At 55.1% G+C, this 57,671-nt stretch carries 50 protein-coding genes (1 of these 50 running past the window's edge); 30 read left to right on the forward strand and 20 right to left on the reverse strand.

Annotation, left to right across the window (positions count from 1 at the left end):
* Both gltB and AB8818_RS12765 read left to right on the forward strand, forming a co-directional pair.
* On the forward strand, nt 1–4,095 hold the 3' portion of the coding sequence (gene gltB, locus AB8818_RS12760; protein WP_163329761.1) for a glutamate synthase large subunit. 366 nt of this gene lie to the left of the window's left edge; 4,095 of the gene's 4,461 nt are visible here — the last part of the coding sequence; its start codon lies off the left edge, out of view; its stop codon occupies nt 4,093–4,095.
* Between the two features lie 9 nt (nt 4,096–4,104).
* Complete coding sequence (locus AB8818_RS12765) at nt 4,105–5,523, forward strand: glutamate synthase small subunit (protein ID WP_116343528.1); 1,419 nt, start codon at nt 4,105–4,107, stop codon at nt 5,521–5,523.
* 29 nt (nt 5,524–5,552) lie between these two features.
* Here the strand turns inward: AB8818_RS12765 and sspB are convergent, their stop codons facing one another.
* The 5 genes from sspB to zapE all read right to left on the reverse strand — a co-directional run bounded on the left by sspB (nt 5,553) and on the right by zapE (nt 9,366).
* Nucleotides 5,553–6,050 (reverse strand): ClpXP protease specificity-enhancing factor, encoded by a 498-nt coding sequence (gene sspB, locus AB8818_RS12770; protein WP_061099617.1) that lies wholly within the window; start codon nt 6,048–6,050, stop codon nt 5,553–5,555.
* Nucleotides 6,051–6,055: 5 nt separating this feature from the next.
* The gene (gene sspA / locus AB8818_RS12775; RefSeq protein WP_014885418.1) at nt 6,056–6,694 is read right to left on the reverse strand and encodes a stringent starvation protein SspA; all 639 of its coding nucleotides are present in this window, start codon (nt 6,692–6,694) and stop codon (nt 6,056–6,058) included.
* Between the two features lie 308 nt (nt 6,695–7,002).
* On the reverse strand, nt 7,003–7,395 hold the full coding sequence (gene rpsI, locus AB8818_RS12780) for a 30S ribosomal protein S9 (protein ID WP_003860436.1): 393 nt from the start codon (nt 7,393–7,395) through the stop codon (nt 7,003–7,005).
* Nucleotides 7,396–7,410: 15 nt separating this feature from the next.
* On the reverse strand, nt 7,411–7,839 hold the full coding sequence (rplM, locus tag AB8818_RS12785; protein ID WP_003860434.1) for a 50S ribosomal protein L13: 429 nt from the start codon (nt 7,837–7,839) through the stop codon (nt 7,411–7,413).
* Between the two features lie 402 nt (nt 7,840–8,241).
* On the reverse strand, nt 8,242–9,366 hold the full coding sequence (zapE, locus tag AB8818_RS12790; RefSeq protein WP_302220237.1) for a cell division protein ZapE: 1,125 nt from the start codon (nt 9,364–9,366) through the stop codon (nt 8,242–8,244).
* A gap of 189 nt (nt 9,367–9,555) precedes the next feature.
* On the opposite strand from zapE, the gene zapG reads away from it, so the two are divergent.
* The 3 genes from zapG (at nt 9,556) to degS (ending at nt 12,652) form a co-directional block, all read left to right on the forward strand.
* On the forward strand, nt 9,556–9,954 hold the full coding sequence (gene zapG / locus AB8818_RS12795; RefSeq protein ID WP_010436126.1) for a Z-ring associated protein ZapG: 399 nt from the start codon (nt 9,556–9,558) through the stop codon (nt 9,952–9,954).
* Nucleotides 9,955–10,124: 170 nt separating this feature from the next.
* Nucleotides 10,125–11,492, forward strand: coding sequence for a serine endoprotease DegQ (gene degQ, locus AB8818_RS12800; protein WP_116343530.1), 1,368 nt, complete (start codon nt 10,125–10,127; stop codon nt 11,490–11,492).
* A gap of 92 nt (nt 11,493–11,584) precedes the next feature.
* Nucleotides 11,585–12,652: an outer membrane-stress sensor serine endopeptidase DegS gene (gene degS / locus AB8818_RS12805; protein ID WP_116343531.1), complete on the forward strand. Its 1,068-nt coding sequence runs from the start codon at nt 11,585–11,587 to the stop codon at nt 12,650–12,652.
* Nucleotides 12,653–12,708: 56 nt separating this feature from the next.
* Here the strand turns inward: degS and mdh are convergent, their stop codons facing one another.
* Nucleotides 12,709–13,647: a malate dehydrogenase gene (mdh, locus tag AB8818_RS12810; RefSeq protein ID WP_014885422.1), complete on the reverse strand. Its 939-nt coding sequence runs from the start codon at nt 13,645–13,647 to the stop codon at nt 12,709–12,711.
* Nucleotides 13,648–14,044: 397 nt separating this feature from the next.
* Between mdh and argR the strand changes: the two genes are divergently transcribed.
* From argR to yhcN (AB8818_RS12825), 3 genes are all read left to right on the forward strand, one after another.
* Nucleotides 14,045–14,515, forward strand: coding sequence for a transcriptional regulator ArgR (gene argR / locus AB8818_RS12815; protein WP_008502836.1), 471 nt, complete (start codon nt 14,045–14,047; stop codon nt 14,513–14,515).
* Between the two features lie 374 nt (nt 14,516–14,889).
* Complete coding sequence (gene yhcN, locus AB8818_RS12820) at nt 14,890–15,153, forward strand: peroxide/acid stress response protein YhcN (protein ID WP_014885423.1); 264 nt, start codon at nt 14,890–14,892, stop codon at nt 15,151–15,153.
* A 110-nt stretch (nt 15,154–15,263) separates the two neighbouring features.
* Entirely contained in the window at nt 15,264–15,530 is a 267-nt protein-coding gene (yhcN, locus tag AB8818_RS12825; protein WP_061096934.1) for a peroxide/acid stress response protein YhcN, read from the forward strand.
* Nucleotides 15,531–15,592: 62 nt separating this feature from the next.
* Here yhcN (AB8818_RS12825) and AB8818_RS12830 read toward each other — a convergent pair whose 3' ends face one another.
* The 5 genes from AB8818_RS12830 to aaeX form a co-directional block, all read right to left on the reverse strand.
* Complete coding sequence (locus AB8818_RS12830; RefSeq protein WP_116343532.1) at nt 15,593–15,865, reverse strand: barstar family protein; 273 nt, start codon at nt 15,863–15,865, stop codon at nt 15,593–15,595.
* A 45-nt stretch (nt 15,866–15,910) separates the two neighbouring features.
* Entirely contained in the window at nt 15,911–17,365 is a 1,455-nt protein-coding gene (locus AB8818_RS12835) for an NAD-dependent succinate-semialdehyde dehydrogenase (protein ID WP_192983844.1), read from the reverse strand.
* An 88-nt stretch (nt 17,366–17,453) separates the two neighbouring features.
* A complete protein-coding gene (gene aaeB / locus AB8818_RS12840; RefSeq protein WP_192983842.1) occupies nt 17,454–19,421 on the reverse strand; it encodes a p-hydroxybenzoic acid efflux pump subunit AaeB in 1,968 nt (655 codons plus the stop codon).
* A 5-nt stretch (nt 19,422–19,426) separates the two neighbouring features.
* A complete protein-coding gene (aaeA, locus tag AB8818_RS12845) occupies nt 19,427–20,359 on the reverse strand; it encodes a p-hydroxybenzoic acid efflux pump subunit AaeA (protein WP_028014599.1) in 933 nt (310 codons plus the stop codon).
* Nucleotides 20,360–20,366: 7 nt separating this feature from the next.
* The gene (gene aaeX, locus AB8818_RS12850) at nt 20,367–20,570 is read right to left on the reverse strand and encodes a p-hydroxybenzoic acid efflux pump operon protein AaeX (RefSeq protein ID WP_003860416.1); all 204 of its coding nucleotides are present in this window, start codon (nt 20,568–20,570) and stop codon (nt 20,367–20,369) included.
* A gap of 179 nt (nt 20,571–20,749) precedes the next feature.
* Here aaeX and aaeR point away from each other — a divergent pair, with 179 nt between their 5' ends.
* Entirely contained in the window at nt 20,750–21,676 is a 927-nt protein-coding gene (gene aaeR / locus AB8818_RS12855) for an HTH-type transcriptional activator AaeR (RefSeq protein WP_116343535.1), read from the forward strand.
* Between the two features lie 107 nt (nt 21,677–21,783).
* Here the strand turns inward: aaeR and tldD are convergent, their stop codons facing one another.
* From tldD to csrD, 8 genes are all read right to left on the reverse strand, one after another.
* Nucleotides 21,784–23,229 (reverse strand): metalloprotease TldD, encoded by a 1,446-nt coding sequence (gene tldD, locus AB8818_RS12860; RefSeq protein ID WP_192983839.1) that lies wholly within the window; start codon nt 23,227–23,229, stop codon nt 21,784–21,786.
* Between the two features lie 84 nt (nt 23,230–23,313).
* Nucleotides 23,314–27,111, reverse strand: coding sequence for an AsmA2 domain-containing protein YhdP (yhdP, locus tag AB8818_RS12865; RefSeq protein ID WP_192983836.1), 3,798 nt, complete (start codon nt 27,109–27,111; stop codon nt 23,314–23,316).
* Nucleotides 27,112–27,153: 42 nt separating this feature from the next.
* Nucleotides 27,154–28,623 (reverse strand): ribonuclease G, encoded by a 1,470-nt coding sequence (rng, locus tag AB8818_RS12870; protein WP_008502847.1) that lies wholly within the window; start codon nt 28,621–28,623, stop codon nt 27,154–27,156.
* Complete coding sequence (locus AB8818_RS12875) at nt 28,613–29,206, reverse strand: nucleoside triphosphate pyrophosphatase (RefSeq protein WP_116343538.1); 594 nt, start codon at nt 29,204–29,206, stop codon at nt 28,613–28,615. Before AB8818_RS12875 ends, rng begins: the two co-directional genes overlap by 11 nt.
* Before the next feature lie 9 nt (nt 29,207–29,215).
* Nucleotides 29,216–29,704 carry a rod shape-determining protein MreD gene (mreD, locus tag AB8818_RS12880; RefSeq protein WP_008502849.1) on the reverse strand — a complete coding sequence of 163 codons (489 nt, stop codon included), beginning with the start codon at nt 29,702–29,704 and terminating at the stop codon, nt 29,216–29,218.
* On the reverse strand, nt 29,704–30,720 hold the full coding sequence (gene mreC, locus AB8818_RS12885; RefSeq protein WP_032650442.1) for a rod shape-determining protein MreC: 1,017 nt from the start codon (nt 30,718–30,720) through the stop codon (nt 29,704–29,706). The genes mreD and mreC overlap by 1 nt, the downstream gene beginning before the upstream one ends.
* Before the next feature lie 61 nt (nt 30,721–30,781).
* Complete coding sequence (mreB, locus tag AB8818_RS12890) at nt 30,782–31,825, reverse strand: rod shape-determining protein MreB (RefSeq protein WP_000913396.1); 1,044 nt, start codon at nt 31,823–31,825, stop codon at nt 30,782–30,784.
* Nucleotides 31,826–32,107: 282 nt separating this feature from the next.
* Complete coding sequence (gene csrD / locus AB8818_RS12895; RefSeq protein WP_192983834.1) at nt 32,108–34,048, reverse strand: RNase E specificity factor CsrD; 1,941 nt, start codon at nt 34,046–34,048, stop codon at nt 32,108–32,110.
* 182 nt (nt 34,049–34,230) lie between these two features.
* On the opposite strand from csrD, the gene AB8818_RS12900 reads away from it, so the two are divergent.
* The 14 genes from AB8818_RS12900 to AB8818_RS12965 all read left to right on the forward strand — a co-directional run bounded on the left by AB8818_RS12900 (nt 34,231) and on the right by AB8818_RS12965 (nt 47,163).
* Nucleotides 34,231–35,205: an MDR family oxidoreductase gene (locus tag AB8818_RS12900; RefSeq protein ID WP_163329767.1), complete on the forward strand. Its 975-nt coding sequence runs from the start codon at nt 34,231–34,233 to the stop codon at nt 35,203–35,205.
* Between the two features lie 77 nt (nt 35,206–35,282).
* A complete protein-coding gene (gene msrP / locus AB8818_RS12905; RefSeq protein WP_116343541.1) occupies nt 35,283–36,284 on the forward strand; it encodes a protein-methionine-sulfoxide reductase catalytic subunit MsrP in 1,002 nt (333 codons plus the stop codon).
* The gene (msrQ, locus tag AB8818_RS12910; protein ID WP_192983831.1) at nt 36,285–36,884 is read left to right on the forward strand and encodes a protein-methionine-sulfoxide reductase heme-binding subunit MsrQ; all 600 of its coding nucleotides are present in this window, start codon (nt 36,285–36,287) and stop codon (nt 36,882–36,884) included.
* Between the two features lie 234 nt (nt 36,885–37,118).
* Nucleotides 37,119–37,571, forward strand: a complete 453-nt coding sequence (gene aroQ, locus AB8818_RS12915; protein WP_116343543.1) for a type II 3-dehydroquinate dehydratase — start codon at nt 37,119–37,121, stop codon at nt 37,569–37,571.
* Nucleotides 37,572–37,592: 21 nt separating this feature from the next.
* A complete protein-coding gene (accB, locus tag AB8818_RS12920) occupies nt 37,593–38,057 on the forward strand; it encodes an acetyl-CoA carboxylase biotin carboxyl carrier protein (RefSeq protein ID WP_008502856.1) in 465 nt (154 codons plus the stop codon).
* A gap of 10 nt (nt 38,058–38,067) precedes the next feature.
* Nucleotides 38,068–39,417, forward strand: coding sequence for an acetyl-CoA carboxylase biotin carboxylase subunit (gene accC, locus AB8818_RS12925; RefSeq protein ID WP_003860388.1), 1,350 nt, complete (start codon nt 38,068–38,070; stop codon nt 39,415–39,417).
* A gap of 108 nt (nt 39,418–39,525) precedes the next feature.
* Nucleotides 39,526–39,768 carry a YhdT family protein gene (locus tag AB8818_RS12930; protein ID WP_116343544.1) on the forward strand — a complete coding sequence of 81 codons (243 nt, stop codon included), beginning with the start codon at nt 39,526–39,528 and terminating at the stop codon, nt 39,766–39,768.
* Nucleotides 39,758–41,209, forward strand: a complete 1,452-nt coding sequence (gene panF, locus AB8818_RS12935) for a sodium/pantothenate symporter (RefSeq protein ID WP_192983905.1) — start codon at nt 39,758–39,760, stop codon at nt 41,207–41,209. The genes AB8818_RS12930 and panF overlap by 11 nt, the downstream gene beginning before the upstream one ends.
* A gap of 11 nt (nt 41,210–41,220) precedes the next feature.
* A complete protein-coding gene (prmA, locus tag AB8818_RS12940; RefSeq protein WP_116343546.1) occupies nt 41,221–42,102 on the forward strand; it encodes a 50S ribosomal protein L11 methyltransferase in 882 nt (293 codons plus the stop codon).
* 138 nt (nt 42,103–42,240) lie between these two features.
* Nucleotides 42,241–42,981, forward strand: coding sequence for a carbonic anhydrase (locus tag AB8818_RS12945; protein WP_116343547.1), 741 nt, complete (start codon nt 42,241–42,243; stop codon nt 42,979–42,981).
* Nucleotides 42,982–43,311: 330 nt separating this feature from the next.
* On the forward strand, nt 43,312–44,277 hold the full coding sequence (gene dusB / locus AB8818_RS12950) for a tRNA dihydrouridine synthase DusB (RefSeq protein ID WP_008502861.1): 966 nt from the start codon (nt 43,312–43,314) through the stop codon (nt 44,275–44,277).
* A 23-nt stretch (nt 44,278–44,300) separates the two neighbouring features.
* On the forward strand, nt 44,301–44,597 hold the full coding sequence (fis, locus tag AB8818_RS12955) for a DNA-binding transcriptional regulator Fis (protein ID WP_000462905.1): 297 nt from the start codon (nt 44,301–44,303) through the stop codon (nt 44,595–44,597).
* A 179-nt stretch (nt 44,598–44,776) separates the two neighbouring features.
* On the forward strand, nt 44,777–44,941 hold the full coding sequence (locus AB8818_RS12960) for a DUF2556 family protein (protein ID WP_014885446.1): 165 nt from the start codon (nt 44,777–44,779) through the stop codon (nt 44,939–44,941).
* 140 nt (nt 44,942–45,081) lie between these two features.
* Nucleotides 45,082–47,163 (forward strand): bifunctional diguanylate cyclase/phosphodiesterase, encoded by a 2,082-nt coding sequence (locus AB8818_RS12965; protein WP_192983828.1) that lies wholly within the window; start codon nt 45,082–45,084, stop codon nt 47,161–47,163.
* Here the strand turns inward: AB8818_RS12965 and envR are convergent.
* Nucleotides 47,079–47,795, reverse strand: coding sequence for an acrEF/envCD operon transcriptional regulator (gene envR, locus AB8818_RS12970; RefSeq protein WP_116343549.1), 717 nt, complete (start codon nt 47,793–47,795; stop codon nt 47,079–47,081). The two genes, AB8818_RS12965 and envR, sit on opposite strands and share 85 nt — an antisense overlap.
* 384 nt (nt 47,796–48,179) lie before the next feature.
* On the opposite strand from envR, the gene AB8818_RS12975 reads away from it, so the two are divergent.
* From AB8818_RS12975 to AB8818_RS13005, 7 genes are all read left to right on the forward strand, one after another.
* Nucleotides 48,180–49,319 (forward strand): efflux RND transporter periplasmic adaptor subunit, encoded by a 1,140-nt coding sequence (locus AB8818_RS12975; protein ID WP_116343550.1) that lies wholly within the window; start codon nt 48,180–48,182, stop codon nt 49,317–49,319.
* Nucleotides 49,320–49,330: 11 nt separating this feature from the next.
* Nucleotides 49,331–52,444, forward strand: a complete 3,114-nt coding sequence (locus tag AB8818_RS12980; RefSeq protein WP_192983825.1) for an efflux RND transporter permease subunit — start codon at nt 49,331–49,333, stop codon at nt 52,442–52,444.
* A gap of 303 nt (nt 52,445–52,747) precedes the next feature.
* Nucleotides 52,748–52,969, forward strand: coding sequence for a lipoprotein (locus AB8818_RS12985; protein WP_008502867.1), 222 nt, complete (start codon nt 52,748–52,750; stop codon nt 52,967–52,969).
* 472 nt (nt 52,970–53,441) lie between these two features.
* Nucleotides 53,442–54,467 (forward strand): amino acid ABC transporter substrate-binding protein, encoded by a 1,026-nt coding sequence (locus AB8818_RS12990; protein ID WP_116343552.1) that lies wholly within the window; start codon nt 53,442–53,444, stop codon nt 54,465–54,467.
* A gap of 67 nt (nt 54,468–54,534) precedes the next feature.
* A complete protein-coding gene (locus AB8818_RS12995) occupies nt 54,535–55,716 on the forward strand; it encodes an amino acid ABC transporter permease (RefSeq protein ID WP_116343553.1) in 1,182 nt (393 codons plus the stop codon).
* A 9-nt stretch (nt 55,717–55,725) separates the two neighbouring features.
* Nucleotides 55,726–56,829, forward strand: a complete 1,104-nt coding sequence (locus AB8818_RS13000) for an amino acid ABC transporter permease (protein ID WP_116343554.1) — start codon at nt 55,726–55,728, stop codon at nt 56,827–56,829.
* A gap of 7 nt (nt 56,830–56,836) precedes the next feature.
* A complete protein-coding gene (locus AB8818_RS13005; protein ID WP_014885454.1) occupies nt 56,837–57,595 on the forward strand; it encodes an amino acid ABC transporter ATP-binding protein in 759 nt (252 codons plus the stop codon).
* Nucleotides 57,596–57,671 lie beyond the last annotated feature (76 nt).

Here is a 57,671-nt window from a genome sequence, read left to right on the forward strand (position 1 = left end):
GAAGGGGTGCTCGGTGAAATCGCCCTCTCCTCGCTGCCTCGCATTGAGCAGATTTTCGTTAACGCACCTGCGGGCTGGCGTCCGCGCGATATGGAACGCCGTCTGTTTATTGCCCGCCGCCGCATCGAAAAACGCCTCCAGGACGATAAAGAGTTCTACGTGTGTAGCCTCTCGAACCTGGTCAACATCTATAAAGGTCTATGTATGCCGGCTGACCTGCCGCGCTTCTACCTGGACCTGGCGGACCTGCGTCTGGAATCGGCCATTTGCCTGTTCCACCAGCGCTTCTCCACCAACACCGTGCCACGCTGGCCGTTGGCGCAGCCGTTCCGCTATCTGGCGCATAACGGCGAGATCAACACCATCACCGGTAACCGCCAGTGGGCACGCGCCCGTACCTATAAGTTCCAGACCCCTCTGATCCCTGACCTGCACGATGCCGCACCGTTCGTGAACGAAACCGGCTCGGACTCCAGCTCCATGGATAACATGCTGGAACTGCTGCTGGCGGGCGGGATGGACATCGTGCGCGCCATGCGTCTGCTGGTGCCACCGGCCTGGCAGAACAACCCGGACATGGATCCTGAGCTGCGCGCGTTCTTCGACTTTAACTCCATGCACATGGAGCCGTGGGACGGCCCGGCGGGCATCGTCATGTCCGACGGCCGCTTTGCTGCCTGTAACCTGGACCGTAACGGTCTGCGTCCGGCGCGCTACGTCATCACCAAAGACAAGCTCATCACCTGCGCCTCTGAAGTCGGTATCTGGGATTACCAGCCTGACGAAGTGGTTGAGAAAGGCCGCGTAGGCCCGGGCGAGCTCATGGTGATCGACACCCGCGGCGGCCGCATTCTGCACTCCGCCGAAACCGACAACGATCTGAAGAGCCGCCACCCCTACAAAGAGTGGATGGCGAAAAACGTGCGTCGTCTGGTGCCATTTGAAGATCTGCCGGACGAAGAGGTGGGCAGCCGCGAGCTGGACGACGATACGCTTGCCAGCTTCCAGAAACAGTTTAACTACAGCGCGGAAGAGCTGGACTCTGTTATTCGCGTACTGGGTGAAAACGGCCAGGAAGCGGTCGGCTCCATGGGCGACGATACCCCGTTTGCCGTGCTCTCCAGCCAGCCACGCATCATTTACGATTACTTCCGTCAGCAGTTCGCGCAGGTCACCAACCCGCCGATCGACCCGCTGCGTGAAGCCCACGTAATGTCGCTGGCGACCAGCATCGGTCGTGAGATGAACGTCTTCTGCGAAGCCGAAGGCCAGGCGCACCGTCTGACCTTTAAATCGCCGATCCTGCTGTACTCCGATTTCAAACAGCTCACCACTATGACCGAGGAGCACTACCGCGCCGACACGCTCGACATTACGTTCGACGTGACCGAAGCGAGCCTCGAAGAGACGGTGAACGCGCTGTGCGACAAAGCCGAGCAGATGGTGCGTAACGGCACCGTGCTGCTGGTGCTGTCTGACCGCAATATCGCCAAAAACCGTCTGCCGGTGCCTGCGCCAATGGCGGTGGGTGCTATCCAGACGCGCCTGGTGGATAAGAGCCTGCGCTGCGACGCTAACATCATTGTTGAAACCGCAAGCGCGCGCGACCCGCACCACTTTGCCGTGCTGTTAGGCTTCGGCGCGACGGCGATCTACCCGTACCTGGCCTACGAAACGCTGGCCCGCCTGGTGGATACCCGCGCGATCGACAAAGATTACCGCACGGTGATGCTGAACTACCGTAACGGCATCAACAAAGGTCTGTACAAGATCATGTCCAAAATGGGCATCTCGACCATTGCCTCCTACCGCTGTTCGAAGCTGTTTGAAGCGGTCGGCCTGCATGATGAGGTCGCCAACCTCTGCTTCCAGGGCGTGGTCAGCCGCATCGGCGGCGCTGGTTTTGCTGACTTCCAGCAGGATCTGGTGAACCTGTCCAAACGCGCCTGGCTGGCACGTAAGCCGCTGGATCAGGGCGGTCTGCTGAAATACGTTCACGGCGGCGAGTACCACGCCTATAACCCTGACGTGGTGCGCACGCTGCAGCAGGCGGTTCAGAGCGGCGAGTACAGCGATTATCAGCAGTACGCCGAGCTGGTGAACAACCGTCCTGCGGCGACGCTGCGCGACCTTATTGCCCTCAATCCGGGCGATGAAGCGGTCAGCATTGACGAGGTTGAACCTGCATCCGAACTGTTTAAACGCTTTGATACCGCGGCGATGTCCATCGGCGCGCTGAGCCCGGAAGCCCACGAAGCGCTGGCGGAAGCCATGAACAGCATCGGCGGCAACTCCAACTCCGGCGAAGGCGGTGAAGACCCGGCGCGTTACGGCACCAACAAAGTGTCTCGTATCAAGCAGGTGGCATCCGGTCGCTTTGGCGTAACGCCTGCGTACCTTGTCAACGCCGACGTGATTCAGATTAAAGTCGCTCAGGGTGCTAAACCGGGCGAAGGCGGTCAGCTGCCGGGTGATAAAGTCACCCCGTACATCGCCAAACTGCGCTATTCCGTGCCGGGCGTGACGCTGATCTCCCCGCCGCCGCACCACGATATCTACTCTATCGAGGACCTGGCGCAGCTGATTTTCGACCTGAAGCAGGTCAACCCGAAGGCGATGATCTCCGTGAAGCTGGTTTCCGAACCGGGCGTCGGCACCATCGCCACCGGCGTGGCGAAAGCCTATGCGGATCTCATTACCATTGCCGGCTACGACGGCGGCACCGGCGCAAGCCCGCTCTCTTCCGTGAAATATGCGGGCTGCCCGTGGGAGCTTGGCCTGGTGGAAACCCAGCAGGCGCTGGTGGCGAACGGCCTGCGTCACAAGATCCGCCTGCAGGTGGACGGTGGTCTGAAAACCGGCCTCGACATCATCAAGGCGGCGATTCTGGGTGCGGAAAGCTTTGGCTTTGGTACCGGCCCGATGGTTGCGCTCGGCTGTAAATACCTGCGTATTTGCCACCTGAACAACTGTGCAACGGGCGTTGCAACCCAGGACGAGAAGCTGCGTAAGAACCACTATCACGGCCTGCCGTTCAAAGTGACCAACTACTTTGACTTCATCGCCCGTGAAACACGCGAGCTGATGGCGCAACTGGGCGTGAAGCGTCTGGTGGACCTGATTGGCCGCACCGACCTGCTGAAAGAGCTGGAAGGCTTCACGGCGAAGCAGCAGAAGCTGGAGCTGAGCAAGCTGCTGGAAACCGCGCAACCGCACCCAGGCAAAGCGGTCTACTGCACCGAGAACAACCCGCCGTTCGATAACGGCGTGCTGAACGCGCAGCTGCTGCAGCAGGCGAAGCCGTACGTGGACGACAAGCAGAGCAAAACGTTCTGGTTTGATATCCGCAACACCGACCGCTCCGTGGGCGCATCCCTCTCCGGTTATATCGCGCAGACGCACGGTGACCAGGGGCTGGCTGCCGACCCAATTACCGCGCACTTCAGCGGTACCGCGGGTCAGAGCTTCGGGGTCTGGAACGCAGGCGGCGTTGAGCTTATCCTTACCGGCGATGCCAACGACTACGTCGGTAAAGGCATGGCAGGCGGTCTGCTGGCGGTGCGTCCTCCGGTCGGCTCAGCCTTCCGCAGCCACGAAGCGAGCATCATCGGTAACACCTGCCTGTACGGCGCGACCGGCGGCCGTCTGTTCGCAGCAGGTCGTGCGGGCGAGCGTTTTGCGGTACGTAACTCCGGTGCCATCACCGTGGTGGAAGGCATTGGCGATAACGGTTGTGAATACATGACGGGCGGGATTGTTTGCGTTCTGGGTAAAACCGGCGTGAACTTCGGCGCTGGCATGACGGGCGGTTTTGCCTACGTACTGGATGAAGACGGTGAGTTCCGCAAGCGCGTGAACCCGGAGCTGGTGGAAGTGCTGGATGTTGATACGCTGGCTATCCATGAAGAACACCTGCGCGGCTTGATTACCGAACACGTGCAGCATACCGGTTCTTCGCGCGGCGAAGAGATCCTGGCGAACTGGCCGGCGTTCTCTGCGAAATTCGCGCTGGTTAAGCCGAAGTCCAGCGATGTTAAAGCCCTGTTGGGTCACCGTAGTCGTAGCGCAGCAGAGCTGCGCGTGCAGGCGCAGTAAGGAATTCAGATGAGCCAGAACGTATACCAGTTTATCGACCTGCAGCGTGTTGATCCGCCAAAGAAACCGCTGAAGATCCGCAAAATTGAATTTGTTGAAATCTATGAGCCGTTTTCAGAAGGCCAGGCCAAAGCACAGGCAGACCGCTGCCTGTCCTGCGGTAACCCTTACTGCGAATGGAAATGTCCGGTGCACAACTACATCCCGAACTGGCTGAAGCTGGCCAACGAAGGGCGTATTTTTGAAGCCGCCGAGCTGTCTCACCAGACCAACACCCTGCCGGAAGTATGCGGTCGCGTGTGTCCTCAGGACCGTCTGTGTGAAGGCTCCTGTACGTTGAACGATGAGTTTGGCGCGGTGACCATCGGCAACATCGAGCGCTATATCAACGATAAAGCGTTCGAAATGGGCTGGCGTCCGGATATGACCGGCGTGCGTCAAACCGACAAGCGCGTGGCCATCATCGGCGCGGGCCCGGCGGGCCTGGCCTGTGCGGACGTCCTGACCCGCAACGGCGTGAAGGCGGTGGTCTTTGACCGTCATCCGGAAATTGGCGGTCTGCTGACCTTCGGTATCCCGGCCTTTAAGCTGGAAAAAGAGGTCATGACCCGCCGCCGTGAAATCTTCACCGGCATGGGCATTGAGTTCAAACTGAACACAGAAGTGGGCCGCGACGTGCAGCTCGACGACCTGCTGAAGGATTACGACGCCGTGTTCCTGGGTGTGGGCACCTATCAGTCCATGCGCGGCGGTCTGGAGAACGAAGACGCGCCGGGCGTATACGACGCGCTGCCGTTCCTGATTGCCAACACCAGGCAGATCATGGGCTACGGTGAAACGGCTGATGAACCATTCATCAGCATGGAAGGCAAACGCGTGGTGGTGCTGGGCGGCGGTGATACCGCGATGGACTGCGTGCGTACCTCCATTCGTCAGAATGCGGCACACGTCATCTGCGCCTACCGTCGTGACGAAGAGAACATGCCGGGCTCGAAACGCGAAGTGAAAAACGCGCGTGAAGAGGGCGTGGAGTTCCAGTTCAACATCCAGCCTCTGGGTATTGAGGTGAATGCCAACGGAAAAGTGAGCGGCGTGAAGATGGCTCGCACGGAGATGGGCGCGCCGGATGCGAAAGGCCGTCGTCGCGCGGAGATCGTGGCAGGCTCTGAGCATGTGATCCCGGCCGATGCCGTGGTGATGGCGTTTGGTTTCCGTCCGCACAGCATGGAGTGGCTGGCGAAGCACAGCGTGGAGCTGGATTCGCAGGGCCGCGTAATCGCGCCAGAAGGTAGTGATAATGCGTTCCAGACCAGCAACCCGAAAATCTTCGCCGGTGGCGATATCGTTCGCGGTTCTGACCTGGTGGTCACGGCGATTGCCGAAGGCCGCAAAGCCGCTGAAGGGATTATGAACTTCCTGGAAGTGTAAAAAAAACAGGCCCGATTGGGCCTGTTTTTTTATTTGACGACACGTAGTGCCGGACGACCACCGCGCGGTGGCGGATCGTCATCAGGATCGTTGTCGTCCTCACGATCGGGCTTGTCGCCATCAATCACGGACATTACCGTTTCGCTTTCGCTGGCGGTGATGCCTTCGTCATCATTCAGGCTGGCAACCTCTTCATCGTATGCCGCTTCCGGCTCGAACATGGTTCCCGCACCGTTTTCACGCGCGTAGATCGCCAGCACCGCAGCCAGCGGTACGGAAACCTGACGCGGCACGCCGCCGAACCGCGCGTTGAAGCGCACTTCGTCGTTTGCCAGCTCCAGGTTACCAACTGCACGCGGGGCAATGTTCAGTACGATCTGTCCGTCACGTGCGTATTCCATCGGAACCAGCACGCCCGGCAACGTCACATCCACAACCAGGTGCGGCGTGAGCTGGTTATCCAGCAGCCATTCATAGAAGGCGCGCAGCAGATACGGACGGCGTGGGGTAAGTTGTGACATTTCCACAGTCATTAGCCTCGGCCGAGACGCATTTCACGTTCCGGTTCAGTTAAAGATGCCAGGAAAGAGTCGCGCTCAAATACGCGAGTCATATAGCCTTTCAGCTCTTTTGCGCCAGGGCCGCTGAACTCAACGCCCAGGGTTGGCAGACGCCACAGCAGCGGGGCCAGGTAGCAATCCACCAGGCTGAACTCATCGCTCAGGAAGAAAGGTTTCTGACCAAACACAGGGGCAATTGCCAGCAGCTCTTCACGCAGTTGCTTACGCGCAGCGTCGGCTTCAGAAGCGGAGCCGCTGGTGATGACGTTCATCAGCGAGTACCAGTCTTTTTCGATACGCTGCATGTACAGGCGGCTTTCACCACGCGCAACAGGGTAAACAGGCATCAGCGGCGGATGCGGGAAACGCTCATCCAGATATTCCATAATGATACGGGATTCCCACAGGGTCAGCTCGCGATCCACCAGCGTCGGTACGCTTTGGCTCGGGTTGAGATCGATCAGATCCTGAGGCGGGTTATCCTTTTCCACATGCTCGATCTCAAAACTGACACCCTTCTCGGCCAGTACGATACGAACCTGATGGCTATAAATGTCAGTAGGACCAGAAAACAGCGTCATTACCGAACGTTTGTTGGCAGCGACAGCCATGAAAACCTCCAGGTATATTCAGAATTTTTACTGCTACCAGCCCAACAGGGGCCAGCCAGATGTTGTATCGCCCATCCCAGAGAAAACACATTGTTCAAGAATCGAACAAAAATCGAGTATTCACCGATATTTGGGCAGAAAATTGGATGATAGTTTACCAGATTTTGATGGCTTTGTGGTGAGGGGATTCTGGAAATGTGGAAAAAGAGAAGATATATGAAATGTTACTGTGGATAACCTGCGCATTATCCATAAAAAAACCCGCCGAAGCGGGTTTTTCGCCAATCGTTCTGCGTAAGCAGAATGGATTAACGTTTGGAGAACTGTGGACGACGACGTGCTTTACGCAGACCCACTTTCTTACGTTCAACCTGACGAGCGTCACGAGTAACGAAGCCAGCTTTACGCAGTTCAGAACGCAGGGATTCGTCGTACTCCATCAGAGCGCGGGTGATACCGTGACGGATCGCACCTGCCTGACCGGAGATACCACCACCTTTAACGGTGATGTACAGATCCAGTTTTTCTACCATATCAACCAGTTCCAGCGGCTGGCGAACTACCATGCGGGCAGTTTCGCGACCGAAGTATTGTTCCAGAGAACGCTGGTTGATTACGATTTTACCACTGCCCGGTTTGATGAAAACGCGAGCTGCGGAACTTTTGCGGCGACCAGTGCCGTAGTATTGATTTTCAGCCATTGCCTATAATCCCGATTAGATGTCAAGAACTTGCGGTTGCTGTGCCGCGTGGTTGTGCTCGTTGCCTGCGTAAACTTTCAGTTTACGGAACATAGCACGACCCAGCGGGCCTTTTGGCAGCATGCCTTTAACCGCGATTTCAATCACACGCTCAGGACGGCGGGCAATCATCTCTTCAAAGGTCGCTTCTTTGATACCACCGATGTGGCCGGTGTGGTGGTAGTACATTTTGTCAGTACGCTTGTTGCCGGTAACAGCAACTTTGTCAGCGTTCAGAACGATGATGTAATCACCGGTATCAACGTGCGGAGTGTATTCCGCTTTATGCTTACCGCGCAGGCGACGAGCCAGTTCAGTAGCCAGACGGCCCAGAGTTTTACCGGTCGCGTCAACAACATACCAGTCGCGCTGTACGGTTTCTGGTTTAGCTGTAAAAGTTTTCATTAAAAGCTTACCCAAATAATAAGTTACACGTTGGTGAACACCCAAACGTTTAGTCAGTTGAGGTTCACACGACAAAGTCCGGCAAACCTACCCCTTCGAATAGCACATGCCGACACATAGAAAGTTTCGGGAAAAAAACCTTCTCGTAACGTGGGGTCGCAAGATTATAGAGAAGTTGAGGTCAAAGATCGACCCTTAAATGTGATTTGGAATGGGTTTTTCGGGGTTAGATATTGTGCGGTCTGGTGCCCTCACCCCCAGCCCCTCTCCCACAGGGAGAGGGTGGCGTTTGTTAAGGCCTGGTGCCCTCTCCCCCAGCCCCTCTCCCACAGGGAGAGGGTGGCGTTTGTTAAGGCCTGATGCCCTCTCCCCTAGCCCCTCTCCCACGGGAGAGGGTGGCATTTATGGCATATGTTCCAGCTTCAGGTATTCCTCGCTCTGCATCTCCTGCAGGCGCGACAGGCAGCGCTGGAACTCAAACTTCAGCCGCTCTCCCTGATAGATCTCATATAAAGGTACCTCGGCGCTGACCACCAGCTTGACGTGGCGCTCGTAAAACTCGTCCACCAGCGCAATGAAGCGCCGCGCTTCGCTCTCCATCAGCCGCGTCATCACCGGCACATCCATCACCATCACGGTGTGGAACAGGCGCGATAGCGCAATGTAATCGTGCTGGCTGCGGGCATCCACGCAGAGCGTCGCAAAGGAGACCGCCAGCGTTTGGTTTTCTACGCCAAGGGTTGGCAACGGACGATGGTTAATCTCCAGCGTCGGGGCGTTTTCGCGTGTTGCACCCGCCAGCGCCAGCCAGAGCTTATCCATCTCGCGGGTGGTCTCTGCATTTAACGGTGAGAGCCACAGGTGCGCCTGAGTCAGCGTACGTAACCGGTAATCTACCCCAGCATCAACATTCATAATGTCACAATGCTGTTTGATGGCGTCAATGGCGGGCAGGAAGCGCGCCCGCTGCAGGCCGTTGCGGTAAAGTTCATCTGGCGGGATATTCGACGTGGCAACGAGCGTGATCCCGCGGGCAAATAGCGCCTTCATCAGGCCGCCCAACAGCATGGCATCGGTGATGTCAGAAACGAAAAACTCATCGAAGCAGAGCACGTCCGTTTCAGCCTTGAACCTGTCGGCCACAATCTCCAGCGGATCGCTTTTGCCCTGCAGCGCAGTCAGCTCTTCATGCACCCGCAGCATAAAGCGATGGAAGTGCAGACGCTGTTTACGCTCACCCGGCAGGCTGAGATAAAACAGATCCATCAGCCAGGTTTTTCCGCGCCCGACGCCGCCCCACATGTATAAACCGCGCACCGGAGCCTGATCCTGCGGCGTTTTTTTACCGAGCAACCGCCCAAACGCGGCCTTGAGCCCACCACTCTGTTCTACTTCAGCAGGTTTTGCCGTGAGCGCCTGATAAATCATCTCCAGACGGTTTACCGCCTCACGTTGAACGTCATCAGGCTGATGAGTACCCTCATTCAGGGCCAGTTGATATCGCGATGCAGGTGACAGGTTTTGCATAATCTTATTGTTATTCCTTCAATTAACGCTCACCAGCAGGCGTGACTGATGAAAAAAAGGCCGTTCTACACTACGCGATGATACGTCAGGATTCCACTTCTGCGGAAATAGCGGTTATAGTGGCATTATCAGGCACAGGCAGGAGCCGAGCCAACACCCTACGGAACAACAAGACAACGGGAGAAGTTCATGACCTGGGAATATGCGCTAATCGGTTTAGTCGTCGGCATCGTGATCGGTGCTGTGGCCATGCGTTTCGGTAACCGCAAATTGCGTCAGCAGCAGTCACTGCAGTACGAACTGGAAAAGAACAAAGCAGAGCTGGAAGAGTATCGCGAAGAGCTGGTCAGCCACTTTGCCCGTAGCGCCGAGCTGCTGGACAACATGGCGACCGACTACCGCCAGCTGTATCAGCATATGGCGAAAAGCTCCAGCAGCCTGCTGCCGGAAATGACCGCGGAGACTAATCCGTTCCGCAACCGTCTGGCCGACTCAGAAGCCGGTAACGATCAGGCGCCCGTTCAGATGCCACGCGACTACTCTGACGGCGCGTCCGGCCTGCTGCGCGGTGGCGCAAAACGCGATTAACCGCACAACATAAATATATTTTACGGGCGCATCTCTTGCGCCCGTCCTTTCTTCCCGTCCCCAGCTATTATTTAGTCAAACACCTCATTGTTCAGCGGTATAAAATTCAATAACATCATCATGATTTTGGGCCGTTCTTCTTTCATTCCAGGATACGAGAGTCAGCATCAATGAAGAAAAAAAACCAGCTGTTGAGCGCTTTAGCGTTAAGTGTCGGGTTATCTCTCTCGGCGTCCTTCCCTGTCGGTGCGGCGCTGCCTTCGCAGGTGCCGGGGCAGGCAGCTATTCCCAGCCTCGCGCCGATGCTGGAAAAAGTGTTGCCCGCGGTCGTGAGCGTTCAGGTAGAAGGCACGGCGGTTCAAAGCCAGCGCGTACCGGATGAACTGAAAAAATATTTTGGCGATGAGTCCCCCAATCAGCAGGCTCAGCCTTTTGAAGGCCTGGGCTCTGGCGTGATCATTGATGCGGCCAAAGGCTATATTCTGACCAACAATCATGTCATCAGCCAGGCCGATAAAATCAGCGTCCAGCTGAACGATGGTCGTGAATTTGACGCCAAATTGATTGGCGGCGATGACCAGAGCGACATCGCGCTGTTGCAGGTGCAGAACCCAAGCAACCTGACCCAGATTGCCATTGCGGATTCCGACAAACTGCGCGTTGGTGATTTTGCCGTCGCCGTCGGCAACCCCTTTGGTTTAGGGCAAACCGCCACCTCCGGCATTATCTCGGCGCTGGGACGTAGCGGCCTGAATCTGGAAGGTCTGGAAAACTTCATCCAGACAGATGCCTCAATCAACCGTGGAAACTCCGGTGGAGCACTGCTTAACCTTAATGGCGAGTTGATTGGCATTAACACGGCGATTCTGGCCCCGGGCGGCGGAAGCATTGGGATTGGCTTTGCGATCCCGAGCAATATGGCTAAAACGCTGTCGCAGCAGCTTATTCAGTTCGGTGAAGTCAAACGTGGGCTGCTGGGCATCAAAGGTATGGAGATGAGCGCGGATATCGCGAAAGCGTTCAATATTAACGTGCAACGCGGTGCGTTTGTCAGTGAAGTGCTGCCAAACTCCGGCTCGGCAAAAGCAGGCATCAAATCGGGCGATGTGATCGTCAGCCTTAACGACAAGCCGCTGAGCAGCTTTGCTGAACTGCGTTCGCGTATCGCCACCACCGAACCGGGGGCCAAGGTGAAGCTGGGCCTGATCCGTGACGGTAAGCCGCTGAACGTCGAAGTGACGCTGGATAAGAGCACCTCGTCATCTGCCAGCGCGGAGCTTATCGCCCCGGCGCTGCAGGGGGCAACGCTGAGCGACGGGCAGCTGAAAGACGGTACGAAAGGCATTCGCCTCGACACCGTCGAGAAGAGCAGCCCTGCCGCGCAGGCCGGATTGCACCAGGAAGACGTCATCATTGGCGTGAACCGTAATCGCGTGCAGTCCATTGCCGAACTGCGCAAGGTGCTGGAGAGTAAACCGGCGGTCATTGCCCTGCAGGTCATGCGTGGCAATGAGTCTATCTACATTCTGTTGCGCTAAGCATTTGCGATTCCGGGCATCACCGCTGCGTGTGATGTCCGGATAACTCATGTTATGCTGCAAACCGTTCCTTTTTTGACGACACGCGCATCATGCTTTTAAAGCTCTTACGTTCCACTGTCATCGGTTTGATTGTCGCTGGCCTGCTGCTGCTGGCGATGCCGTCTTTGCGTCAGTTCAATAAGCTGTCGGCTCCCCAGTTTGACAGCACGGATGAAACGCCGGCGACCTATAACCAGGCCGTTCGCCGTGCCGCCCCTGCCGTGGTTAACGTTTATAACCGCGGCCTTAATAGCTCAGCACATAATCAGCTGGAGATCCGCACCCTTGGCTCCGGGGTGATTATGGACGAGCGCGGCTACATTATTACGAACAAACACGTGATCAACGATGCCGATCAGATCATCGTCGCCCTGCAGGATGGTCGCGTGTTTGAGGCGTTGCTTGTGGGTTCAGACAGCCTCACCGACCTGGCCGTGCTGAAGATTAACGCCACGGGCGGCCTGCCGGTCATTCCGATCAACCGCAAACGCACGCCTCACATTGGCGACGTCGTTCTGGCTATCGGTAACCCTTATAACCTCGGACAGACGATTACCCAGGGGATCATCAGCGCAACCGGTCGCATTGGCCTCAACCCGTCAGGACGGCAGAACTTCCTGCAGACGGATGCGTCAATCAACCACGGTAATTCAGGCGGCGCGCTGGTCAACTCGCTGGGCGAACTGATGGGCATCAACACCCTCTCATTCGATAAAAGCAACGACGGCGAGACGCCAGAAGGGATCGGCTTTGCTATTCCGTTCCAGCTGGCGACCAAGATTATGGATAAGCTGATCCGCGACGGGCGCGTGATACGCGGCTATATCGGTATCGGCGGGCGCGAAATTGCGCCGATGCATACTCAGGGTGGCGGTATCGATCAGATTCAGGGCATCGTCGTCAACGAGGTCGCACCAGGTGGACCGGCGGCTAATGCGGGGATTCAGGTTAACGATGTCATCGTCTCGGTCAACGGCACGCCGGCAGTCTCTGCGCTGGAGACGATGGACCAGGTGGCCGAAATTCGCCCTGGCTCTATCATCCCTGTGGAAGTCATGCGTAACGATAAGAAACTGACGCTGCACGTGACGGTTCAGGAATACCCGGCCACTAACTGATAAGCATAAAAAAAACGGAGCGATAAGCTCCGTTTTTTTATCGGGTGGCGTGCGTTTTACTTGTTAACGAACTCTTCACCCAGGGTGATATCTTTCTTCAGCGTGTCCAGCATGCCTTCCATCGCGTTTTGCTCAAACGCGCTCAGCGTACCGATAGACTTACGCTCTTCAATACCGTTTTTGCCCAGCAGCAGCGGCTGAGAGAAGAAGCGGGCATGTTCGCCGTCGCCTTCTACGTAAGCGCATTCAACAACGCCTTTCTCACCCTGCAGGGCGCGAACCAGTGACAGACCGAAACGGGCAGCCGCCTGGCCCATAGACAGGGTTGCAGAACCGCCACCCGCCTTCGCTTCCACCACTTCGGTGCCCGCGTTCTGGATACGTTTGGTCAGGTCAGCCACTTCCTGCTCGGTGAAGCTTACGCCTGGGATCTGCGACAGCAGAGGCAGAATGGTCACGCCAGAGTGGCCGCCGATAACCGGCACTTCCACTTCTGTTGGCTGTTTACCTTTCAGCTCAGCAACGAAGGTGTTGGAACGGATGATATCCAGCGTGGTCACGCCGAACAGTTTGTTTTTGTCGTAAACACCCGCTTTCTTCAGCACTTCGGCTGCGATAGCAACGGTGGTGTTCACCGGGTTAGTGATGATACCGATGCACGCTTTCGGGCACACTTCAGCGATCTGCTGCACCAGGTTTTTCACGATGCCCGCGTTGACGTTGAACAGGTCTGAACGATCCATGCCTGGCTTACGCGCCACGCCTGCAGAAATCAGGACCACATCAGCACCCTGCAGCGCAGGACGCGCATCTTCACCGGAGAAGCCTTTGATTTTTACAGCGGTCGGGATGTGGCTCAGGTCAACCGCCACGCCTGGGGTTACCGGAGCAATATCGTACAGGGAGAGTTCTGAGCCTGAAGGCAGTTGGGTTTTCAGTAGTAGGGCAAGCGCCTGGCCGATACCACCAGCAGCGCCGAGGACTGCGACTTTCATCCTAAACTCCTTATTATGGTTAACTTAAGTATCTGTAAATCCGTTGCCGCGACCTTAAATCAGCAAGTCTTTAATTACAATTTTCGAAGCTAAAGAATTTGAGGTCGCACGACTTTATCTCTCACCAGAAAGCTATCTGACGCCAGATGGCAACGAATTAAGAGGTGGTTACAATACACCCTGCCCCGCCACCAAAACAACATCATTTTGATAACATTTAATTTACTTTTAAGCTTATTTGCGCGGCGTGACCCAGGCATGTTTTCTGATAACGAAATCTGATAAAATCTCTCCCTTTCATAACATTATTTCAGCCTGCCGCTGAGCAGATAATTTGCATAAAAATTCATCCACATGCATAATAATGTTGTTTCTTTCGTCATATTCCGGGTGACTTATGCGAAGCTCGTCTAAGCAAGAAGAATTAGTAAAGGCGTTTAAGGCGCTACTTAAAGAAGAGAAATTCAGTTCTCAGGGAGAAATTGTTCAGGCGCTGCAGGAACAAGGCTTCGATAACATCAACCAGTCGAAAGTCTCCCGCATGTTAACCAAGTTTGGCGCGGTGCGTACCCGCAACGCCAAGATGGAGATGGTCTATTGCCTGCCGGCAGAACTTGGCGTGCCGACCACCTCCAGCCCGCTAAAGAATTTGGTTCTGGATATCGACTATAACGACGCCGTTGTGGTCATCCACACAAGCCCGGGCGCCGCGCAGCTGATTGCTCGCATGCTGGACTCGTTAGGTAAAACAGAGGGTATCCTCGGTACCATTGCCGGTGATGACACCATCTTTACCACTCCGGCTAGCGGTTTCTCCGTAAAGGATCTCCACGAAGCGATTCTGGTTCTGTTCGAACAGGAACTGTAATGCTCTCTCCCCGTAGCGCCGCTGCGGGGATCATTCTGCTCTCATATCATTTCCCCCTTTATTTCACTGCCCCTGCTTTGACGATTAGTGCTTTTTACCACTCATTAACATTCACCCAGTGAATAACAATCCCGTAAATCGCACAAAAAATCAAAATGCAATATCCCTATGATTTACTTATAAATATCAGCACAGACTGCTCATAAAACACCCAATAATATGCAATTTGGTTATAAAAAATCGGGCGTTTAACACGTAATAACAAGGGAAACCATTAGTCTGGTATTAATTTTTGGCGTTATTAGTGTATACTTGATTTTGTGATGAGGGTCACGAAACAAGACCCCACTAAAAAATTCGACGAGGTAAGAATCATGAAAATCAAAACTACTGTAGCGGCGCTGAGCGTCCTGTCTGTCCTGTCCTTCGGTGCTTTCGCGGCTGACGCTATTAATGCTGACCAGGCGCAGTCCCGTGAGGCAATCGGTACGGTTTCTGTCGGCGCTGTTGGCACGTCTCCAATGGACATGCATGAAATGCTGAACAAAAAAGCGGAAGAAAAAGGTGCCTCATCCTATCGCATCATCGAAGCACGTTCCGGTGACCACTGGCACGCCACCGCTGAGCTGTACAAATAAGTTTTAGTAATCACTGAAGACGTAACTCTCCACTCAACGGCACCAGGCATAAAAATAGCGGTACAACCCTTCTCGCCGTTGAGCAAAAAACCTGTTCAGGAGTAAAGACTATGAAAACCAAATTGATCATCGCAACCCTGGGTCTGGCATCCGTTCTCTCTTTCGGCGCAAGCGCAGCCGTACAGCAAGTGAATGCCGATCAGGCACAAAATCTGCAGCCAATGGGCAGCGTCTCCGTGACGTCAGTCACCGGCTCCCCGATGGACATTCGTCAGGAGCTTGCCGCCAAAGCTGAAAAAGCAGGCGCCAGCAGCTATCGTGTCACCGAACTGAATCAGGGTGACCACTGGCATGCCACGGCTGAACTGTATAAATAAACCCTCGTCGTATCTCATCATACGACTTGCCCCTGGCCTCGTGGTCAGGGGCTTTTTTTCATTCAATGCCGCGCGTTAAAGCGCAGCTGCCCTTCAAGCTCTTCTTCTGCTTCATCGAACAGCAATATCAGCGCGCCAAAACGTCTGCGCAGCTTTTCAGGAAGATGAATAAACTCAATCTCCAGCGGTAGCGGCAACATACTGCCGGTGACCACATCCCAAAGCGTATCCAGATTCGTCACGCTTTCCCGTTCAAGATCAAACGCCCGGATAAATTCCCGATAAAAGTCTTCCTGACTGTCGATTTCGTCAAAATCAAACGTATAAGTTTTCATTGCCAGCCACCCAGTCCAGGCGGGCGGCAGATGCCGCCCTGTCTATTATAATCCCCCGATATGCAGGGTTTTAACTTCCAGATACTCTTCCAGCCCCAGCACGGATCCCTCACGTCCAAGACCGGATTCTTTCACGCCGCCAAAAGGCCCCAGCTCGGTAGAAACGGCGCACTCGTTAATGCCAATCATCCCGCTCTCGATTGCCTGCGAAACGCGGAAAACCCGGGAGAGGTTCTGGGTGTAGAAGTAAGCCGCCAGCCCGTAGGGCGTGTTGTTGGCGCGCTGGATGACTTCGTCTTCCGAGGTGAAGCGGAAACAGGCCGCAACCGGGCCAAACGTCTCTTCCTCTGCCAGCTTCATGCCTTCGTGGCAGTCGCCCAACACGGTTGGCATCCAGAAATTGCCGCCCAGAGGATGGGGTTTACCACCCGCCAGCACGGTCGCCCCCCGTGCGACAGCATCTTCAACGTGCTCGCGCACCTTGTTGACCGCCGCAGGTTCGATCAGCGGCCCAACGACCACGCCCTCTTCAAGACCATTCCCCACCTTAAGGGTAGTAACCGCATCAGCGAGCTTATTCACAAACTTGTCGTAGACGGTTTCCTGAATGTAGAAGCGGTTCACGCTGACGCAAACCTGCCCCGCATTGCGGAACTTGTTGGCGATAGCGCCCTTAACCGCTGCGTCAATGTCTGCATCCTCGAAAACGATGTACGGGGCATTTCCCCCCAGCTCCATGGAGACTTTTTTCATGGTTTCCGCGGCGTTACGCACCAGCGTTTTGCCGACGGAGGTTGAACCGGTAAAGGAGATTTTACGCACGTCGTGGCTGGCCATGATCGCATCGCTGATCTCATGGGTGTTTCCGGCCACCGCGTTGAGCACGCCATCCGGCACGCCCGCCTGTTTTGCCAGAGTCAGCAGCGCAAAGGCGCTGAGCGGCGTGTTATTTGCCGGTTTGATGACGCCGGTACATCCGGCCGCCAGCGCCGGGCCTAACTTGCGGGTGAGCATCGCCATCGGGAAGTTCCAGGGCGTGATGGCCGCGACGACGCCGATGGGCTCACGGGTCGCAAGAATGCGCGAGCCGGGCTTGATCGGCGGAATAATTTCACCGTTCGCGCGTTTGGCCTCTTCGGCAAACCACTGGATAAAGCTGGCGGCGTACTCCACTTCCCCTTCCGCCTCTTTCAGGGGCTTACCCTGCTCGGTGGTCATTAACCGCCCGAGCCAACTTTTATTCTCAATAATCAGTTCGTACCAGCGGTAAAGAATGGCCGAACGCTCTTTCGCGGTTTTGGCACGCCATGCCGGGAAGGCTTTGGTGGCCGCTGCAATCGCTTCTTCGGTTTGCGCTTTACCCGCTTTCGCAACTTTAGCGATGACCTCACCGGTCGCGGGGTTCAGCACATCAAACGTTGTGTCCAGCGTTTTCCAGAGGCCGTTAACCAGATAGCCGGTCTGAAAAAGGGTGTTGTCCTGAAGCGCCTGGGTCGTCATGTGTCCTCCCTTCCTGAATGTATGTACGTGCTGGAATAAGTATAGCCACAAAAAAACCGACGCTTTTGGCGTCGGTTTTTTACGTCGGTCAGTTATCAGTTAGGGCATTCTGGTAGCGATGCAGCATAAACACCAGCCGCCCTACCGGCTCTGTCACCTGTGGCGGCGCCTGCCAGTGTTTGAGCTTTTCCTGATAAATATCGAGTTCTTCAAGCAGTTGGGTAAAGTAACGGCGGCGTTTGTCATCGCTGCTGGCGGAAAGCACATGGTCGGCGGTACGACGCAGCTGACGGTGGAAGGCCGAGAGATCGTCGTTGATCGGCACCGGCGCGTTACGCAGACGTTGGTGCGCAATGATCATGGTTAATGCCAGGCGGAACTTCGCGATATCCCCCGGAAACTTGTTCAGCAGTAAAAACAGCTGCTGATAGAGCGCGGGCAGGTGGTTCTGTTTACGGCGCGCGGTATTGGTGGTCATCGACGACACGGCAGCCGACACGAACTGGTTCAACAGCACGCGCCCCGTCCGGGCCTGCGAGTTATCCCGTACCAGCAGAATCACCATCATCGCCAGGAAACACCCAACAAGCTGACCTAACGCGCTGTCGAGGAACTGGCTGAAATGGAAGGTCATCGGGTTATCCAGCACGATGATATTAATCGTACTCGCCAGCGCCCCCAGCGATCCCAGTCGCCGCTTTTGTACCTCAATGCCGATAAAGAACGCCATTACCGCCAGGCTGATACAGAGCAGCAGCATGCTCTGCTGCGTCGACGGAATGATGACCAGGAAATAGAGCGCGCCTATCGGCAGAGCGGCAATGGTGCCGTAGAGGAAATCAATGGCGACCATGCGCGGGTTAGGCAGACGCATCGCCAGCGCGGTCACGACAGCAATCATCACCATCGCGCCGCTGCCGGACGTCCAGCCCGTCCACAGCCAGAAAAGCGTACCGAGCATACAGGCAAGCGTGGTACGCCAGAAGTTGACCATCGCGTGGTGCCGCTCGGCAGATTCCGCCTTGATCACCACTTCGCCCTGGAGCACCTCTTCTTCCGCCGCGCTGATTTTAGTGTTGCTGATTACACCGCGTTTCAGCAGCAGATAGCGCGTCGCGGCGCCGACCCAGGTGTAGATGGTCACCGGCGTGTCGCGCTCCCCGGTCCAGGCAATCACACGGCGCATGCGCTTAAGCTGCTTATGCACGTCCTGTACGGTGTCTACCGGCTCGGCAAACAGTTCGCGGAACGTATCGGTGACCGCTTCCGGGCGGGTGTTCTGGATGAGATAGGTTTCGCACGCCTGGGTAATCAGCGTCAGAGAGACGGTGTTAAGGGCTTTAAGGCGACGATTCGCCCGGGCCCAGCGCGACGACTCCATATTGAGGTTGCTGCGCATCCCTTCCAGGGCCTGCGTACGGCGTACCAGTCCGCTCCACGCTTTATCCACCTCTTCGCTGTCGCCGTGTTTAATGCACAGCTGCATCAGCTGGTACTGGGCAACGATCAGCGCGTCCAGCTCGCGATCCACCTCTTGCTTGATCGAGCGCGGGGAGAAAAGCAGGTCAGCCACGATCGCGCAGACAATACCAATCACAATCTCGCTGCAGCGCTCCACGGCAAACTGCGGCGCGAGCAAGGGTTCGGACTGGATCGTGATAACAATAATTAGCGCGGTATAGCCCGCCAGCCCCCAGGCGTAGGAGTTCTCCACTTTTACCAGAGACGAAATCCAGGTGCAGAAACCCGCCCAGATACAGCACACCATGAGCATCAGCAGCGGCGTGCGGATCATCAGAATAATAATGGTCAGCGCCGCGAAACAGCCGATAAAGGTTCCGATGATACGCAGCATCCCGCGATAGCGGATCGCACCAGAGTAGGGCTCCCCGCCCGCGGCGAAGGCAGGGCCCGCCGCAACAATCGCGGCGGTGAGCACCGCCCAGCGAGGGGTTTCAAGCTGGAAATGGAAGCCGACAAACAGCGCCAGCACAATGGCGCACGCCAGCTTCACGGCGAAGCGAATGTGCTGGCTGGCGATGGAAAAGATACCCATGGCGATTAACCAAACTCGCGCAGGCGGTGGGCAATTTTACGGAAGAGCGAATCCTGGCTGGCATCCCGATCTTTTTCGCCGGTGATCACCACCGTCGCGGTAGTGCCCGCTGGCCACAAGTTGCCCTGCTGTTCATCCAGATGAATACGTACCGGCACGCGCTGTGCCAGACGCACCCACTCCAGGTTGGAGTCCACCGTCGCCATCCCTTTGGCATCGTTAGAGCTGCTGGAGTTGGTTACCCCTGCGGCAACGCTGTCGACGGTGCCCTTAAAGACGCGGTTGCTGCCAAGCGGCGTAACTTCAGCCCGGTAACCCGGACGAACCCCCTCCAGCTTGGTCTCTTCCATATAGGCGAGCACGTAGAAGGAGTTCTGCTTAACCAGCGCCACGGCGGTTGAGCCGCGGGTAATGAACTCCCCGGCATAAACGTTGAGGTTGGTCACCCAGCCATCGGCTGGTGCGCGGATCACGGTACGCTCCAGGTCCAGCTTCGCCAGATCGCGCGTTGCCTGCGCTTTCGCCAACTGGTGCAGCACGGTTTGCAGCACGTTGTTGGACTGGTCTATCTCTTCGCGGGACATGGCCTGTACGCCCAGCTGGTTACGACGACCCGCCTCGCGGCGTTTCTCAGCGGCCAGCGCCTGGTAATAGGCCACGTCGGCTTCCGCTTCCTCCAGCGCTTTCTGGTAGCGAGGCTGGTCGATGGTGAACAGGACCTGATCTTTTTTCACGAGCTGGTTATCGTGAACGTTGACCGCCGTGATAAGACCGGCCACGTCAGGGGCTATTGCCACCACGTCGGCGCTGAAGCGTGCATCACGCGTCCACGGTGATTCGGTGTAGTAGACCCAGGCACGGAAAATAGCGATGAAGGCGAGGATAACCAGCGCCATTGTGATGGCAGTGCGGGAGATTTTTCTTGTTAGCGTTTTCACATCAACCTCAGACAAACATGCGCGATATCAGGTAAAACAGGCAGCAATACAGCGCGGTATTGAACAATGCAGGGTGCCAGACAAAATCGTAGATCCCGGTAGGGACCAGCACCTTGCGCACCAGCCAGAAGATCGCCAGTGATAAAAGAAGCTCGAAAAATATCGGTGGGAACGACAGACCGAACACCACGATAACGGGAAACAGACTCATGTTAACCTTGATAAGAGAGAGTGCAGGCTTCAGAATTTTTTAGCGCACGCCACCGCAGGAGAGCAAGAAACGCCGGGCGAGAATGGCGCAGCCGTTATGTAATTAATAATATATTAACGTAACTGTTATGCTGTTATCTATAATATGTGATCTAAATCACTTTTAAGCTAGAGTGAACAATGGAACGTTTAAAACGCATGTCGGTCTTTGCCAAAGTGGTTGAACTGGGCTCGTTTACCGCCGCAGCACGCCAGCTTCAGATGAGCGTCTCATCCATCAGCCAGACGGTGTCCAAACTGGAAGATGAGCTTCAGGTTAAGCTGCTCAACCGCAGTACCCGCAGCATTGGGCTGACGGAAGCGGGTAAAATTTACTATCAGGGTTGCCGACGCATGATGCATGAAGTGCAGGATGTTCATGAGCAGCTCTATGCCTTCAACAACACCCCCATCGGTACGCTGCGCATCGGGTGTTCTTCAACTATGGCACAAAATGTTCTCGCTGCCATGACGGCAGACATGCTGAAGGAGTATCCAGGCTTAACGGTAAATCTGGTGACGGGCATTCCCGCGCCGGACCTGATTGCCGACGGGCTGGACGTGGTGATCCGCGTCGGCGCGCTGCAGGATTCCAGCCTGTTCTCGCGCAGGCTGGGCAGCATGCCGATGGTCGTCTGCGCCTCGAAAAGCTATCTGGCGCAGTACGGCGTCCCGGAGAAACCCGCCGATCTCACCAACCACTCGTGGCTGGAGTACAGCGTGCGGCCCGATAATGAATTTGAGCTGATTGCACCGGAAGGGATCTCTACCAAACTGCTGCCGGAAGGACGGTTTGTTACTAATGATCCGATGACCATTTCGCGCTGGCTGGTGGCCGGTGCCGGGATCGCCTACGTGCCGTTAATGTGGGTGATCAACGAGATCAACAGTGGCGTGCTGGAGATCCTCTTCCCGCGCTACCAGTCCGATCCGCGTCCGGTGTACGCCCTGTATACCGAAAAAGACAAACTCCCGCTCAAGGTACAGGTGTGTATTAACTATCTGACCGAGTATTTTGTGGACGTGGCGGAGCTGTTTCAGGGGATGCGGGGAAGAAGGAAAGAGTAGGTCTTTCCCCTCACCCTAACCCTCTCCCCAACGGGGAGAGGGGACTGCTCCGTGCGGTCTTTTCTCCCTCGCCCCTTTGGGGAGAGGGCCGGGGTGAGGGGGGGGAATTACGCCGTGCCGCCCACCGTCAGGTTGTCCACTTTCAGCGTTGGCTGGCCCACGCCAACCGGCAGGCTCTGGCCCTCTTTACCGCAGACGCCCACGCCGTTATCCAGCTTCAGATCGTTGCCGACCATGGAGATCTGCTGCATGGCTTCAATACCGGAGCCAATCAGCGTCGCACCTTTGACCGCTTTGGTCACTTTTCCTTTCTCGATCAGATACGCTTCTGACGTGGAGAAAACAAACTTACCGGAGGTGATGTCCACCTGGCCGCCGCCAAAGTTTGGCGCAAAGATACCGTAGTCCACGGATTCGATAATCTCCTGCGGTGTGGATTTGCCCGGCAACATATAGGTGTTGGTCATGCGCGGCATCGGCAGGTGCGCGTAGGATTCACGACGGCCGTTACCCGTTGGCGCTACGCCCATCAGGCGCGCGTTGAGTTTGTCCTGCATATAGCCTTTCAGCACGCCGTTTTCGATCAGCACGTTGTACTGCCCTGGCGTACCTTCATCGTCGATAGCCACCGAGCCGCGACGATCGCGCATGGTACCATCATCCACCACGGTGCAAAGCTCAGAGGAGACGAGCTGCCCGATCTGGCCGCTGAACACGGACGTTCCGCGACGGTTAAAATCGCCTTCCAGACCGTGGCCCACCGCCTCGTGCAGCAGCACGCCCGGCCAGCCTGCGCCCAGCACCACCGGGAATGAGCCCGCCGGTGCCGCGACGGCATTCAGATTCACCAGCGCCATGCGCACGGCTTCTTTCGCCCACGTGTCGGCGCGAGCTTCACCGTCAACGTCGCCCAGGAACCAGTCATAGCCGAAACGACCGCCGCCGCCGCTTGAGCCGCGCTCGCGTTTGCCGTCGTCATCGACCTGCACGCTGATTGAAAGACGCACCAGCGGACGCACATCGGCCGCGAGCGTACCGTCCGTTGCCGCCACCAGAATCAGTTCATACACACCGCTCAGGCTGGCGGAGACTTCTTGTACGCGTTTGTCGGCGGCACGCGCCACTTTGTCCACGCGGCGCAGAATGTCCAGCTTCTCTTCGCGGCTCATGCTCTGCAGCGGATCGATGCTGGTATAGAGCGCAGAGTGCTGCACTTCACCCAGGGTTTTCACGCGACCGTCGCCGGCATCGCGCACAATGGTACGCGCGGCCTGCGCGCTCTGCTCAAGCGCGGCCAGGCTTATCTGGTCGGCATAAGCAAAACCGGTTTTTTCGCCGCTCACGGCACGCACGCCGACGCCCTGGTCGATGTTGTAAGAGCCATCTTTGATGATGCTGTCTTCTAAAACCCAGGATTCGTGATAGCTCGACTGGAAATAAAGGTCGCCGTAGTCGAGACGGCGTTCGGTCAGTTGACCAAGAATGGAGAACAGGTCCTGATGGCTCAGGCCGTTCGCTGCGAGCAAATGTTCACTTACCAGGTTCAGACTCATCGTATTGCTACTCGTTCGTTGCCGCCCGTGGCGGTATAAAGATCGTATTTATTGAGAGTGAGGCAATTACCTGCCCACGTCAAATCATTGCTGTGCATCTTTGCGCGGCTGGCGCAGCACCTCGTTAATCTGCGGTTTATCGACCGGACCGGTAATGCGGTAGCGCAAAATGGAGACCTTGCTCCACAGCGGCCCCAGCACTTTACTGGCGGCAAACACCGCCGCACCGACAATCGGGTTCACCACAAAGGCCGCCGCCACGCCAACGCTCGCGGAAATTTCCGGCGCCACCACGGCTTCCATATCCAGCTCGCGACGCACGAGGTTGACCGAGCCCTTCATGGCGATATCCGCTTCAAGGCCATCCACCAGCGTGTCGTCCGTGTGCAGAACGCCGTCCTTGATCCACGCCGTACTTCTGATGGAATCGTAGTAGAAGCCTTCGCTGAAGGTGTCGCTAAAATCAAAGCGCAGCTTGCGCAGCAGCGCATCAAAACTCAGCAGGCGCAGGATCTGTCCGGCGCGCCCCGTGCTCACGTCGGCGATTTCGCCTTTGCCAAAGTGTGTTTTCAGAATGCCGTTCAGTGACGCTTCGTCCGGCTTCCAGGGGGCATCACGCCAGTGAAGATCGTAATTGATGTTAAATGACGAACCGCGCAGCGGCGTGCTGATGCCAAAGAAGTTGGCTGCCGCATCCAGCTTGTTGCCTTTAATGTCACCCTTCAGGGACGTTCGCTGCTCGCCCGGGTTATTCACCCATTCCCCGCCCGCCGTCATGCGGCCAAAGCCAGTGTCGATCAATCCACCGGAGAGCTTGAGCGTATTCCCCTGGATGGCAAAATCACCGTCGATACGGCCGTACTTTTGCCCCCACAACCAGCACTCCGCGCAGCGCAGCTGCACATCGGGCCAGCCGCTAAAATCGACGCGGGAAGTATTACTCAGCGGCGAGGCATTCGCCGGTTTATCTTTACCCGCGGCGGCCGGGTTGTAATAGAGATAGCGAATCGCTGCCTGCCACGGCGCGTTGTTGCGCATGGTCAGCGTGCCGTTGATCTCCCGGCCCTGTGCCTCCACTTTTGAGCCGTTAGCGGTTGGCTGAGAGACAATGCTCAGGTTGTTCCATTGCTGTCCGCCCAGCATCAGCGACGGCGTGCGTACGGTAATGGTCTGCGGGAACTGGGCGGCCTCATCAACGTTTTGCCCAACGCCTTTCTGGAACAGCGCCAGCCACTCCGCGCCGTCCATCGGCGGGAGGTTAAGCTCAACGCCCGCATGCTCAGGCAACGGCGGCGTGGTTTTGCTGTCCGTCGTCCAGATGGCTTTGTCGAGGGTGAGCTTGCGGTTAAGCAGCCAGCGGCTGTTGAAGTGGTTTGTTCCGCCCGCGCTTCCGGTCAGCGCGAAGCTGTCCAGATTGCCATCCACGTTAAGCTTCACCGGCAGCGACTGTCCGGCCTGTTTATCCAGCGGCGCAGGCAGCTGGCTTTGAATATTCTTCAGGTCACCCGTAATGTCGACCTTATACTGTGCCCCCGCGTGATAAGGCAGATCGATTGCCACTTTGCCCTGCCAGGCGACCGCGCCCGCCACTGACGCCTCAATCGGCTTCGGCAGGACCTCCATACGCGACGGCTGCCAGTTGCCGTCCAGATTGACGGCCACCTGATAAGCCTTTTGCCCCTCGGCTGTCGAGAAGTCGATATTCACGGGCTGATTAAACCAGCTGGCGGTAAGCGGCTCGCTTTTCAAATTACCGTTCACAAAGCTGAACTGTCCGCTGAGGTTTTTGAGGGTGCTATCAAGCGGTTTAATGTACAGGCTGTTGTTCTTCAGCCGGACGTCACCTTTGGCGGTGGTCATCTCACCGTCCAGCGGGATATCAAGATGTAAGCGAGCATTCACATCGCCATCGAGCTGGAGCTGCTGAAGGGTCGCCGCCAGCGACTCTTTCAGTGGCGTCTCCTCAAAGTACGGTCCCACCGCTTTCCCCGGGCCGTTGATGTCGGCATCAATCAGCAGCTTCTCTTTTGAGTAGTCCGGGATGTTGGCCGTCAGGTTGCTGGCCGTCACGCCGCCCAGCGCCACGCTGTCGGACTTCATCCATAGTCCGTCGTTGAGGAAGTTAAGCTCGATATCCAGGTTTTTCAGCGCGGGCCAGCCCGGCTGGAACGCGAAGGTCGCGTTATGCAGCGGCACCAGCACCTGAAACTGGCCTTCATTATGTTTGTACGGGAAAAGATGCGGGTTACCGCCGTAGACCAGCGTGGCATTGTCCGCCTGACCGCCCTGAATTGCGCCGCTCAGATAGTCGACCAGCGCCTTACCCATCAGGTTTTCCGGGAAGTATCGCCAGGCCTGAGAGCCGTCATCGGTGCTGATCCCGGCCAGAATGCCCAGCCACGGCTCATCACCTTCAGGCTGCAGATAGCGGAAATCGCCGCGCGCGTGAACCGCTTTGGCTTTCACATCGATATGGCGGCCATCAAGCTGGAAACCTTTGTCGTTACGTAGCCAGTTAAGCACAGCGCTGCCCTGTTCAATTTCCAGCGGCGCGCGGAAGACCGTCTCGTAAGGCATTTTGGCGTTGTGCATATTGGCCGTCAGCCTGCCGTTATCCACGCTGCCTTCCAGCTTGCCGCTGAAATGCTCCGCACCCGGTAGCATCTTCCACTGCTTCCAGGCAAGGTCTTTCCAGGATGCCTGGAAACGGGTTTTTTCCGTCGCCTGGAGCGGGATATCCAGCGCCAGAGAATCAATATTTCCGCTCGGCTGCGTCGCCAGCCAGATCTCGCCCAGGTCCGGAGAGAGTTTTGCGGCCATCGAGCGCAAGCCTTCAATGGCCGCCAGATCCAGGTTACTGGCGCGGATGCGCAGCTCATCGCTGCGTTTGCTGGCCGCGCCGCCCACGTCCTGCTCTGGCATCCAGGCCAGCGTCAGCGCACCGCGCGGCCACGGCTTGCCGTCCATCGTGATACGCGTATCGGGGATGGCAAACTGCCAGCCCTCTTTCTCCTGCGTCACGTGCGCGGTGAGGTTATCGACGGAAAGCTGATGCTGCTGTTTTTCGCCCTTCCAGCTCGCGCCCCCCTGCTTCAGCCAGATATCGCCGCTGGCAAATTTCCCTTTCGTCAGGGTCATCCAGCCCTCAAGGCTGAAACGGGCGGTTTCCAGCTGCATATTTTGCTGTAACCAGTCGCCGAGCCAGGGCTTCACGTCCACATCGTCGGCCTGCAGCCAGACTTTACCGTTGTTTAGCAGGCCATCATCGTCCCGCAGGTCCATACGCACCTGCATGACGCCGTGCTGGCCATTCAGGCTGGAAAGGTTGACCTGCCCTTCGGCGCGGTGTCGATCCTTGCCATTAAGCCAGGTCAGCTGCGGGATCGCCAGTTCGGCGCGCTGGCCAGAAAGGGTAATAAAGCTCACTTCGCTGTCGCGCAGATCGAAATGATCGAACTGGCGGAGGAAGAGATCGCTGAAGCGGTTGGCTTCCAGGCCCTGATTGTTATCACCGCCCGTCAGCGGCGTATTGGTCAGAAACTGGAGTTGATAAAAGGTGAGATCGCGAAACTGCCAGCGCAGATGCAGCAGGCTTTGCCAGACGTCCAGCGCCAGGGTGACGCGTTTGATTTTCAGATAACCGCCGTCTTTCAGGCTTGCGTTGATATCCCGGACATCGAGCGTCGGGCCAAAATTCTGCCAGCTGGCGCTGACCTGGCTTACGTCCACCGGCACGCCGGTGGTGGATTCGATTTTCGCCAGCAGCTGCGGACGCCAGCTGTCCAGATGCGGTAAAACGAGGCGTAGCCCGCTCACGAGCAACGCGACAATCACGACCAGCGTTGCCCCTGTAAGCAATAAAATCCCCGGCAATCGCCTCACGCATCTCTCCTTGTCAGCTTTCGTCACGCAGCGAACTGCGTTTTACATCATTACGACGTCAAACTGCTCCTGGTTATAGAGCGGTTCAATTTGTACTTTTACCTGTTTGCCGACAAAGATTTCCACTTCCGCCAGCGCGTGCGACTCTTCGCCTTTCAGCGCTTCAGCCACCGCAGGGGAAGCATAGACCAGAAAACGATCGGAGTCGTAGGCATGATGCACACGGACGATTTCACGCATAATTTCGTAGCAGACGGTCTCAACCGTCTTTACCGTTCCGCGTCCATGGCAGGTTGGGCATTCATTACACAGCACATGCTCAACGCTTTCACGGGTACGCTTGCGCGTCATTTCTACCAGCCCCAGCTGTGAGAAACCGTTGATGCTGGTCTTAACGCGATCTTTACTCAGCGCCTGCTCCAGCGAGTGCAGCACGCGACGGCGATGGTCTTCATTACTCATATCGATAAAGTCGATGATGATAATGCCGCCGAGGTTGCGCAGACGAAGCTGGCGCGCAATTGCCTGCGTGGCTTCGATGTTGGTGTTGAAGATGGTGTCATCCAGATTGCGATGGCCGACAAACGCACCGGTGTTGATATCAACGGTGGTCATCGCTTCGGTCTGATCGATGATCAGGTACCCGCCGGACTTCAGTTCGACCTTTCGCTCCAGGGCGCGCTGGATCTCGTTCTCGACGTCATAGAGATCGAAGATCGGCTGACGCCCGGTGTAATGCTCCAGCAGGCCCGGCATTTCCGGGATGTATTCAGCGGTAAACTCCAGCAGCGCTTCATACGTCAGGCGAGAGTCCACGCGGATGCGGTCGAGCTGCGCATCGGCAAAGTCACGCAGCACGCGCTGCGCAAGCGCCAGTTCACCATAGAGCTGGTAGCGGGTCTGGTTGCGTTTTTTACGCTCCATCACTTTGGTCCAGACGCGCTTCAGGTAAGCCGCATCCGACGCCAGGTCTTCTTCGCTGATCCCTTCTGCGGCAGTGCGGATAATAAACCCGCCCTGTTCATCGCAGTAGGCGCTGACCACTTTCTTCAGACGCTCGCGCTCGCTTTCGCTCTCAATACGCTGCGAAACACCCACGTGCGACGCGCCAGGCATAAAGACCAGATAGCGGGAAGGTAAGGTGATGTCGGTGGTCAGACGGGCACCTTTGGTACCGAGGGGATCTTTCACCACCTGCACCATCAGATCCTGTCCCTGACGCACCAGTTCAGAAATATCGCGCACGGCAAACTGCTTTTGCTCTTCGCCCGCGACGCACTCGGTGTGCGGCATGATGTCGGAGGCATGTAAAAATGCCGCCTTATCCAGTCCAATATCTACAAAAGCCGCCTGCATACCCGGCAGTACACGACTGACACGACCTTTGTAGATATTGCCTACTATTCCGCGCCGCGCTTCACGCTCAATATGAATTTCCTGAAGAATGCCACCGTCAATATAGGCCACACGGGTTTCCGATGGCGTTACGTTTACCAACAATTCAGCCGTCATAATTATCCCTTCCCTCACGCAGTGAGTTAAAATTACTCAGCAACTCATACGTTTCCACCAGCGGTAAGCCGACTACGGCGTGATAGCTGCCATTAATCTTCCTGACAAAACAGCCACCCAGCCCCTGAATACCGTATGCACCTGCTTTATCCATCGGTTCACCGCTGGCGATATAAGCGGCGATCTCGTCGTCGGTTAGCACTCTGAACGTGACATCCGTAACCACCAGGCAATCCAGCACGTGCTGGCTGTCCGCCAGCGCGACGGCTGTCATCACCTGATGCGTTTGTCCGGACATTTTGCGCAGCATGCGCGCCGCATCGGCTGCGTCATGCGGTTTCTCAAGGACTTCACCGTTAAGGATAACGATGGTATCTGCTCCCAGCACGGGCAGATCGCGCGGCACGCAGGCCACGCCCGCCTGCGCTTTCTCGCGTGCCAGGCGAGACACGTACTGCTGAGCACTTTCGCCCTCAGCACGTTTTTCTTCAATGCCGGTCACGATGCGTTCAAAAGAGACCCCTAACTGCGTCAGGAGTTCCTGACGGCGCGGGGAGCCGGAAGCAAGATACAGAGACGTCATAGAAACCTTTTATTGCACAGCAAACTGCTGGCGAACCTTACGCATCAGCAGGAATAGCCACGGCCAGAGCACACCGTTTACTACACTACTCCAGAACACTTCCGGTCGGAAAGAGACGTTGATCACTAAAAACTCTGCCCAGAAAACAACGATATCCGCAGCAAGCGACAACAGCATCACGACCAGGGCCTGTTGCCAGAGCGCGAGGTTACGAAAGAGCTGGAATTTCAGTGCGACGAGGTACGCAATAATGCTCATGGACAGGGCGCGCACGCCCAGCGTAGAGCCACTAATGAGATCCAGTATGGCACCCATCACAAAACCCGTGCCGACATTTACGCGGTGCGGCAGGGCAAGGATCCAGTAAAGCAAAATGAGCAAGACCCAGTTTGGCCGGAAAACGAGAATGTTATCCGGCCAGGGCATAATCTGCAGCAACAGTGCGATGAGGAACGAGAGCCAGATGACCCAGCGTCCCTGGCTACGATAACTTGCCACTACTGCCCTCCCGAAGAGAGTTTAGGCGGTGGCGGCGCGTCCGGCAGCGGCTGCGTTAAACCGGTTGCCGGCGCGGGCACTGGCGCAGGCGGCCCCATAGAGTCCGCTGGCGGGAGAACTTGCGGCATCATCTGCATCAGGCGCTCGTTCGCCACGCGATGCACCTCTTCAGGCGTCATCGGATTAGCACCGTTACGATCGGCGCCCCAGAGCAGCAGCAGGTAGCGCAGACGCTGTAAACCGGCGGTTGGACGGGCCTGAATCACGGTGTACGCACGCTGAGTATCCAGCTTAACCGAAGAGACCACCGCAACCGGGTAGCCCTCAGGGAAGCGTCCACCCAGACCGGACGTCACCAGCACGTCGCCGACACGGATGTCCGTGTTAGCCGGCAGGTGTTCCAGCTGCAGATCGTCCGTGCAGCCGTTACCGGCCGCAATCACGCGGATATCGTTACGCAGGACCTGGATCGGCAGTGCGTGCGTGGCGTCACAAATCAGCAGCACGCGGCTGGTCAGTTTGGCGACGGCAACAACCTGGCCTACTACGCCCTTATCACTGATGACGGGCTGACCTTCATACACCCCGTTCACGCTCCCTTTGTCGATCACAACCTGATCGCTGTAGGGGTCGTTCACGGTGGAGATCACCTGGGTAACCATCTTCTGCTCGTCCTGACGCAGCGGCGAGCCGAGCAGTTCACGCAGACGCGCGTTTTCCTGCTTGTATTGCCCCAGCATCAGCAGTTCGCTGTTTTTCAGCAGCAGTTCCTGGCGTAATGCCCGGTTTTCAAGTTCGAGCTGGTCTCGTGAAGACAACGTTTGAGAAACGGAGTCGAGCAGTTCACGGGGACCATTTGATATAAAGTAGAAAGGACTGACGGCGGTATCCATGTACGTTCGGATCTGGCTGAACGTACCGAGGCGGCTATCGGCAATAATGACGCCAAGCGCAACCAGAACCGCCAGAATGAGGCGAAACTGTAGCGATGGGCCACGGCTAAAAATTGGCTTCATAGGCTATGCGTATTCTCGTGTCAGAGAGAAAGGGTAGCGATTCGCTACCCTTTCACCATGACTACTCTTCGCTGAACAAGTCGCCGCCGTGCATGTCGATCATTTCCAGCGCCTTGCCACCACCACGGGCGACGCAAGTCAGTGGATCTTCTGCAACTACGACAGGAATACCTGTCTCTTCCATTAACAGGCGGTCGAGGTTACGCAGCAGCGCACCACCACCGGTCAGAACCATACCGCGCTCGGAGATATCGGACGCCAGCTCTGGTGGACACTGCTCCAGCGCAACCATTACCGCGCTCACGATGCCCGTCAGTGGTTCCTGCAGTGCTTCCAGAATTTCGTTGGAGTTCAGGGTAAAACCGCGTGGCACACCTTCCGCCAGGTTACGACCACGTACTTCGATCTCACGCACTTCATCGCCCGGATACGCAGAGCCGATTTCGTGTTTGATACGCTCTGCGGTGGCTTCACCGATCAGAGAGCCGTAGTTACGGCGCACATAATTAATGATGGCTTCATCGAAGCGGTCACCACCGATACGTACGGAAGAGGAGTACACCACGCCGTTCAGAGAGATCACGGCCACTTCAGTGGTACCGCCACCGATATCCACCACCATAGAACCGGTAGCTTCGGAAACAGGCAGGCCAGCACCGATGGCCGCAGCCATTGGCTCTTCAATCAGGAACACTTCACGTGCACCTGCCCCCTGGGCAGATTCACGGATTGCGCGACGTTCTACCTGGGTTGCGCCAACCGGCACACACACCAGAACACGCGGGCTTGGGCGCATGAAGCTGTTGCTGTGAACCTGCTTGATGAAGTGCTGAAGCATTTTTTCAGTCACGAAGAAATCAGCGATAACGCCGTCTTTCATTGGGCGAATGGCGGCGATGTTGCCAGGGGTACGACCCAGCATCTGCTTCGCGTCATGACCCACTGCGGCCACGCTTTTCGGCGAGCCTGCACGATCCTGACGAATGGCCACAACAGAAGGCTCATTCAATACGATGCCTTGTCCTTTTACATAAATAAGGGTATTCGCGGTACCCAGGTCAATGGACAGGTCATTGGAAAACATGCCACGAAATTTTTTCAACATACTAAGGGATAATCCTGAAAGCTGGGGCGGAAAACAAAATCCGCTTACTTTACCAACCACACGCAGCAGCGACAAGGCGCAAAAATCATCTGCAACGGTGAAAATTTGTGCAGTACGTTTCCTGATGTTACAAATTCATCCCCTGACTCCCTCAGGGCTGAGTAAACAGTCGTGTTCCTCACTGGCATTTGTAACCCGTTAAAGGTCGTTCACTGGCTTTTTGCTCGACATACTCAAAGCTACAGGCGCGATATTCTACGTGAAAACAACGTAAACGGCAGGTCAAACAGAGTATCTTTGCAAATATTTTTTCACGTTGGTGTCAAGCGGCTGAGAGGCGGCAAAAAAATCGCCCTGACCGCCCGTCACCCCGCGCTCTGTTAACATCTGCCATTCGCCTCTGGAGCGCACGCCTGCGGCAAATACCTGTGTTCGTGTTCCCTTGCACGCTTCAACCAAACTCTGAACCAGCAGCTGGTTTTCCGTGCGCTTTTCAATATTTCTTACCAGCCCCGGATGTAGCTTTAATAGCTCCACATCCAGCTCCTTGATCCAGTTGGTACTAACCAGCGTTAAACCAGCCTGCGTTACCGCGACACGCGCACCGAGCGCGTTGATCAAACGGACCACTGGACGCAACCGGCTGATGTGTTGACCTACATCCGCCTCAGCAAGTTCAAAAATAATGTGTTTGCGTTGCGATTTTTCGCATTGCATTAATGTATCACGCAGCCAGCGCTGAAAACGCGGACGTATTAATGACTCAACGGTGACCTGTAACGCCAGATTCTCTTCCGGCCAGAATGATAAAAACGGAATCAAGCGTGTAATTTGCTGGCGGTCATACTCTTCGGAGAGCCCAAATTGCAGCACCATTGGCAGATATTCCGCAGAAATAACCTCTTCCGTCCCGTCGAAAATACGGCACATCAATTCCCGGTGATGGACATAGCCGTTTTTCATGACCGCCGGTTTTTGATATATACGTGGCCCACCACGACTCAGCATTTGCTCAATCAACGTACGCCAGCGCACGTTTCCGCGGCCTTTTTCTGGCAGCGAATCATCATAGACAGCCCATCCGTTCGCCCCCTGTAGCACGGCGTTGCGGGTGGCCGCTTCCGCATGCTCCATCACCTGTTCTGTCGACTGTCCGCCGCGCCAGGCGCAGATCCCCATATGGACCATATCGTCTCTGTCGAGCATTTTGCTCTGCGGCAGCGCGTCGACGGCCTTCAGCAGCTGGCTGGCAATACTTTCTGATTCCTTCAGCGTGCGGTGCGGCAGCAATACGGCAAAATCGCTGCGGTGGTAGCGGGCCAGCAGAGCCCCCGGGTAGCGCAGAATAAAGGTGGAGAGCAGGTTGATCAGCGTAAAGAGATTTTCTTCCGCCGCCCGCTGCCCCCATGTGTCGCGCAGCAGATCGAAATCAGGCAGGCGAATCATCATCACCACCCCGTGCGTGCCCACTTTCTCCGGGTCGTCGAGCAGCGTGGCGAGTTGGTTGTCAAAGAAAAGGCGGTTGTTAAGGCCGGTTTTATTATCCTGCGCGGCATAAGAGCGGATCAGCGTATCCATACGGCTGCGCTGGTCGCTGGCAAACTGGATTTCTGAGAGCAGCGTATCCAGCGCGCTGCTGGCGCGTGACGGCCATTCATGGACCGAGCCGCGAACCTGCGGGCCGCGTTCACCGTTCAGGATACGTACGGAGCGGATCTCCAGCAGTTCCTGACCAGAGAGCTGGCGGCGCAGCCAGCGGACCGCGAGGAAAATCAGCAAAATAATGAAGGCGACGGCGACAGTGAGCGGCGCGGTGGTCATCATGGAACGGAAATAGCTGGCCATCGGATCAAGGTAGACCATGCGTATGGTCATACCCGGATTTTTGAGGGAGTGCACCGTCACTTCCCGATACTGGCTCACCACACCCGCAGGTCGATAGCTGTCCTGCCGTTCATGGCTTAAAACCGGATGCTTTCCCTGCTGAATGTCGATCTGGATAATATCAACCGGCACCATCAACTCATCCAGCTCCCGGGAAAGCTCAGGAAGTGGAGTGGTCAACAGACGCGTATCAATGACCGACGCAACGGACTGCACCCGGTTGACCAGTTTGTCCTGAATGGCGTTATAAAAGCTCAGAGAGCAACCAAGAAGCGTGACAAAGATGGTAAGCCCCGTCAGCAGGGTGATAAAAGCCGAGAACTTCGTCGTTAATCGCATCCTTGAGATTACTCCGTGGGTTGATGGGGTAGCGAGTAAGCGCTAACTTGCATTTCAAATGCGGCATACTACCAAACCTGGCGTATCTGGCAATTTATTGCGTTAAATCGGCATTGCTTTACCCTGAGCGAGTATAGTCTTCAGGAACTATTTTCCAATCATCTGAGCCGTGAGGACCCCGTATGCAGGCTTTAATCTTAGAACAGCAGGACGGCAAAACGCTTGCCTCAGTACAGGCCGTAGAAGAGACTCGCCTGCCGGAAGGCGAAGTTACCGTCGACATCGACTGGTCCAGTTTAAATTATAAAGATGCGCTGGCGATCACCGGTAAGGGTAAAATCATCCGAAATTTCCCTATGGTGCCGGGTATTGATTTTGCTGGCCGGGTTCATAGCAGCGAAGATCCCCGTTTCCATGCGGGCCAGCAGGTGCTGCTCACCGGCTGGGGCGTGGGCGAAAATCACTGGGGCGGCCTGGCAACGCAGGCGCGCGTGAAGGGTGACTGGCTGGTGCCCATGCCGAAAGGCATGGATGGCCGCAAAGCGATGATCGTCGGTACCGCAGGCTTTACTGCCATGCTGTGCGTGATGGCGCTGGAAGAGGCGGGTGTTCGCCCTGAGTCAGGTGAAATTGTTGTGACCGGGGCCAGCGGTGGCGTGGGGAGCACGGCGGTCACGCTGCTGCACAAGCTGGGTTATCAGGTTGCGGCGGTGTCCGGCCGTGAAAGCACGCATGATTATCTGCGTCAGCTCGGTGCCAGCCGCATTCTTGGCCGCGATGAGTTTGCCGAGACCCGCCCGCTGGAAAAACAGGTCTGGGCAGGCGCGGTCGATACCGTCGGTGATAAGGTGCTGGCAAAAGTCCTGGCGCAGATGAACTACGGCGGCTGCGTGGCAGCCTGCGGCCTGGCGGGCGGATTTGCCCTGCCAACGACCGTGATGCCATTTATTCTGCGTAATGTCCGCCTGCAGGGCGTGGATTCCGTGATGACGCCTGCGGCTCGCCGTACTGAGGCATGGGAGCGTCTGGTGCGCGATTTGCCGGAATCTTTCTATACGCAGAGCGCCACCGAAATTACGCTCAGCCAGGCACCTGAATATGCCAGTAAGATTATGGATAACCAGTTCCATGGTCGCGCGCTGGTGAAAATCGCCTAATCTTCAAATTTTCGTGACATATTCGCGCGAATCCTTCTCCTCCGTCATGCTTAGGAAAACGCATGATGGAGGATGCCATGAAAAATCGAAAACTGACGGAAGCCGACGTAACGTCTGAGTCTGTCTTTATGCTACAGCGCCGCCAGATCCTGAAAATGCTTGGCATCAGCGCCACCGCCCTGACGCTCTCTCCAGCGGCACACGCCGATCTGCTCGACTGGTTTAAAGGCAACGATCGCCCGAAGGCTCCTTCCGGCGCCCCGCTTACCTTCACCAAACCCGAGCAATGGCAGAACAAACTCGCGCTTACGCCGGAAGATAAAGTCACCGGCTACAACAACTTCTACGAATTTGGTCTGGATAAAGCCGATCCTGCCGCCAATGCCGGCAGCATGAAAACCGATCCGTGGACGCTGAAAATCGACGGCGAAGTGGCAAAACCCCTGACGCTGGATCACCACGATCTGACCACACGCTTCCCGCTCGAAGAGCGTATCTATCGCATGCGCTGCGTAGAGGCCTGGTCGATGGTGGTGCCCTGGGTAGGCTTCCCCCTGCATAAGCTGCTGGCGATGGTTGAGCCCACCAGCAACGCAAAATACGTCGCCTTCCAGACGCGCTTCGCCCCGGACGAGATGCCGGGCCAGAAAGACCGGTTCATTGGCGGCGGGCTGGAGTATCCGTATGTAGAAGGGTTACGCCTCGACGAAGCCATGCATCCCCTTACCCTCCTGACCGTCGGCGTTTACGGCAAGGCGCTTCCGCCGCAAAACGGCGCTCCCATCCGTTTAACCGTGCCGTGGAAATACGGTTTCAAAGGGATTAAATCGATCGTCAGCATTAAGCTGACCCGCGAACGTCCGCCAACGACATGGAACCTGGCGGCACCGGGTGAATACGGCTTCTTCGCCAACGTGAACCCGCATGTGGATCATCCCCGCTGGTCGCAGGCGACGGAACGCTTTATCGGCTCCGGCGGTGCGCTGGACGTAAAGCGCCAGCCCACGCTGCTGTTTAACGGCTATGCGGATGAAGTGGCCTCGCTGTACCGTGGCCTCGATTTACGGGAGAACTTCTGAGTGCGATTAACGGCAAAACAGATCGCCTGGCTGAAAGTGCTTCTGCACCTGGCCGGGTTACTTCCTTTTATATGGCTGTTCTGGGCCGCCAGCCAGGGCCTCTTTAGCGCCGAACCGGCAAAAGATATCCAGCATTTTACGGGTCGGATGGCTCTGAAATTTTTGCTGGCTACCTTGCTCGTCTCGCCGCTGGCGCGCTACGCTAAACAGCCACTATTGATACGCACCCGTCGGCTTTTAGGGCTATGGTGTTTTGCCTGGGCGACCCTGCACCTCACCAGCTATGCCTTGCTGGAACTGGGAATTAACAATCTGACACTGCTTGGCCGCGAACTGGTGACTCGACCTTATCTGACGCTGGGTATTGTGAGCTGGGTGATTTTACTGGCGTTAGCGCTGACCTCCACGCAATATGCGCAGCGAAAGCTGGGCCGTCGCTGGCAGCTGCTGCACAACTTCGTCTATCTTGTCGCGATCCTCGCCCCCATTCATTATCTGTGGTCGGTGAAGATCCTCTCTCCGCAGCCGATCCTTTACGCGCTGGCGGCCGTAGCGCTTTTAGCATGGCGTTACAAGAAGTTCCGCCAGTGGTTGCGATAGTTCGCGAAACTGTGCGTTTTCCCGCAGATTACCTCTCAACCGCAAATCTTTTTTGGATTGCGGTTGATAATCTTCCCTGATAAGACCAGTATTTAGCTGCCAAATGCTACGAAATCGTTATAATGTGCGACCTTGGTTCGCCTGACAGCGGTTTTGGGCCTCTGAAAAGGTGACATTTGCGCTTCGACGGTATATTTTGTTTTTTACCCGAGAATCGCAGGAGATAGCGGCATAATGACTGATAAGTTCCATATCTTAGTTTTAAACGGACCGAACCTGAACATGCTCGGCACCCGTGAGCCAGAGAAGTACGGCACGCTGACATTGAGCGAAATTGTTAACCGTCTGAGCACGGAAGCAGAGTCACTGAATGTGGATTTGGATCATTTTCAGTCAAACGCGGAGTACGCAATCATCGACCGTATTCATCAGGCTAAAGACAATGTGGACTATATCCTGATCAATCCGGCCGCGTTTACGCACACCAGTGTTGCTATCCGCGACGCACTGCTCGCGGTGAGTATCCCGTTTATCGAGATCCACCTGAGTAACGTGCACGCCCGAGAGCCGTTCCGCCACCATTCGTATCTGTCGGATATCGCTGCTGGCGTTATCTGCGGACTGGGCGCAGACGGCTATTCATACGCTTTACAGACAGCGGTAAAACGCTTGTCACAATCACACTAAACAAGAGTACGGAACCCACTCATGGATATTCGTAAGATTAAAAAACTGATCGAGCTGGTTGAAGAATCAGGCATCTCCGAACTGGAAATTTCTGAAGGCGAAGAGTCTGTACGCATCAGCCGTGCAGCCCCAGCCGCTAGCTTCCCGGTAATGCAGCAAGCTTACGCTGCGCCAGTGCAGCAGCCTGCGCTTTCCGCAGCCGTTGCGCCAGCAGCAGCTGAAGCCGCACCTGCCGCTGCAGCAGAAATCAGTGGTCACATCGTACGTTCCCCAATGGTTGGTACTTTCTACCGCACCCCGAGCCCGGACGCGAAGGCGTTCATCGAAGTGGGTCAGAAAGTCAACGTAGGCGATACCCTGTGCATCGTTGAAGCGATGAAAATGATGAACCAGATCGAAGCAGACAAATCAGGTACTGTGAAAGCGATTCTGGTCGAAAGTGGTCAGCCGGTTGAATTTGACGAGCCGCTGGTCGTCATCGAGTAACGAGGCGTACATGCTGGATAAAATTGTTATCGCCAACCGCGGCGAGATCGCACTGCGTATTCTTCGTGCCTGTAAAGAACTGGGCATCAAGACCGTCGCTGTGCACTCAAGCGCGGATCGCGATTTAAAACACGTATTGCTGGCGGATGAGACGGTCTGTATTGGCCCGGCTCCGTCCGTAAAAAGCTATCTGAACATCCCGGCTATCATCAGCGCCGCTGAAATCACCGGCGCGGTGGCAATTCATCCGGGTTACGGCTTCCTCTCTGAGAACGCCAACTTTGCTGAGCAGGTCGAACGCTCTGGCTTTATCTTCATTGGCCCGAAAGCCGATACCATCCGCCTGATGGGCGACAAGGTGTCTGCAATCACCGCGATGAAAAAAGCCGGTGTTCCAACCGTACCAGGCTCTGACGGCCCTCTGACCGACGACATGGATGCTAACCGTGCTCATGCTAAGCGCATTGGCTACCCGGTTATCATCAAGGCGTCCGGCGGCGGCGGCGGTCGCGGTATGCGCGTTGTGCGCAGCGATGCTGAACTGGCGCAGTCCATCTCCATGACCAAAGCGGAAGCGAAAGCGGCTTTCAGCAATGACATGGTGTATATGGAAAAATACCTGGAAAACCCACGCCACATCGAAATTCAGGTGCTGGCCGACGGTCAGGGTAACGCGATCTATCTGGCAGAACGTGACTGCTCCATGCAGCGTCGTCACCAGAAAGTGGTCGAAGAAGCGCCAGCGCCGGGCATTACCCCGGAACTGCGTCGCTACATCGGCGAGCGTTGCGCCAAAGCGTGCGTCGATATCGGCTATCGCGGGGCGGGTACCTTTGAGTTCCTGTTCGAAAACGGCGAGTTCTACTTCATTGAAATGAACACCCGTATTCAGGTTGAGCACCCGGTTACCGAAATGATCACCGGCGTTGACCTGATCAAAGAGCAGCTGCGTATCGCTGCAGGCCAGCCGCTGTCCATCAAGCAGGAAGAAGTTGTGGTCAAAGGCCATGCGGTAGAGTGCCGTATCAACGCCGAAGACCCGAACACCTTCCTGCCAAGCCCGGGTAAAATCACGCGTTTCCACGCGCCGGGTGGCTTTGGCGTGCGCTGGGAATCTCATATCTACGCCGGTTACACCGTACCGCCGTACTATGACTCAATGATTGGCAAGCTTATCTGCTACGGTGAAAACCGTGACGTGGCGATTGCCCGCATGAAGAACGCACTGCAGGAATTGATCATCGACGGTATCAAAACCAACGTTGATCTGCAGATGCGTATCATGAGCGACGAGCACTTCCAGAATGGTGGGACGAACATCCACTACCTGGAGAAAAAACTCGGCCTGAACGAGAAGTAAGAGAGCTGTGTTGCTAAAAGGCCGGATTATCCGGCCTTTTTTATTTCTGGGGATCGCAAAGCCCCATCATGTACAATCCCCGCTTTCTGCATCCACAAGGGACTAAAAATGGACAAACGTTTTGTTCAGGCCCATAAAGAAGCGCGCTGGGCGCTGTGGCTGACCCTTCTCTATCTTGCCGCATGGTTAGTAACCGCTTACATACCTGATTCAGCTATCGGCATTACCGGCCTCCCACATTGGTTTGAAATGGCCTGCCTGCTGGTGCCGCTGGTGTTTATCCTGCTGTGCTGGGCGATGGTGAAATTCATCTATCGCGATATTCCGCTGGAGGACGATGATGCAGCTTGAAGTCATTCTGCCGCTTGTCGCATACCTGCTGGTCGTGTTTGGTTTATCCATCTATGCCATGCGTAAAAGAGCGACCGGCGCTTTCCTGAATGAGTATTTCCTCGGCAGCCGTTCGATGGGCGGCGTTGTACTGGCGATGACGCTGACTGCGACCTATATTAGCGCCAGCTCGTTTATTGGCGGCCCCGGTGCGGCCTACAAGTACGGGTTAGGCTGGGTATTGCTGGCTATGATCCAGCTGCCTGCCGTCTGGCTTTCGCTGGGCATACTGGGCAAAAAATTTGCTATTCTGGCGCGCCGTTATAATGCCGTGACGCTCAACGATATGCTCTTTGCCCGCTATCAGAGCCGCTTGCTGGTGTGGCTGGCGAGCTTGAGCCTGCTGGTGGCCTTTATCGGTGCGATGACCGTACAGTTTATCGGCGGAGCACGCCTGCTGGAAACGGCGGCCGGAATCCCTTACGAGACGGGCCTAATTATCTTCGGGGTAAGCATCGCGCTGTATACTGCGTTTGGTGGATTCCGCGCCAGCGTGCTGAACGATACGCTGCAGGGAATGGTTATGCTCATCGGCACGATCGTTCTGCTGGTGGGCATTGTCCATGCCGCGGGTGGACTCACTCACGCGGTGGAAACCCTGGAAGCGATTGACCCGAAACTGGTCTCGCCGCAGGGCGCAGATGATATCCTCTCTCCGACCTTTATGACCTCATTCTGGGTGTTAGTCTGTTTCGGAGTGATTGGTCTGCCGCATACCGCCGTGCGCTGTATCTCCTATAAAGACAGTAAAGCCGTTCACAAGGGCATCATTATCGGGACAATTGTGGTCGCGATCCTGATGTTTGGTATGCATCTGGCGGGGGCATTAGGGCGCGCGGTGATCCCCGATCTTACCGTGCCGGATCTGGTGATCCCGACTCTGATGGTTAAAGTGCTGCCCCCGTTTGCCGCCGGGATCTTCCTCGCCGCACCAATGGCCGCCATTATGTCGACCATCAACGCCCAGTTACTGCAAAGTTCCGCTACGATCATTAAAGATCTCTATCTGAACCTGCGCCCTGAGCAGGTTGAAAATGAACGTCGCCTGAAGCGGATGTCTGCCGTCATTACGCTGGTGTTAGGAGCTTTACTGATGTTAGCCGCATGGCGTCCGCCGGAGATGATCATCTGGCTGAATCTGCTTGCGTTTGGCGGTCTGGAAGCCGTTTTCCTGTGGCCGCTGGTATTGGGTCTTTACTGGGAACGCGCGAACGCTGCAGGCGCGCTGAGCGCAATGATTGTTGGTGGTGTGCTTTATGCCATCCTTGCGACATTTAAGATTCAGTACCTGGGCTTCCATCCGATTGTGCCTTCGTTACTGCTAAGTTTACTGGCGTTCGTGGTGGGGAACCGTTTCGGTCAGCCCGTCCCACAACCCGCTATGATTTCTCCTGATAAATAAAGAGTTTTGCCATGCCGTGGATCCAACTAAAACTGAACACAACCGGCGCGAACGCCGAAGAGCTGAGCGATGCGCTGATGGAGGCAGGCTCCGTCTCCATTACCTTCCAGGACACGCATGACACGCCGGTCTTTGAACCGCTGCCAGGCGAAACGCGCCTGTGGGGCGATACCGACGTGATTGGCCTGTTCGATGCCGAAACCGACATGAAAGAGGTGGTGGCAATTCTGGAAAACCATCCCCTTCTGGGTGCGGGTTTTGTGCATAAAATCGAACAGCTGGAAGACAAAGACTGGGAACGGGAGTGGATGGACAACTTCCACCCGATGCAGTTCGGCAAACGTCTGTGGATCTGCCCAAGCTGGCGCGAGGTTCCCGATGAAAATGCCGTCAATGTGATGCTTGACCCAGGCCTGGCGTTTGGCACCGGTACCCACCCAACCACGTCCCTGTGCCTGCAGTGGCTGGATGGTCTGGATCTGGAAGGTAAGACGGTGATCGACTTCGGCTGCGGTTCCGGGATCCTCGCGATTGCCGCCCTGAAACTGGGCGCGGCGAAAGCCATCGGGATCGATATCGATCCGCAGGCCATTCAGGCCAGCCGCGATAATGCCGAGCGTAACGGCGTCTCCGATCGCCTGGAGCTGTATCTGCCTGATGCGCAGCCAGAAGCCATGAAAGCCGATGTGGTGGTCGCTAACATTCTCGCGGGCCCGCTGCGTGAACTGGCGCCATTAATCAGCGTGCTGCCCGTTGAGGGCGGTATGCTGGGGCTTTCTGGGATCCTGGCAAGCCAGGCGGACAGCGTTTGCGAAGCCTACGCCGATCTTTTCGCTCTCGACCCTGTTGTGGAGAAGGAAGAGTGGTGCCGTATTACCGGTCGTAAAAAATAAGTATTTAGCGTGGTCCTCTGACCACGCCTTTTCCCCTCTAATATTCCTCCCACCCCCTGTCTGCCTCCGGTAAAATAACCATACAAATCATATTGATATGTTTTGATTTGGATAATAAAAATTCACAGGAAGAATATTATGAAACACGTTTATAGCAAGGCAGCGCTGTTAGCGCTGAGCATGATCTCGGCTTCAGCATGCGCATCACACTGGAGCTACAAAGGTGAAAGTTCACCGGAGCACTGGGGCGAACTGGATGAAGCGTACAAAACCTGTAACAGCGGAATGAACCAGTCTCCCATAAATATTGATTCGACCGCTAACGCCCATCTCACTCCGCTACAAACGCACTACATTGACGGCCCTGTAACGCTGACAAACAATGGCCATACCATTCAGGCAAGCGAGCAGGCCGACACCCGCGACAGCATCACTCTGGATAAACAATCCTGGACGCTACAACAGTTCCACTTCCACGCGCCGAGCGAAAACACCGTGCATGGCAAGCATTACGCGATGGAAATGCATCTGGTGCATAAAAATGAGAAGGGAGAACTGGCAGTGGTTGCGGTCATGTTCGACAAAGGGGCCGAGAATCCGGAGCTTGATAAACTGTGGAACGTGATGCCTCAGCAGGCTGAGCTGAACGTCTCCATCAAACAGGATCTCAACATGAATAAGCTGCTGCCGGAAGATAAAACGTACTGGCGTTTTAGCGGTTCGCTCACCACGCCACCCTGTTCAGAAGGCGTCACCTGGATCGTGCTTAAACATCCTCTGACGGTCTCCGCTGAACAGCTTGAGAAATTCACCCACACAATGCATCACGATAATAACCGTCCGGTACAGTCCCTGCATGGTCGTCTTGTGGTCGAATAACCTGCATTTTTTGCCCTGAGATCATGTTCTAAAATGCGACGTAGATCGCAAACAAGCGGGATAGTCTGCTGCTAAAAACAGCAGATTATCCCGCTCATATGTCGCATTTCTTCAGAATTGATGAGAAGTTACGGGAAATTGTAAGCGCCCATAAAACAACCATTCACGCATAACCTAATGATTTAAATAATGAATAATTTTCAACGTAAAGATTGAGCGGCGATTCCTTGATCTATAACAGTGGATTGTTCAAAGTTTGGCCTTTCATCTCGTGCAAAAAATGCGTAATATACGCCGCCTTGCAGTCACAGTATGGTCATTTCTTAACTCATGCGCATCGGACACCACCAGCTTAGAAATCGCCTGATCGCAGCCCCTATGGCAGGTATTACCGACCGGCCGTTCAGGACGCTGTGCTATGAGATGGGAGCCGGTTTAACCGTATCCGAGATGATGTCGTCTAACCCGCAGGTTTGGGAAAGCGATAAATCCCGCCTTCGGATGGTGCACATTGATGAACCAGGGATTCGCACCGTGCAAATTGCCGGAAGCGTGCCTGAAGAGATGGCAGATGCCGCGCGTATTAACGTGGAAAGTGGTGCCCAGATTATTGATATCAATATGGGTTGCCCGGCCAAAAAGGTGAATCGCAAGCTTGCAGGTTCAGCCCTTCTGCAATACCCCGACCAGGTGAAAGCTATCCTGACGGCGGTTGTCAGCGCAGTGGACGTTCCTGTTACGTTGAAGATTCGCACGGGTTGGTCGCCGGAACACCGTAACTGTGTAGAGATTGCCCAACTGGCCGAAGATTGTGGTATTCAGGCCCTGACCATCCATGGACGCACTCGCGCCTGTTTGTTCAATGGTGAAGCTGAATACGACAGCATTCGGGCAGTTAAGCAGAAGGTTTCCATTCCGATTATCGCGAATGGCGACATAACTGACCCGCTTAAAGCCAGGGCTGTACTCGACTATACGGGAGCTGATGCTCTGATGATAGGACGTGCAGCTCAGGGAAGACCCTGGATCTTCCGGGAAATCCAGCATTATCTGGACACTGGGGAGCTGCTTGCCCCGCTGCCTCTGGCAGAGGTAAAGCGCTTGCTTTGTTCGCATGTTCGGGAACTGCATGACCACTACGGTCAGGCAAAAGGGTACCGAATTGCGCGTAAACACGTCTCCTGGTATCTCCAGGAGCACGCTCCAGATGACCAGTTTCGGCGCACATTCAACGCCATTGAGGATGCCAGCGAACAGCTGGAGGCGTTGGAGGCATACTTCGAAAATCTTGCGTAATGAAATAAAGAGCTGACAGAACTATGTTCGAACAACGCGTAAATTCTGACGTACTGACCGTTTCTACCGTTAACTCTCAGGATCAGGTAACTCAAAAGCCCCTGCGTGACTCGGTTAAACAGGCACTGAAGAACTATTTTGCTCAACTGAATGGTCAGGATGTTAATGACCTGTATGAGCTGGTACTGGCTGAAGTTGAACAGCCACTGTTGGACATGGTGATGCAATACACCCGCGGTAACCAGACCCGCGCTGCGCTGATGATGGGTATCAACCGTGGTACTCTGCGTAAGAAACTGAAAAAATACGGCATGAACTGATACTAATCAGTTAAATTCTTGTTTAAAAAGGCGCTACCTGGCATGGGGATGCGCCTTTTTTATTGCTTTGTTCTGTCACCGTCAACGCTTTGTAAACCTTCGCTTATCCCGCTTTTAAACCGTTTCTTTTCGTGTATATTTCCACCACTTCAGTGGCTCTCTTCACGCGGAATGACACAATGATTCGTAAATACTGGTGGCTGGTTGTCTTTGCAATCTCGGTTTTCCTTTTCGATGCCCTCCTGATGCAGTGGATTGAACTGATGAGCACCGAAACCGATAAGTGCCGCAATATGAACTCCGTGAACCCGCTGAAATTAGTGAACTGTTCAGAACTCGATTAACGACCTGACGCCGCTTCCTCTCCCCCGTATTACCCACTAAAAACGGGGATTTAAATTCCTTTGAGCCGTTACCTGACGGTGATAATGTCTCGCCCTTCTCAACCTCTCCCGCGTAACGTCACACTCGAGTAGAACCGACCATGCTGGTTAGCCAATACAACCCTATCCTTGTAGTCCTCTCCTTCGTTGTTGCCATCCTTGCGGCTTACACCGCGCTGAATATGGCTGCACGTGTCGCCGGGAGTCAGGGCGTCGCAGCGCGCATCTGGCTGGTGGGAGGCAGCGTTGCAATGGGCATTGGCGTATGGGCCATGCACTTTATCGGCATGCTGGCGATGGACCTCTCCATGAGCATGAGTTACAACGCGAGCCTGACGATGTTATCCATGGTCATTGCCGTAGGGTCGTCACTGTTTGCACTATGGCTCGTCAGCTGTGAACAGCTGCGCTTGCGCCGCCTGCTCCCCGGCGCTCTGGTGATGGGAATCGGGATTGTTGCCATGCATTACACCGGTATGGCGGCACTGGAGGTGATGCCAGGGATCATCTGGGACACGTTGTGGGTAGCCATTTCGGTCGTGATTGCTCTTGCCGCTTCGCTTGCAGCATTGTGGCTGACCTTCCGCCTGCGCCACGAAGCAGCGCAGGTGGTGCTGATGCGCCAGGGAGCCGCCATCACGATGGGAATTGCCATCGCCGGTATGCACTACGCCGGGATGAAAGCCGCGCAGTTTCCAATGTCCACAATGGTTCACCATGAGGGTATTAACGGCAGCTGGCTGGCCGTGCTGGTCAGCGTCGTCGCGCTCTCTATTCTTGGGATAACCCTGCTGGTGTCGATGCTGGATGCTCGCCTGCAGGCACGTACCGCCCTTCTGGCCTCGTCGCTGGCAGAAGCGAACCGGGAACTTGCGCAACTGGCGTTGCACGATACGCTGACGCGTCTGCCCAACCGTATCCTGCTGGAGGACCGGCTCGATCAGGCCATCAGCAAAGCAGACCGTGAAGGTACCCATTTCGCCCTGATGTTCATGGATCTCGACGGTTTTAAAACCATCAATGACGCCTACGGCCATGATGTCGGTGACAGGCTGCTGGTCGCCGTTACGCAGCGTCTGCTGCATCTCCTGAAGGGCCAGTTTACCCTTGCACGTATTGGCGGTGATGAGTTTGTTCTGCTTGCTGAGGGAGAAGGGCCGGACGATGCAGCCTCGCTGGCAAATTCGCTGGTGCGGGCGATCGATAGCCCGTTCACTCTCGAACCCTACGAACTGGTGGTAACGCTTAGCATTGGTATCGCCCTGTACCCTCACGACGGCAAAACCGAACGTGAACTGATGTTTAACGCCGACGCGGCGATGTACCACACCAAGCATATGGGCCGAAACGGGTATCACTTTTTCCAGCCCTCTATGAACACGCTGGCGCAGACCCATCTTCAGTTAATGAACGATCTGTGGATGGCTATCGATCGCAATGAACTGCGCCTGCTTTATCAGCCAAAATTTCACGCGCCCGCTGGCCCCCTCCTCGGGTTTGAGGCGCTGCTGCGCTGGCAGCATCCGAAGCAGGGTTTACTGACGCCGGATCTTTTCCTGCCGCTGGCGGAAAAAACCGGGCTTATCATTCCTATTGGTAACTGGGCGATCAATGAAGCCTGTCGCCAATTGCGAGAATGGCATCTTCAGGGGCATCGGAACTGGTCAATGGCGGTAAACCTGTCGACGTTGCAGTTTGAACAGCCCTCGCTGGTTAAAACAGTGCTCGACTGCCTGGAGCGTCATCACCTCCCGCCGGAAATGTTGATCCTGGAAGTCACGGAAACCACGGCAATGAGCAACCCCGATGAGAGCGTGCGGGTGCTGACAGAGCTGACGGATGCAGGTGTGAAAGCTTCGATTGATGATTTTGGGACCGGATATTCGAGCCTGCTGTATCTCAAGCGTTTACCGGCCTGTGAACTGAAGATAGACAGAGCGTTTGTGAAAGAGTTAAGCGGGGAAAGCGAGGATGCCACCATTGTCTCTGCGATTGTGGCCCTCGCGAAAACGCTCAACCTGAAAGTCGTGGCTGAAGGTGTGGAAACCGAAGCGCAGCAGGCCTTTTTGACGGAACTGGGCTGTCATACCTTACAGGGTTATCTGTTAGGTAAACCCACCAGCGCGCAGACCATCGAGGCGCTTTGCGCACGGGGTGAAATGTTGCCTGGCGCTGAGCTGTAGTCATCACGAGGCGACACTCGCAAGACAGGGAGTGTCGCCAGAATACTGTCGACCAGGGCTGGCGCCTGCTGATAAAGATTAAAACTGTCGGTATTCATTAACCAGTTTTTAATGATGCCGCTAAAGAAACCGTGGAATACGATCATGGTCAGTTCAACGTTCACCTGCGACGAAACAATGTTCTGAGAAATACAATTCTCCAGAGTGACGCGCAAAAAATCATAATTGAACCAAATGCGTTTCCGAATTTCATTTTCTGAAATCATATCGCTAGTAAATTCACACTTATGATACAAGATTTGTAACAGCGCACATTGACGAGGTTCGTGCGCGATATATTGCAGCGCAGTAATAAATTGCTCACGAAGCATTAACAACGGATCATCACTCTCGGAGAAAGAGAGCCTGTCGCGAATGATGTCACGCAGCGGTAATTGCTGTTCCCAAATGGCATTAAATATTTCTGCTTTACTGTTAAAGTGCCAGTAGACAGCACCGCGAGTAACCTTTGCGGCATCTGCGATATCGGTCAGCGTCGTGCTGGCTACGCCCCGCGTCGCAAACTGCCCGATAGCCGCTTCAATCAACTGCTGTCGGGTTTGTTGAGCCTCTTCTTTCTTTTTACGCGCCATTGGCAGCTACTCTTAACTCACTGGGTATATATGTAAAATCAGGTTCGGATGGCTGGAAGTATTCACTAAACCCCGTTTTATTTTTGCACAAAAAAAGTCAATTTACTTAATCTATAATTAATGCAAATACATTCTTAAAATCAAATTCATGAAATGAATACTTTATCCATTAAGCTCTATTGACCTGATTTACCGGGCAGAAGTATATCCGTATTTTCTACGGGACTGATTCTGATTTTCCTCCAGGGCCTCGTTATTCGCACTTATAAATTAAAAAACATTAAATACCCTCATTATTATACGCAGCTACATTTTATTTTTTCCCTCTGCCCCAACTACCGATCTACGGCAAACATCGGTTAATGGGTATTTAAAGGAACAGTAATGACGAATCATTTCAGACGTTTACCCTTAGCCGGTTTCATTGTCTGCGCTGTGCTGCTCACTGGATGCGATGGCCAGGAAAATCATCAACAACATGCGCAGGCGCCTCAGGTCAGCGTCCATATCGTGAAAAGCGCGCCGCTGGCTGTCACAACTGAACTACCGGGCAGAACCGATGCGTTCCGCGTTGCGGAGGTTCGTCCACAGGTTAGCGGTATTATTCTGCGTCGCAACTTCACGGAAGGTAGCGATGTAAAAGCAGGGGATTCACTGTATCAGATTGATCCTGCGACCTATCAGGCGGCTTACGACAGCGCGAAAGGCGAGCTGGCAAAGGCGCAGGCGGCGGCCAAAATTGCACACCTGACGGTGAAACGTTATCTGCCTCTGGTGGGGACGCAGTACGTCAGCAAGCAGGAGTATGACCAGGCCGTGGCCACCGCCCAGCAGGCAGATGCCAGCGTCGTCGCCGCAAAAGCGGGCGTTGAAAGCGCACGTATCAACCTTGCGTATACCAAAGTGACGTCCCCTGTCGATGGCCGCATCGGTAAATCCAGCGTAACGGAAGGGGCGCTCGTCACGAACGGACAGGCCGCGGCGCTGGCAACGGTCCAGCAACTCGATCCGATTTATGTCGATGTCACCCAGTCAAGCAATGAATTCATGCGACTGAAGCAGACGAGCCTGCAAAAAGGAGATACGGCCAGCAGCGTTGAGCTGCTGATGGAGAATGGCCAGCCCTATCCGCTGAAAGGCACACTGCAGTTCTCCGACGTTACGGTGGATGAAAGCACCGGCTCAATCACGCTGCGCGCCATTTTCCCGAATCCTCAACACATGCTGTTACCTGGGATGTTTGTTCGCGCCCGTATAGATGAGGGAACACAGCCAGATGCCATTCTGGTTCCGCAGCAGGGCGTGACCCGCACGCCGCGAGGCGACGCAACCGTGCTGGTGGTTAATGATAAAAACCAGGTTGAATCACGGACCGTCGTTGCGCCCCAGGCCATTGGCGATCGCTGGCTGGTGACGGAAGGGCTGAAAAACGGTGACCGCGTGATCGTCAGCGGATTACAAAAAGTCAGACCCGGCGCTACCGTCGTCGCCACGCCAGATACCACCACGACTCCCGCCGGTTAAGGAACGACGACATGGCTAATTTCTTTATTCAGAGGCCAGTTTTCGCCTGGGTGCTTTCCATCATTCTAATGATTGCTGGCGGCCTGGCTATTCTCAAACTGCCCGTCGCCCAGTATCCAACGATTGCCCCGCCTGCCGTGGCGATTTCCGCAACCTACCCCGGCGCTGACGCCCAGACGGTGCAGGATACCGTGACCCAGGTTATCGAACAGAACATGAACGGTATCGATAACCTGATGTATATGTCTTCCACCAGCGATTCAGCGGGTAACGTCACCATTACGCTGACCTTCGAATCAGGAACGGATCCGGACATCGCCCAGGTGCAGGTGCAGAACAAGCTGCAGCTCGCCATGCCGCTGCTGCCGCAAGAGGTACAGCAGCAAGGGATTGGCGTTGAGAAATCCAGCAGCAGCTTCCTGCTGGTCGCCGGTTTTGTTTCGGACAACAAAAACCTTACTCAGGATGATATCTCCGACTATGTCGCCTCGAACGTCAAAGATGCCATCAGCCGAACGACGGGCGTCGGCGACGTTCAGCTGTTTGGTGCCCAGTATGCGATGCGCATCTGGCTCAACAGCAATGCAATGAATAAATACCAGCTGACGCCGCTGGATATTATCAACCAGTTGAAAACGCAGAACGACCAGATTGCGGCAGGCCAGTTGGGCGGCACGCCGTCTGTGCCCGGGCAGCAGCTGAATGCCTCCATCATCGCGCAAACCCGCCTGAAATCACCGGAGGAGTTTGGCCGCGTGACGCTCAAGGTAAATCAGGATGGCTCGATGGTTCACCTGAAGGATGTCGCTCGCATTGAGCTGGGTGGCGAAAACTACAACATGGTGACCAAAATTAACGGGCAGGCCGCCACCGGTCTGGGGATTAAGCTGGCAACCGGGGCAAACGCGCTGGATACAGCGGCAGCCATCAAGAGCAAACTGGCACAACTGCAGCAGTTCTTCCCGCAGGGGCTTAAAGTCGTCTACCCCTATGACACCACCCCATTTGTGAAAATTTCTATTCATGAAGTGGTGAAAACCCTGTTTGAAGCGATCGTTCTGGTCTTCCTGGTCATGTATTTGTTCTTACAAAACCTGCGGGCGACGCTCATCCCAACTATCGCGGTGCCGGTGGTTCTTCTGGGTACCTTCGCGGTTCTGGCGGCGTTCGGTTTCTCTATCAACACCCTGACGATGTTCGGGATGGTGCTGGCGATAGGGCTATTGGTTGATGACGCCATCGTGGTGGTCGAGAACGTTGAGCGCGTGATGGTTGAGGACAAGCTGCCACCGAAAGAGGCCACGCAGAAGTCGATGGGGCAGATCCAGGGCGCGCTGGTGGGGATCGCTATGGTCCTCTCGGCGGTCTTTGTTCCGATGGCCTTTTTTGGCGGCTCGACGGGAGCCATCTATCGCCAGTTCTCACTGACTATCGTTTCCGCCATGGCGCTCTCCGTGCTGGTTGCGCTGATCCTGACGCCCGCACTGTGCGCAACGTTACTTAAACCCGTCACTGGCGATCATCATGAGAAAAAAGGGGGGTTCTTTGGCTGGTTTAATGCACTCTTTGACAAGAGCGTGGAGCACTACAGTAACAGCGTGAGCGGTATTTTGCGTAAGACCGGTCGCTATCTGGTGGTGTACGTCATAATTGTTGGTGGGATGGCGGTGCTGTTTCTGCGCTTACCCACCTCCTTCCTGCCCGAAGAGGATCAGGGGGTGTTTATGACAATGGTTCAACTCCCGGCTGGTGCGACCCAGACGCGGACTCAGCAGGTTCTCGACCAGGTTCAGGACTACTACCTGAATAAAGAGAAGGCGAACGTTGAATCCGTGTTTACGGTGAACGGCTTTAGCTTTAGCGGCCAGGGCCAGAACTCTGGTATTGCCTTCGTCAGCCTGAAGCCCTGGGAAGAACGTTCGGGGGAAGAAAATAGCGTTGAGGCAATCGTCGGCCGTGCGACAAAAGCATTCAGCCAGATTAAAGACGGCCTTGTGTTCCCGTTTAACCTGCCGGCTATTATCGAACTGGGAACCGCAACGGGCTTCGACTTTGAACTTATCGATCAGGCAAACCTGGGGCATACCCAGTTGACGCAGGCGCGTAATCAGCTGCTCGGCATGGTGAAAGAGCACCCTGATCTGCTGGTTCGCGTGCGTCCTAACGGTCTGGAGGATACCCCGCAGTTCAAGCTGGATGTCGATCAGGAGAAAGCGCAGGCGCTGGGTATTAGCATATCTGACGTCAACCAGACGATATCGACGGCATTAGGTGGTACCTATGTGAATGACTTTATCGATCATGGCCGCGTGAAAAAAGTTTACGTCCAGGCGGATGCGAAATTCCGTATGCTGCCGGGGGACATCAACAACCTCTACGTACGCAGCGCGAATGGGGAAATGGTGCCGTTCTCATCCTTTAGCAGCGCTCACTGGGTTTACGGTTCTCCTCGTCTGGAACGCTACAACGGCATGCCGTCCATGGAAATCCTCGGTGAATCTGCCCCTGGAAAAAGTACCGGTGAGGCCATGGTGATGATGGAAAGCCTGGCGGCAAAACTGCCTTCCGGCATCGGCTATGACTGGACGGGAATGTCTTATCAGGAGCGCCTTTCCGGTAACCAGGCGCCTGCACTGTACGCCATTTCACTGATCGTGGTGTTCCTGTGTCTGGCAGCGCTGTATGAAAGCTGGTCCATTCCCTTCTCCGTTATGCTGGTTGTGCCGCTGGGCGTCATCGGGGCCCTTTTCGCGGCGTCGCTGCGCGGGTTAAACAATGACGTCTATTTCCAGGTCGGCCTGCTGACGACGATTGGGCTATCGGCGAAAAACGCCATCCTGATCGTCGAATTTGCTAAAGACCTGATGGAGAAAGAAGGTAAAGGGATCGTTGAAGCCACCCTGGAAGCCTCAAGAATGCGCCTTCGTCCGATCCTGATGACCTCCCTGGCCTTTATCCTTGGCGTCATGCCGCTGGTGATCAGTACCGGGGCCGGGAGCGGTGCGCAAAATGCCGTCGGTACGGGCGTGATGGGAGGCATGCTTTCCGCAACGCTTCTGGCAATTTTCTTCGTGCCCGTCTTCTTTGTGGTGGTCCGGCGACGCTTCACCAGCCATAAAGAGTAATGTATCCCTGAAAGGCACCTTTTGGTGCCTTTTTTATTTTTAATATAAACAATGGATTAGATATTAGAGGGTTGAGTATTAAAAATGCATGAGTTTGCATTAAGTAAAAACGCCATCTTACCACTTCATAATTTCTCCATAAATTCATCCTGAACCCGACTTTTCTCCATGATTTTTACAAACTACATAATTTGAGATTATTCCTCGTGTAACGGGGACTTACCCTGGTGGTAAAATAATCTCCAGTTCGTTAATAGCCCTCCTGGCTTTGTAGCGAATGAGAAATAATACTGAGGTAACATCATGAAAAGATTCATTTCCGTTGCACTTCTCGCTGCGCTGCTTGCTGGTTGCGCGCACGACTCTCCATGTGTACCGGTTTACGATGACCAGGGTCGACTGGTTCATACCAATACCTGTATGAAAGGCACCACCCAGGATAACTGGGAAACAGCAGGTGCTATCGCCGGCGGTGCTGCCGCAGTGGCAGGTTTGACGTTGGGTATTGTTGCCCTGACGAAGTAACATCTGTTCAGAAAGCGCGGCTCTGGCCGCGCTTTTGCTTTTAATGGGTGCAGTATTTTCAAATAAGTAAAAAAATAGCCCCGTAATTATTCACGTAATTAATCTAAGACTGAAGTCAGTCACAACTTTTTCGCATACTCATTCAAATTACTTATTCTATCGTGATGATTTTCACACATTAATATTATTGAATACCCTGCCAATATTCACCCTGGAAACTATCTCTTCTTTTTCCTGACCCGACTCAAAACTTTTGCTCCGATTTGTGGCACAGGTTGTAATTTCGCACCGTTTCGGGGCGCTCGTTTTATTTAAGCCTGTCTACACTCAGCATTAAGCGTTCACTCGTCTCTTATTTCGTCGAACGCAAAACTGGCATTACGTTTGCTTTATAAACGTTGGCCAACGCCACAGACAGGTTAAGCGCTTAAAACGCTTCTATAACGATAAATTTCGCCACACAGGATGCATTATGAAAAAGACGATGATAGCCAGCCTGGCCGCTGCAGGCATGTTGTTTGCCGTAGCCGGTCAAGCCCATGCGGGAACGACACTGGATGCCGTTAAAAAGAAAGGTTTTGTTCAATGCGGTATCAGTGATGGTTTGCCTGGCTTCTCTTATGCCGATGCGAACGGCAAATTTACCGGTATTGATGTGGATGTCTGTCGTGGCGTCGCCGCTGCGGTTTTTGGTGATGACAGCAAAGTAAAATACACCCCGCTGACGGCGAAAGAACGCTTTACGGCGCTGCAGTCCGGTGAAGTCGACATGCTCTCCCGTAATACCACCTGGACCTCTTCCCGCGATGCAGGCATGGGGATGACATTTACCGGCGTGACCTATTACGACGGCATCGGCTTCCTCACCCACAACAAAGCGGGCCTGAAAAGCGCCAAAGAGCTGGATGGCGCCACCGTGTGTATCCAGGCGGGCACCGATACCGAGCTGAACGTCGCGGATTATTTCAAAGCAAATAAGATGAAATACACCCCTGTTACTTTCGACCGCTCAGATGAGTCAGCCAAAGCGCTGGAATCCGGTCGCTGCGATACGCTGGCCTCTGACCAGTCACAGCTGTATGCCTTACGCATTAAACTGAGCAACCCGGCAGAGTGGGTTGTCCTGCCTGAAGTGATCTCCAAAGAACCTCTCGGCCCCGTTGTACGCCGTGGCGATGAAGACTGGTTCTCCATTGTTCGCTGGACGCTGTTTGCCATGCTTAACGCTGAAGAGATGGGCATCAACTCGAAAAACGTCGATGAGAAAGCGGCGAATCCTTCTACCCCGGATATGGCGCACCTGCTCGGTAAAGAAGGTGATTTCGGCAAGGACCTGAAGCTGGATAACAAGTGGGCTTACAACATTATCAAACAGGTGGGTAATTACGCTGAGATCTTTGAGCGTAACGTGGGATCGGAAAGCCCGCTGAAGATCAAACGCGGCCAGAACAATCTCTGGAATAACGGCGGTATTCAGTACGCCCCACCAGTACGTTAAGTCATAGTTGTAACGGGCACTGCTCGGGCAGTGCCCACTCCAGAGTCATGGTTACTGAGGTTTCTTTATGTCCCATCGCCGCTCAGCCGTAAAAGGATCGCTATCCTTTTCTCATCCCGCGGTCCGCGCCTGGCTATTCCAGATTATTGCTATTGTTGCGGTTGTTCTTATCGCCGTGTATCTCATCCATAACACCATCACGAACCTGAATAATCGCGGTATCACCTCCGGGTTTGCGTTTCTGGATCGCAGCGCAGGGTTTGGGATTGTTCAGCACCTTATTGACTACCAGGAAGGTGACACGTACGGACGCGTGTTTGTGGTCGGTTTACTGAATACGCTGCTGGTATCCGCACTGTGTATTGTCTTCGCTTCCATCCTGGGCTTCTTTATTGGGCTGGCGCGCCTTTCTGAAAACTGGCTCCTGCGGAAACTTTCAACCATTTATATTGAGACATTCCGCAACATCCCACCGCTGCTGCAGATATTTTTTTGGTATTTCGCGGTGCTGCGTAACCTTCCTGGCCCCCGCCAGGCCGTCGATGCGTTTGAGCTGTTTTTTCTCAGTAACCGTGGGTTATACATCCCCTCTCCACAGGTAGCCGAAGGGCTTTACGCCTTTATCGTCGCCGTTGTTATTGCACTCGCCATTTCTGTCGGCCTGTTTCGCTATAACCGTAAGCACCAGATTAAAACCGGGCAGCTTCGTAAAACATGGCCAACTGGCGCTGTGCTACTTGTTGGCTTACCGTTAGTTGCTCACTGGCTTTTTGGTGCGGCCTTGCACTGGGATATTCCCCATCTGCGCGGGTTCAACTTCCAGGGAGGGATGGTATTAATTCCTGAACTGGCCGCATTAACGCTGGCGCTTTCGATTTATACCTCCGCATTTATTGCGGAAATCATCCGTTCCGGGATTCAGGCTGTGCCTTACGGTCAGCACGAGGCGGCACGCTCACTCGGTTTGCCGAATACCGTGACGCTTCGCCAGGTCATTATTCCTCAGGCTCTACGAGTGATTATTCCGCCTCTTACCAGCCAGTATCTTAACATTGTCAAAAACTCATCGCTGGCTGCTGCCATTGGTTATCCGGATATGGTGTCTCTGTTCGCCGGAACCGTGCTTAACCAGACCGGACAAGCCATTGAAACCATCGCCATCACCATGTCTGTCTATTTGATCATCAGCCTGGTGATTTCATTGCTGATGAACCTTTATAACCGTCGTATAGCACTGGTCGAGCGCTAAGGATCTATGATGACAAAAGCGATACTGTCGCACTCCTCGCGCCCTGCCAGCTCGACAGGTGGACGTTTCATTCTCTGGGCGCGCAAGAATCTGTTCTCCAGCTGGAGCAACAGCCTGCTGACGATTGTCTGCCTGTGGCTCATGTGGGAATTGATTCCTCCCCTGCTGAACTGGGCATTTTTACAGGCCAACTGGGTCGGTTCAACCCGAGCTGACTGCACAAAAGCCGGTGCCTGCTGGGTATTTATTCATGAACGTTTCGGTCAGTTCATGTATGGATTGTATCCCCATGAACAGCGCTGGCGGATTAATCTGGCGCTGGTTATCGGCCTGCTCTCTGTCTCGGTCATGTTCTGGAAAAAGCTGCCTCATCGTGGACGCTATATTGCCGTCTGGGCAGTGGTTTATCCGATTATTGTCTGGGTGCTGATGTATGGCGGTTTCCTGGGGCTGGAACGCGTTGAAACACGCCAGTGGGGCGGTCTGACGTTGACATTGATTATCGCTTCAGTGGGGATAGCCGGCGCGCTACCGTGGGGGATTTTACTGGCCCTGGGACGTCGTTCAAAAATGCCGGTCGTCCGCGTGCTCTCCGTTATCTTCATTGAGTTCTGGCGCGGAGTACCGCTCATCACCGTACTGTTTATGTCGTCGGTCATGCTGCCGCTGTTTATGGCAGAGGGTACAACGATAGACAAACTGATCCGTGCCCTGGTCGGGGTGATTCTCTTCCAGTCCGCCTATGTCGCTGAAGTTGTACGCGGTGGCCTGCAGGCGTTGCCCAAAGGCCAGTATGAAGCGGCGGAATCGCTGGCGCTCGGTTACTGGAAGACGCAGGGGCTGGTGATCCTTCCGCAAGCGCTCAAGCTGGTTATCCCTGGGCTGGTCAATACGATCATTGCTCTCTTTAAAGATACCAGCCTGGTGATCATCATCGGATTGTTCGATCTCTTTAGCAGCGTGCAACAGGCAACCGTTGACCCTGTCTGGCTGGGCATGTCCACCGAAGGATATGTCTTTGCCGCTCTGATCTACTGGATCTTTTGTTTTAGCATGTCGCGCTACAGCCAGCATCTGGAAAAGCGCTTTAACACCGGGCGTACACCGCACTGAGGAAATTATGAGCCAAATAACTATGACACCCGCCGACGCGATGATTACGCTGGAAAACGTGAATAAATGGTATGGACAGTTTCATGTCCTGAAAGACATTAATCTTAAGGTAAAGCAAGGCGAACGCATCGTCCTTTGCGGCCCTTCCGGTTCAGGTAAATCCACAACCATTCGCTGTATTAACCATCTTGAAGAACATCAGCAAGGACGCATTGTTGTAGATGGCATCGAGCTGAATGAAGATATCCGCAATATCGAACGCGTGCGCCAGGAAGTGGGTATGGTATTCCAGCACTTTAATCTTTTTCCACACCTGACCGTTCTGCAGAACTGTACGCTTGCGCCTATTTGGGTCCGAAAAATGCCGAAACAGGAAGCGGAAGCGCTGGCGATGCACTACCTGGAACGCGTTCGTATCGCGGAGCATGCCAATAAGTTTCCCGGCCAGATCTCGGGCGGGCAACAGCAGCGTGTGGCTATCGCCCGTTCGCTGTGCATGAAACCCAAAATCATGCTGTTTGACGAACCGACATCTGCGCTGGATCCCGAAATGGTGAAAGAGGTACTGGATACCATGATTGGGCTGGCGCAATCCGGTATGACGATGTTGTGCGTAACGCATGAGATGGGTTTTGCCAGAACGGTAGCTGACCGGGTGATCTTTATGGACCGCGGAGAGATTGTTGAGCAGGCGCCGCCGGATGAGTTCTTTGCGCATCCGAAGTCAGAACGTACGCGAGCATTCCTGTCGCAGGTGATTCATTAGCCGTTTGCTCTGCCGGGTGGCGGCTTCGTCTTACCCGGCCTACCGTTTTTTCTGAGCATAAACGCAAAAAGGCCAT

Origin of the sequence: Enterobacter sp. KB-280D8, from assembly GCF_041399405.1 — a bacterium.
GTDB classification, from domain to species: domain Bacteria; phylum Pseudomonadota; class Gammaproteobacteria; order Enterobacterales; family Enterobacteriaceae; genus Enterobacter; species Enterobacter cloacae_N.

Excerpts from the sequence above, each read along its gene's own strand:
- AB8818_RS12965 (WP_192983828.1), top strand. The coding sequence starts at position 45,082 with ATGCTGGTTAGCCAATACAACCCTATCCTTGTAGTCCTCTCCTTCGTT.
- fis (WP_000462905.1), top strand. The coding sequence starts at position 44,301 with ATGTTCGAACAACGCGTAAATTCTGACGTACTGACCGTTTCTACCGTT.
- AB8818_RS12960 (WP_014885446.1), top strand. The coding sequence starts at position 44,777 with ATGATTCGTAAATACTGGTGGCTGGTTGTCTTTGCAATCTCGGTTTTC.
- argR (WP_008502836.1), top strand. The coding sequence starts at position 14,045 with ATGCGAAGCTCGTCTAAGCAAGAAGAATTAGTAAAGGCGTTTAAGGCG.
- AB8818_RS13000 (WP_116343554.1), top strand. The coding sequence starts at position 55,726 with ATGACAAAAGCGATACTGTCGCACTCCTCGCGCCCTGCCAGCTCGACA.
- AB8818_RS12930 (WP_116343544.1), top strand. The coding sequence starts at position 39,526 with ATGGACAAACGTTTTGTTCAGGCCCATAAAGAAGCGCGCTGGGCGCTG.
- yhcN (WP_061096934.1), top strand. The coding sequence starts at position 15,264 with ATGAAAACCAAATTGATCATCGCAACCCTGGGTCTGGCATCCGTTCTC.
- AB8818_RS12995 (WP_116343553.1), top strand. The coding sequence starts at position 54,535 with ATGTCCCATCGCCGCTCAGCCGTAAAAGGATCGCTATCCTTTTCTCAT.
- aaeR (WP_116343535.1), top strand. The coding sequence starts at position 20,750 with ATGGAACGTTTAAAACGCATGTCGGTCTTTGCCAAAGTGGTTGAACTG.
- AB8818_RS12765 (WP_116343528.1), top strand. The coding sequence starts at position 4,105 with ATGAGCCAGAACGTATACCAGTTTATCGACCTGCAGCGTGTTGATCCG.
- prmA (WP_116343546.1), top strand. The coding sequence starts at position 41,221 with ATGCCGTGGATCCAACTAAAACTGAACACAACCGGCGCGAACGCCGAA.
- AB8818_RS12900 (WP_163329767.1), top strand. The coding sequence starts at position 34,231 with ATGCAGGCTTTAATCTTAGAACAGCAGGACGGCAAAACGCTTGCCTCA.
- tldD (WP_192983839.1), bottom strand. The coding sequence starts at position 23,229 with ATGAGTCTGAACCTGGTAAGTGAACATTTGCTCGCAGCGAACGGCCTG.
- rplM (WP_003860434.1), bottom strand. The coding sequence starts at position 7,839 with ATGAAAACTTTTACAGCTAAACCAGAAACCGTACAGCGCGACTGGTAT.
- accB (WP_008502856.1), top strand. The coding sequence starts at position 37,593 with ATGGATATTCGTAAGATTAAAAAACTGATCGAGCTGGTTGAAGAATCA.
- AB8818_RS12985 (WP_008502867.1), top strand. The coding sequence starts at position 52,748 with ATGAAAAGATTCATTTCCGTTGCACTTCTCGCTGCGCTGCTTGCTGGT.
- msrP (WP_116343541.1), top strand. The coding sequence starts at position 35,283 with ATGAAAAATCGAAAACTGACGGAAGCCGACGTAACGTCTGAGTCTGTC.
- mdh (WP_014885422.1), bottom strand. The coding sequence starts at position 13,647 with ATGAAAGTCGCAGTCCTCGGCGCTGCTGGTGGTATCGGCCAGGCGCTT.
- degS (WP_116343531.1), top strand. The coding sequence starts at position 11,585 with ATGCTTTTAAAGCTCTTACGTTCCACTGTCATCGGTTTGATTGTCGCT.
- mreB (WP_000913396.1), bottom strand. The coding sequence starts at position 31,825 with ATGTTGAAAAAATTTCGTGGCATGTTTTCCAATGACCTGTCCATTGAC.
- envR (WP_116343549.1), bottom strand. The coding sequence starts at position 47,795 with ATGGCGCGTAAAAAGAAAGAAGAGGCTCAACAAACCCGACAGCAGTTG.
- aroQ (WP_116343543.1), top strand. The coding sequence starts at position 37,119 with ATGACTGATAAGTTCCATATCTTAGTTTTAAACGGACCGAACCTGAAC.
- aaeB (WP_192983842.1), bottom strand. The coding sequence starts at position 19,421 with ATGGGTATCTTTTCCATCGCCAGCCAGCACATTCGCTTCGCCGTGAAG.
- yhcN (WP_014885423.1), top strand. The coding sequence starts at position 14,890 with ATGAAAATCAAAACTACTGTAGCGGCGCTGAGCGTCCTGTCTGTCCTG.
- dusB (WP_008502861.1), top strand. The coding sequence starts at position 43,312 with ATGCGCATCGGACACCACCAGCTTAGAAATCGCCTGATCGCAGCCCCT.
- AB8818_RS12835 (WP_192983844.1), bottom strand. The coding sequence starts at position 17,365 with ATGACGACCCAGGCGCTTCAGGACAACACCCTTTTTCAGACCGGCTAT.
- AB8818_RS12975 (WP_116343550.1), top strand. The coding sequence starts at position 48,180 with ATGACGAATCATTTCAGACGTTTACCCTTAGCCGGTTTCATTGTCTGC.
- zapG (WP_010436126.1), top strand. The coding sequence starts at position 9,556 with ATGACCTGGGAATATGCGCTAATCGGTTTAGTCGTCGGCATCGTGATC.
- AB8818_RS12980 (WP_192983825.1), top strand. The coding sequence starts at position 49,331 with ATGGCTAATTTCTTTATTCAGAGGCCAGTTTTCGCCTGGGTGCTTTCC.
- degQ (WP_116343530.1), top strand. The coding sequence starts at position 10,125 with ATGAAGAAAAAAAACCAGCTGTTGAGCGCTTTAGCGTTAAGTGTCGGG.
- mreC (WP_032650442.1), bottom strand. The coding sequence starts at position 30,720 with ATGAAGCCAATTTTTAGCCGTGGCCCATCGCTACAGTTTCGCCTCATT.
- sspA (WP_014885418.1), bottom strand. The coding sequence starts at position 6,694 with ATGGCTGTCGCTGCCAACAAACGTTCGGTAATGACGCTGTTTTCTGGT.
- AB8818_RS12830 (WP_116343532.1), bottom strand. The coding sequence starts at position 15,865 with ATGAAAACTTATACGTTTGATTTTGACGAAATCGACAGTCAGGAAGAC.
- AB8818_RS12990 (WP_116343552.1), top strand. The coding sequence starts at position 53,442 with ATGAAAAAGACGATGATAGCCAGCCTGGCCGCTGCAGGCATGTTGTTT.
- zapE (WP_302220237.1), bottom strand. The coding sequence starts at position 9,366 with ATGCAAAACCTGTCACCTGCATCGCGATATCAACTGGCCCTGAATGAG.
- accC (WP_003860388.1), top strand. The coding sequence starts at position 38,068 with ATGCTGGATAAAATTGTTATCGCCAACCGCGGCGAGATCGCACTGCGT.
- AB8818_RS13005 (WP_014885454.1), top strand. The coding sequence starts at position 56,837 with ATGAGCCAAATAACTATGACACCCGCCGACGCGATGATTACGCTGGAA.
- csrD (WP_192983834.1), bottom strand. The coding sequence starts at position 34,048 with ATGCGATTAACGACGAAGTTCTCGGCTTTTATCACCCTGCTGACGGGG.
- aaeX (WP_003860416.1), bottom strand. The coding sequence starts at position 20,570 with ATGAGTCTGTTTCCCGTTATCGTGGTGTTCGGTCTGTCGTTCCCACCG.
- AB8818_RS12945 (WP_116343547.1), top strand. The coding sequence starts at position 42,241 with ATGAAACACGTTTATAGCAAGGCAGCGCTGTTAGCGCTGAGCATGATC.
- panF (WP_192983905.1), top strand. The coding sequence starts at position 39,758 with ATGCAGCTTGAAGTCATTCTGCCGCTTGTCGCATACCTGCTGGTCGTG.
- AB8818_RS12875 (WP_116343538.1), bottom strand. The coding sequence starts at position 29,206 with ATGACGTCTCTGTATCTTGCTTCCGGCTCCCCGCGCCGTCAGGAACTC.
- rng (WP_008502847.1), bottom strand. The coding sequence starts at position 28,623 with ATGACGGCTGAATTGTTGGTAAACGTAACGCCATCGGAAACCCGTGTG.
- rpsI (WP_003860436.1), bottom strand. The coding sequence starts at position 7,395 with ATGGCTGAAAATCAATACTACGGCACTGGTCGCCGCAAAAGTTCCGCA.